General features: G+C 54.5%; 54 protein-coding genes, 2 tRNA genes and 1 pseudogene (1 of these 57 cut by a window edge). 7 read left to right on the top strand and 50 right to left on the bottom strand.

All coding sequences use genetic code 11. From position 1 onward, the window contains the following. The 4 genes and pseudogenes from JJL52_RS12780 to JJL52_RS12765 all read right to left on the bottom strand — a co-directional run. Positions 1–603: pseudogene (locus tag JJL52_RS12780) on the bottom strand (hypothetical protein); the annotation flags it as partial. Positions 604–826: 223 nt separating this feature from the next. Next, the gene (locus JJL52_RS12775) at positions 827–4,468 is read right to left on the bottom strand and encodes a hydantoinase B/oxoprolinase family protein (RefSeq protein WP_202052840.1); all 3,642 of its coding nucleotides are present in this window, start codon (positions 4,466–4,468) and stop codon (positions 827–829) included. Between the two features lie 6 nt (positions 4,469–4,474). Continuing rightward, the gene (locus tag JJL52_RS12770) at positions 4,475–4,675 is read right to left on the bottom strand and encodes a hypothetical protein (RefSeq protein ID WP_202052838.1); all 201 of its coding nucleotides are present in this window, start codon (positions 4,673–4,675) and stop codon (positions 4,475–4,477) included. Then, a complete protein-coding gene (locus JJL52_RS12765; protein WP_202052837.1) occupies positions 4,672–4,881 on the bottom strand; it encodes a hypothetical protein in 210 nt (69 codons plus the stop codon). The genes JJL52_RS12770 and JJL52_RS12765 overlap by 4 nt, the downstream gene beginning before the upstream one ends. A 268-nt stretch (positions 4,882–5,149) precedes the next feature. Here JJL52_RS12765 and JJL52_RS12760 point away from each other — a divergent pair, with 268 nt between their 5' ends. From JJL52_RS12760 to JJL52_RS12745, 4 genes are all read left to right on the top strand, one after another. Beyond that, positions 5,150–6,163: a hydrolase gene (locus JJL52_RS12760; RefSeq protein ID WP_202052835.1), complete on the top strand. Its 1,014-nt coding sequence runs from the start codon at positions 5,150–5,152 to the stop codon at positions 6,161–6,163. Between the two features lie 54 nt (positions 6,164–6,217). Then, a tRNA-Thr gene (locus JJL52_RS12755) sits at positions 6,218–6,293 on the top strand. A 197-nt stretch (positions 6,294–6,490) separates the two neighbouring features. Continuing rightward, on the top strand, positions 6,491–6,925 hold the full coding sequence (locus JJL52_RS12750; RefSeq protein ID WP_202052833.1) for a hypothetical protein: 435 nt from the start codon (positions 6,491–6,493) through the stop codon (positions 6,923–6,925). A 50-nt stretch (positions 6,926–6,975) separates the two neighbouring features. After that, complete coding sequence (locus tag JJL52_RS12745) at positions 6,976–7,377, top strand: hypothetical protein (RefSeq protein WP_202052831.1); 402 nt, start codon at positions 6,976–6,978, stop codon at positions 7,375–7,377. Positions 7,378–7,438: 61 nt separating this feature from the next. On the opposite strand, the gene JJL52_RS12740 is transcribed toward JJL52_RS12745, so the two are convergent. From JJL52_RS12740 to JJL52_RS12635, 22 genes are all read right to left on the bottom strand, one after another. Beyond that, the gene (locus tag JJL52_RS12740) at positions 7,439–7,921 is read right to left on the bottom strand and encodes a hypothetical protein (RefSeq protein WP_202052829.1); all 483 of its coding nucleotides are present in this window, start codon (positions 7,919–7,921) and stop codon (positions 7,439–7,441) included. A 314-nt stretch (positions 7,922–8,235) separates the two neighbouring features. Beyond that, positions 8,236–8,439, bottom strand: a complete 204-nt coding sequence (locus JJL52_RS12735) for a hypothetical protein (protein ID WP_202052827.1) — start codon at positions 8,437–8,439, stop codon at positions 8,236–8,238. Further along, on the bottom strand, positions 8,436–8,837 hold the full coding sequence (locus JJL52_RS12730) for a DUF5681 domain-containing protein (RefSeq protein ID WP_202052825.1): 402 nt from the start codon (positions 8,835–8,837) through the stop codon (positions 8,436–8,438). The genes JJL52_RS12735 and JJL52_RS12730 overlap by 4 nt, the downstream gene beginning before the upstream one ends. A gap of 56 nt (positions 8,838–8,893) precedes the next feature. Then, a complete protein-coding gene (locus JJL52_RS12725) occupies positions 8,894–9,052 on the bottom strand; it encodes a hypothetical protein (protein WP_202052823.1) in 159 nt (52 codons plus the stop codon). After that, on the bottom strand, positions 9,042–9,542 hold the full coding sequence (locus JJL52_RS12720) for a hypothetical protein (protein WP_202052886.1): 501 nt from the start codon (positions 9,540–9,542) through the stop codon (positions 9,042–9,044). The genes JJL52_RS12725 and JJL52_RS12720 overlap by 11 nt, the downstream gene beginning before the upstream one ends. Then, the gene (locus JJL52_RS12715; RefSeq protein ID WP_202052822.1) at positions 9,539–11,104 is read right to left on the bottom strand and encodes a YfjI family protein; all 1,566 of its coding nucleotides are present in this window, start codon (positions 11,102–11,104) and stop codon (positions 9,539–9,541) included. The genes JJL52_RS12720 and JJL52_RS12715 overlap by 4 nt, the downstream gene beginning before the upstream one ends. Further along, positions 11,101–11,517: a CHC2 zinc finger domain-containing protein gene (locus tag JJL52_RS12710; protein ID WP_202052820.1), complete on the bottom strand. Its 417-nt coding sequence runs from the start codon at positions 11,515–11,517 to the stop codon at positions 11,101–11,103. The genes JJL52_RS12715 and JJL52_RS12710 overlap by 4 nt, the downstream gene beginning before the upstream one ends. Positions 11,518–11,631: 114 nt before the next feature. After that, a complete protein-coding gene (locus JJL52_RS12705) occupies positions 11,632–11,841 on the bottom strand; it encodes a helix-turn-helix domain-containing protein (RefSeq protein WP_202052818.1) in 210 nt (69 codons plus the stop codon). Positions 11,842–11,932: 91 nt separating this feature from the next. After that, entirely contained in the window at positions 11,933–12,547 is a 615-nt protein-coding gene (locus tag JJL52_RS12700) for a hypothetical protein (RefSeq protein WP_202052816.1), read from the bottom strand. Between the two features lie 100 nt (positions 12,548–12,647). After that, complete coding sequence (locus JJL52_RS12695) at positions 12,648–13,010, bottom strand: type II toxin-antitoxin system VapC family toxin (protein ID WP_202052814.1); 363 nt, start codon at positions 13,008–13,010, stop codon at positions 12,648–12,650. Beyond that, positions 12,997–13,239, bottom strand: a complete 243-nt coding sequence (locus JJL52_RS12690) for a hypothetical protein (protein ID WP_202052813.1) — start codon at positions 13,237–13,239, stop codon at positions 12,997–12,999. The genes JJL52_RS12695 and JJL52_RS12690 overlap by 14 nt, the downstream gene beginning before the upstream one ends. Next, positions 13,236–14,450, bottom strand: a complete 1,215-nt coding sequence (locus JJL52_RS12685; protein WP_202052811.1) for a tyrosine-type recombinase/integrase — start codon at positions 14,448–14,450, stop codon at positions 13,236–13,238. The genes JJL52_RS12690 and JJL52_RS12685 overlap by 4 nt, the downstream gene beginning before the upstream one ends. Before the next feature lie 287 nt (positions 14,451–14,737). Further along, a complete protein-coding gene (locus JJL52_RS12680; protein WP_236994234.1) occupies positions 14,738–17,704 on the bottom strand; it encodes a bifunctional diguanylate cyclase/phosphodiesterase in 2,967 nt (988 codons plus the stop codon). 71 nt (positions 17,705–17,775) lie between these two features. Continuing rightward, positions 17,776–18,822 (bottom strand): GGDEF domain-containing protein, encoded by a 1,047-nt coding sequence (locus tag JJL52_RS12675; protein WP_202052809.1) that lies wholly within the window; start codon positions 18,820–18,822, stop codon positions 17,776–17,778. 152 nt (positions 18,823–18,974) lie between these two features. Then, positions 18,975–19,211: a hypothetical protein gene (locus JJL52_RS12670; protein WP_202052805.1), complete on the bottom strand. Its 237-nt coding sequence runs from the start codon at positions 19,209–19,211 to the stop codon at positions 18,975–18,977. Positions 19,212–19,280: 69 nt separating this feature from the next. Then, positions 19,281–19,487: a type II toxin-antitoxin system HicB family antitoxin gene (locus JJL52_RS12665; RefSeq protein WP_202052804.1), complete on the bottom strand. Its 207-nt coding sequence runs from the start codon at positions 19,485–19,487 to the stop codon at positions 19,281–19,283. Between the two features lie 878 nt (positions 19,488–20,365). After that, complete coding sequence (locus JJL52_RS12660; protein WP_202052803.1) at positions 20,366–21,019, bottom strand: response regulator; 654 nt, start codon at positions 21,017–21,019, stop codon at positions 20,366–20,368. Continuing rightward, positions 21,012–23,633: a PAS domain-containing protein gene (locus tag JJL52_RS12655; protein ID WP_202052802.1), complete on the bottom strand. Its 2,622-nt coding sequence runs from the start codon at positions 23,631–23,633 to the stop codon at positions 21,012–21,014. The genes JJL52_RS12660 and JJL52_RS12655 overlap by 8 nt, the downstream gene beginning before the upstream one ends. Before the next feature lie 863 nt (positions 23,634–24,496). Continuing rightward, positions 24,497–24,586, bottom strand: a tRNA-Ser gene (locus JJL52_RS12650). 136 nt (positions 24,587–24,722) lie between these two features. After that, positions 24,723–25,451: a ferritin-like domain-containing protein gene (locus JJL52_RS12645; protein ID WP_202052800.1), complete on the bottom strand. Its 729-nt coding sequence runs from the start codon at positions 25,449–25,451 to the stop codon at positions 24,723–24,725. A gap of 10 nt (positions 25,452–25,461) precedes the next feature. Beyond that, positions 25,462–26,652, bottom strand: coding sequence for a hypothetical protein (locus JJL52_RS12640; protein ID WP_202052799.1), 1,191 nt, complete (start codon positions 26,650–26,652; stop codon positions 25,462–25,464). 519 nt (positions 26,653–27,171) lie between these two features. Beyond that, positions 27,172–29,067: a thiamine pyrophosphate-binding protein gene (locus tag JJL52_RS12635; protein WP_202052797.1), complete on the bottom strand. Its 1,896-nt coding sequence runs from the start codon at positions 29,065–29,067 to the stop codon at positions 27,172–27,174. 280 nt (positions 29,068–29,347) lie between these two features. Between JJL52_RS12635 and JJL52_RS12630 the strand changes: the two genes are divergently transcribed. Next, positions 29,348–31,519: an AMP-binding protein gene (locus JJL52_RS12630; protein ID WP_202052796.1), complete on the top strand. Its 2,172-nt coding sequence runs from the start codon at positions 29,348–29,350 to the stop codon at positions 31,517–31,519. A gap of 162 nt (positions 31,520–31,681) precedes the next feature. Then, positions 31,682–32,875, top strand: a complete 1,194-nt coding sequence (gene lplT, locus JJL52_RS12625) for a lysophospholipid transporter LplT (protein WP_202052794.1) — start codon at positions 31,682–31,684, stop codon at positions 32,873–32,875. On the opposite strand, the gene JJL52_RS12620 is transcribed toward lplT, so the two are convergent. Further along, complete coding sequence (locus JJL52_RS12620) at positions 32,844–34,184, bottom strand: MFS transporter (RefSeq protein WP_202052793.1); 1,341 nt, start codon at positions 34,182–34,184, stop codon at positions 32,844–32,846. The genes lplT and JJL52_RS12620 overlap by 32 nt on opposite strands. Positions 34,185–34,672: 488 nt before the next feature. Here JJL52_RS12620 and JJL52_RS12615 point away from each other — a divergent pair, with 488 nt between their 5' ends. Further along, on the top strand, positions 34,673–34,921 hold the full coding sequence (locus JJL52_RS12615; protein ID WP_202052792.1) for a ComEA family DNA-binding protein: 249 nt from the start codon (positions 34,673–34,675) through the stop codon (positions 34,919–34,921). A 175-nt stretch (positions 34,922–35,096) separates the two neighbouring features. On the opposite strand, the gene galU is transcribed toward JJL52_RS12615, so the two are convergent. The 23 genes from galU to JJL52_RS12500 all read right to left on the bottom strand — a co-directional run. Then, positions 35,097–35,981 (bottom strand): UTP--glucose-1-phosphate uridylyltransferase GalU, encoded by an 885-nt coding sequence (gene galU, locus JJL52_RS12610; RefSeq protein WP_202052790.1) that lies wholly within the window; start codon positions 35,979–35,981, stop codon positions 35,097–35,099. Between the two features lie 45 nt (positions 35,982–36,026). Next, positions 36,027–37,427, bottom strand: coding sequence for a mannose-1-phosphate guanylyltransferase/mannose-6-phosphate isomerase (locus tag JJL52_RS12605; RefSeq protein ID WP_202052789.1), 1,401 nt, complete (start codon positions 37,425–37,427; stop codon positions 36,027–36,029). A gap of 116 nt (positions 37,428–37,543) precedes the next feature. Beyond that, positions 37,544–38,836 (bottom strand): adenylosuccinate synthase, encoded by a 1,293-nt coding sequence (locus tag JJL52_RS12600; RefSeq protein WP_202052788.1) that lies wholly within the window; start codon positions 38,834–38,836, stop codon positions 37,544–37,546. A 10-nt stretch (positions 38,837–38,846) separates the two neighbouring features. Next, positions 38,847–40,037, bottom strand: coding sequence for an ATP phosphoribosyltransferase regulatory subunit (locus tag JJL52_RS12595; RefSeq protein ID WP_202052786.1), 1,191 nt, complete (start codon positions 40,035–40,037; stop codon positions 38,847–38,849). An 89-nt stretch (positions 40,038–40,126) separates the two neighbouring features. Next, entirely contained in the window at positions 40,127–40,987 is an 861-nt protein-coding gene (hflC, locus tag JJL52_RS12590; protein ID WP_202052785.1) for a protease modulator HflC, read from the bottom strand. Further along, entirely contained in the window at positions 40,984–42,195 is a 1,212-nt protein-coding gene (gene hflK, locus JJL52_RS12585) for an FtsH protease activity modulator HflK (RefSeq protein WP_202052784.1), read from the bottom strand. The genes hflC and hflK overlap by 4 nt, the downstream gene beginning before the upstream one ends. Before the next feature lie 226 nt (positions 42,196–42,421). Then, positions 42,422–43,690 carry a ribosome rescue GTPase HflX gene (gene hflX, locus JJL52_RS12580; RefSeq protein WP_202052782.1) on the bottom strand — a complete coding sequence of 423 codons (1,269 nt, stop codon included), beginning with the start codon at positions 43,688–43,690 and terminating at the stop codon, positions 42,422–42,424. Positions 43,691–43,807: 117 nt separating this feature from the next. Then, complete coding sequence (gene hfq, locus JJL52_RS12575) at positions 43,808–44,047, bottom strand: RNA chaperone Hfq (protein WP_202052776.1); 240 nt, start codon at positions 44,045–44,047, stop codon at positions 43,808–43,810. Between the two features lie 250 nt (positions 44,048–44,297). After that, on the bottom strand, positions 44,298–45,071 hold the full coding sequence (locus JJL52_RS12570; protein WP_202052774.1) for an alpha/beta fold hydrolase: 774 nt from the start codon (positions 45,069–45,071) through the stop codon (positions 44,298–44,300). Positions 45,072–45,519: 448 nt separating this feature from the next. Beyond that, positions 45,520–45,882 (bottom strand): roadblock/LC7 domain-containing protein, encoded by a 363-nt coding sequence (locus JJL52_RS12565; protein WP_202052772.1) that lies wholly within the window; start codon positions 45,880–45,882, stop codon positions 45,520–45,522. A gap of 37 nt (positions 45,883–45,919) precedes the next feature. Continuing rightward, positions 45,920–46,564 carry a hypothetical protein gene (locus JJL52_RS12560; RefSeq protein WP_202052770.1) on the bottom strand — a complete coding sequence of 215 codons (645 nt, stop codon included), beginning with the start codon at positions 46,562–46,564 and terminating at the stop codon, positions 45,920–45,922. A gap of 1 nt (position 46,565) precedes the next feature. After that, positions 46,566–47,102, bottom strand: coding sequence for a GTP-binding protein (locus JJL52_RS12555; protein WP_202052768.1), 537 nt, complete (start codon positions 47,100–47,102; stop codon positions 46,566–46,568). A gap of 31 nt (positions 47,103–47,133) precedes the next feature. Further along, positions 47,134–48,315: a hypothetical protein gene (locus JJL52_RS12550; protein ID WP_202052767.1), complete on the bottom strand. Its 1,182-nt coding sequence runs from the start codon at positions 48,313–48,315 to the stop codon at positions 47,134–47,136. A gap of 3 nt (positions 48,316–48,318) precedes the next feature. Then, positions 48,319–48,876: a type IV pilus assembly protein FimV gene (locus tag JJL52_RS12545; RefSeq protein ID WP_202052765.1), complete on the bottom strand. Its 558-nt coding sequence runs from the start codon at positions 48,874–48,876 to the stop codon at positions 48,319–48,321. Positions 48,877–49,268: 392 nt separating this feature from the next. After that, positions 49,269–50,120, bottom strand: coding sequence for a 23S rRNA (adenine(2030)-N(6))-methyltransferase RlmJ (locus JJL52_RS12540; protein WP_202052763.1), 852 nt, complete (start codon positions 50,118–50,120; stop codon positions 49,269–49,271). Between the two features lie 4 nt (positions 50,121–50,124). Beyond that, entirely contained in the window at positions 50,125–50,919 is a 795-nt protein-coding gene (locus JJL52_RS12535) for an RMD1 family protein (protein ID WP_202052762.1), read from the bottom strand. A 101-nt stretch (positions 50,920–51,020) separates the two neighbouring features. Next, positions 51,021–51,437, bottom strand: a complete 417-nt coding sequence (locus tag JJL52_RS12530) for a hypothetical protein (RefSeq protein WP_202052761.1) — start codon at positions 51,435–51,437, stop codon at positions 51,021–51,023. Between the two features lie 251 nt (positions 51,438–51,688). Beyond that, positions 51,689–51,970 carry a DUF6916 family protein gene (locus JJL52_RS12525; protein WP_202052760.1) on the bottom strand — a complete coding sequence of 94 codons (282 nt, stop codon included), beginning with the start codon at positions 51,968–51,970 and terminating at the stop codon, positions 51,689–51,691. 173 nt (positions 51,971–52,143) lie between these two features. Continuing rightward, positions 52,144–52,614: a GNAT family N-acetyltransferase gene (locus JJL52_RS12520; protein WP_202052759.1), complete on the bottom strand. Its 471-nt coding sequence runs from the start codon at positions 52,612–52,614 to the stop codon at positions 52,144–52,146. Between the two features lie 9 nt (positions 52,615–52,623). After that, positions 52,624–53,052 (bottom strand): DUF6916 family protein, encoded by a 429-nt coding sequence (locus JJL52_RS12515; RefSeq protein WP_202052758.1) that lies wholly within the window; start codon positions 53,050–53,052, stop codon positions 52,624–52,626. A gap of 335 nt (positions 53,053–53,387) precedes the next feature. Beyond that, a complete protein-coding gene (locus JJL52_RS12510) occupies positions 53,388–53,909 on the bottom strand; it encodes a phage tail protein (protein WP_202052757.1) in 522 nt (173 codons plus the stop codon). Between the two features lie 9 nt (positions 53,910–53,918). Then, positions 53,919–54,422 (bottom strand): phage tail protein, encoded by a 504-nt coding sequence (locus JJL52_RS12505; protein WP_202052756.1) that lies wholly within the window; start codon positions 54,420–54,422, stop codon positions 53,919–53,921. A 9-nt stretch (positions 54,423–54,431) separates the two neighbouring features. Next, positions 54,432–54,602 carry the final stretch of a phage tail protein gene (locus JJL52_RS12500; RefSeq protein WP_202052755.1) on the bottom strand. The gene runs 330 nt beyond the window's last position, so 171 of the gene's 501 nt are visible here — the last part of the coding sequence; its start codon lies off the right edge, out of view — the gene reads right to left on this strand; its stop codon occupies positions 54,432–54,434.

The raw sequence follows: 54,602 nt of genomic DNA, 5'->3' as shown, positions 1-54,602 counted from the left end.
TGCCTCGGGCTCGGCTGCCGCTTCCGCCGGCTTGGCGGCCGCTTCCTGGCTGGCCAGATAGCGCGCTACCCGCGACATGGGCGCGGCCGGTTCCTGCGCCACCGGAGCCGGCGCTGCCGGAGCGGCCACCGCTTCGGCAACGGCCGCCTTCGCCGCAGCCGCCTGGCTGGCCAAGTATTTCGCCACCCGCGACATGGGCGCCGCCTCTTGAACCGGAGCCACAGGCTCAGCGGCTTTTGCCTCGGGCTCGGCTGCCGCTTCCGCCGGCTTGGCGGCCGCTTCCTGGCTGGCCAGATAGCGCGCTACCCGCGACATGGGCGCGGCCGGTTCCTGCGCCACCGGAGCGGCGGCCGTTTCCGCTTCGGCAGCGGACGGAGCCTCGGCCGGTTTGGCGACAGCGGCTTGTCGAGCGAGATATTTTTCCACGCCGGTCAGCGCCGCCGCAGCTTGCGCCGCCTGCTCTTGTTTGGCCAGATATCTTGCTACGCCGGTTAATCCAGTATTCACTTCCATTTCTTCCTTTATATAAATGTCATTGCCTATCGGCCCGGTCAGTTTACTTGTCGCAAAATCAAGAAACTGTTCTAGTAAATTTTTTGCCATGTTTAAGGTTACCTTTCTTTTATTTTAATAATTAAAGAGCAAATCAGTGTAATCATATGCTAAACCTATTCACGGGTAAAGCTTGCCTTGCGCGGTCGGGGGATTCGTTCGGCAATCCTAAGTCCCAGGGTTCTGGGATTGAAGCCGAACAGCCATTTTCATATGACTCAAGCCGATTCTTCGATACACTCTTCCCTTTTCCACTCCACCGCCCAGCCCTTCGCTAACCGCATCCACCTCCGCCCGGGGTTTCGATTTGAAACTGATCTCCCGATGCCATTTCGATTTGGGCGCAGCCCGGAACGACTTCAATCGTCCCCTCGCGGCGGATCACGCGATTGACGCCGGGCATTCCGGCCTTACCGCCGTCGAGGCCGAAAGGCGCCGCCCTTCGGCGGCCGGATAGAATCCCTGCGGTCATCGGCTCCAGGAACCGGATCCGGCGCACCGCGCCGTCCCCTCCCCGCCAACGTCCCTCGCCGCCACTGTGTTCGCGAATCGAAAACTCATTCAGTAGCACAGGGAAACGCCATTCCAGCACTTCCTGATCGGTGATGCGCGAGTTGGTCATGTGGGTGTGCACCGCCGAACAACCGTCGAAGCCCCGGCCCGCACCGGCGCCCCCGCAGATCGTTTCGTAATACTGGTAGCGGCCGTTGCCGAACGTGAAATTGTTCATCGTACCCTGCGACGCGGCCAAAACGCCTAATGCGCCGTACAGCGTATCAACGATCATCTGCGAGGTTTCGACATTCCCTGCGACCACCGCAGCCGGATAACTCGGATTCAATAGCGACCCTTCCGGTATCATGATGTCGAGCGGCTTCAGGCAGCCTGCATTCAACGGGATATCGTCCTGCACCAGGGTCCTGAACACGTACAGGACGGCCGCCTTGCACACCGCCGCCGGCGCATTGAAATTGCTCGCGAGTTGTTCGGAAGTGCCGGAAAAATCGATTCGCGCCCGGCGCTGCTCGCGATCGATGCTGATTTCTACTCGGATCTTCGCGCCGTCGTCCATGACCTGTTCGAACGAGCCGCCGGGCAGCTTTTCCAGCACTGCGCGCACACAAGCTTCGGCATTGTCCTGCACATAGCGCATATAGGCCTGCACGACCGGCAGCGAATAATGTTCGACCATCTGCAGCAGTTCGTGCGCCCCTTTTTCGTTCGCCGCAATCTGCGCCTGCAGGTCGGCAAGATTCTGTTCCGGATTGCGCGCCGGATAGGTGCCGGAACTCAGCCAAGCACGCAGCTCGGCTTCCCGGAAACGGCCTTGCTCGACGATTTTGAACCCTTCGCTGCAGACGCCTTCCTCCTCGATGAGGCGACTGTGCGCGGGCATCGATCCCGGTGAGATACCGCCGATGTCGGCATGATGTCCGCGCGAGGCGGTGAAGAACAGCAATTCTTCACCGCCCGGCGCAAACACCGGCGTCACCACGGTAATGTCCGGCAGATGAGTTCCGCCCGCGTACGGTGAGTTGAGCAAATACACATCGCCGGGCTTCCAGTCGTCCCGATGCCGCCGAAGCAACGCCTGCACGCTTTCGCCCATCGAGCCCAGATGCACCGGAATGTGCGGCGCGTTTGCAATCAACCGCCCCTCCGCGTCGAACAGCGCACAGGAAAAATCCAGGCGCTCTTTGATGTTGACCGAATGCGCGGTGTTTTGCAGCACGAATCCCATCTGTTCGGCGATCGACATGAACAGTTTGTTAAAGATTTCAAGCAGCACCGGATCGGCGCGGGTACCTGTCGCATAAGCTCGCGTGATCGGCTGCACGCGGCTCAACAGAAGATTGCCGTCTTGGCGCAATTCGCCTCGCCAACCGGGCTCGATCACGATCGTCGAGGTCGGCTCGACGATGATCGCAGGGCCGTCGATAGATTCGGAAATCCGCAGACTATCTCTGTGAAAAACCGGCGTCCGATGCCATTGGCCGTGGCTGAACATCGAGGTAAATGACTCGGGAAGGCCACTGCCTCCGGCCTGAACGGCATCGGCGCCGAGCACATATGCCTCGCTGCCGATACACTCCACCAGCGCAGTCTCGACCAGCAAGGGGCGGTCTTCATAGCAAAACCCGAAACGTTGGCGGTATTTCCGTTTGAAATCCTCAAGCATCACCGCCTTATCGGCAACATCGACCGGAAGACTCGTATCGGTGCCCTGGAAGCGCAACAGCAGACGCCGTACGGTTCGCACCTGCAAATCACCCACGCCCTGCGCGTTCAGCGCCTGTCTGCCCTGTTCTTCAAGCCCCTGCAGCCGGGCATGCAAAATAGCCTCTGAAACCTCATCCCAGGGCAATTCCAGCGCCTGCTCCTTCAGTACTCGGAAATCGGCCAGCCCCATCCCGTAAGCCGACAACACCCCGGCCAGAGGATGCAGCAGCACGGTCTGCATGCCGAGACGATCAGCAATCTTGCAGGCATGCTGTCCGCCCGCCGCGCCGTAGCAGCACAGGGTGTATTCGGCGACATTGTAGCCTCTCTGCACCGAGATTTTTTTGATGGCCGCCGCCATATTTTCGACCGCGATGTCCACAAAGCCTTCGGCAACCTGCTCGAGGCTGCTCGCATCGCCGGTTTGTGCATTGGTACGTTCGGTCAAGCCGCCGAACAGTTCCCGGACCCTTTCGGCATCCGGCGGCAAATCGCCGTTCGGGCCGAAAACACTCGGAAACAGCGGCAGCTTGCCGAGCAGCAGATTCGCATCGGTCACGGTCAACGGCCCGCCGCGCCGGTAACAGGCTGGGCCGGGGTTCGCGCCCGCCGACTCCGGGCCGACGCGGTACCGTATCCCGTCAAAGTGCAGAATCGAGCCGCCGCCCGCCGCGACCGTATGGATCGCCATCATCGGCGCGCGCATCCGGATTCCGGCCACCTCGGTTTCGAAACTGCGCTCCAGTTCGCCCGCATAATGCGCGACATCGGTCGAGGTGCCGCCCATGTCGAAGGCGATGATTTTGCCGAAGCCCGCCCGTTCGGCTACCGCTGCTGCTCCAACGATGCCGCCGGCCGGTCCTGAAAGAATACAATCCTTGCCTTGAAACGCATGCGCCTTGGTTAGCCCGCCGTTCGACTGCATGAACATCAGGCGCGGCTGACCTCCCTTCTCCGCTGTCGATTTGCCGACTTGGAGCCCTTCCCTTCCTGGATAACTCTTCGGATTACTCAAATCTTCGGCGACCTGGGACACATAATGTTTGAGCAATGGCGATAAATACGCATCGACTACCGTCGTATCGCCCCGGCTGACGATCTTCATCAGCGGACTGCCTTCGTGCGAAACCGACACCTGCGTAAAGCCGATTTGGCGGGCAATCCCAGCCAATAGCCGTTCGTGTTCGGGGTAGCGCCAAGCGTGCATCAGCACGATTGCCAGCACCCGGTAACCCTGATCGTACAAGGCCTGCAACTGCCGCCCCGTTTGTTCGGCATCCAGCGCCTTAAGTACTTCGCCGTGCGCGGTCACCCGCGCATCGATCTCGACCGCCGTCTCGTACAATTGCTCGGGAAGGCAGATGTTCAGCGCAAAAATGTCCGGCCTGTTCTGATAGCCGATCCTCAGACAATCCTTCAAGCCGCGCGTGATCGCCAAAGCGACCCTCGCACCTTTGCGTTCGAGCAAGGCATTGGTGCCGACCGTGGTGCCCATTTTGACGCAGTCGACGAACTCCGCCAACGGTTCCCCGGCAGGCAACCGCAAGATCTCCCGGATACCCTGCAACGCCGCATCCCGGTAACGTTCGGGATTTTCCGACAGCAGTTTGCGAGTCACGATATGCCCTTCCGGGCTCAAGGCCACCAGGTCGGTAAACGTGCCGCCCCGATCTATCCAGAATTGCCAGCGTCTCATCCCGTATTACAAGTCCTGTTTGACATCTTCTCTTAAAGCCGGCCAGCGCATGAAAGCGAAGACCCAAATCATTACGATATTGACGACCGGAAGCAGCAGCATCAAGGTCCACCAACCGTCGAAACCGGCTTTCCGGATGATCCGGAAACCCAGCCAAAGACAAAATCCGACATAGATCGGCAACAGAATATAAAATAGCAAGGTCATAATTTACGCTCCAGCTCGCTGCGGCGATTGGGCCACGGCAAAAGCGCCAACTGGAGAAAAACCAGCAGCATGCCGAAAACCGGCAAAAACACCAACGCGGCCCAAGCGGGATGAAAACCGGCCTTGCGATAGATCAGGCAAACCGGCAGGAACAGAAAGAGTCCCAGAATGAAAACCTGGAAAATATTGGGTATATTCATCATCATATATCGCCTCCTTATCGATTTAAGAGCATGTTGTCGGCAGAGTTTATCCTCAATGCAAAGGCCGTGCGACAATTTTGCAAAGAAACGAAACGGCAACCGCCAGGCCAAGCCGATAGAATACGAAAATTCACGGCAGGTTTGGAAAGAGGTCTAGGGAATTAGCTTAAGCGGGCTTGGCGCAGAAGAATGTGTGAAGGCCTACTGTTCAAATCCCCCGGTTTCCGCATCGGCCTGTCTAACTACCTCATCAGCTTCATAAGTCCCTCGAATGATCATTCACAGTTCCTTCAAACCGGCCTGGTGGCTGAAAAATGCCCATCTGCAAACGATCTTCCCGGCTTATTTCCGGACGACTAAACCGCCCCGCGCGTTGCGCCGGGAACGCTTAACCACGCCGGATAACGATTTTCTCGATATCGATCACTGCGGCGAAACCGGGCAACCGATCGTGATCCTGCTGCACGGTCTAACCGGCAGCTCGGAGTCCGGCTACATCAAGGGCTTGCAGCACACCCTGGCGAAAATGGGCCTGCGCACCGTCGCGCTGAATTTCCGCGGCTGCAGCGGCGAATCGAACCGCCTGGCGCGCTGCTACCATTCCGGCGAAACCGAAGACATCCATTTCCTTTACCGGACCCTGCGCGAGCGCGAACCGGAAACTCCGATGGCCGCGATCGGGTTTTCGCTGGGGGGGAACGTGCTGCTGAAATGGCTCGGCGAACAGAGCGACCGTCTCAGCCTGTTCGCTGCGATTGCGGTTTCGGTGCCGCTGGTGCTGAGCGTCTGCGCGAGTAAACTCGACCGGGGATTTTCGAAAATTTACCGTGGAAATCTGCTAAGCGAGCTCAAGCAGTACGTCCGCTTGAAACTGCAGCATCTGGAAACGCTCGGGATCGAGGCGGAAGCCGAAAAAATCAGACAGCTCGGCAACCTCGCCGAAATCGACTCGTTCTGGCAATACGACGATATCGTCGTCGCAAGGCTGCACGGCTACCGCGACGTACACGACTACTACCAGCGGTCCAGTTCCCGTCAGTTTCTCAAGTCGATCGCGGTGCCGACTTTAGTCATCCAAGCCGCCGACGATCCCTTCATGACTCTCGAAGTGCTGCCCGAAGCACATGAGCTGTCGCCCAGCGTCCATCTGGAAATCGCCCAAAACGGCGGCCATGTCGGCTTCGTTACCGGCGCCTACCCTTTCCGGCCACGCTACTGGCTGGAACAAAGGATCCCGGAGTTTTTAGCGCTGCATCTCGATAAAAATCTTGCAGAAAGGGCTTAAAATAAAGCACCATCTATGGTTTAATATGCAGCTCTTCAAAAGCCCCTTCACCAAGCCGATGTAGCTCAGTCGGTAGAGCAACTGATTCGTAATCAGTAGGTCGCGGGTTCGAATCCCGCCATTGGCTCCATAAAATCAATAAGTTATACAATAACCCTAACCCTTATTGATATTTGGGGTTACGCCGGGGTTACACTCCAGATTTAGCAAAGCCTTTTGACTGATCCAGATTCAACCGCCGCCGCTCCCGATCCGCCAGGGTGATTTTATCGCTATCCTCATCCTATGCTAAACTCGCCGCTTTCAAATCAACGAAGGACGGGCGTTATGAAAAAGTTACTGGCTGTGCTGATATTTGCGATTGCGGGGAATGCGTATGCTACTGGCGAAACCTTTGCGCTTACGATTATCTCGGGCACAGAGTATTGCCCAGGGCTTCGTCCGCTCAAGCTAAACCGCTCGAACAGCAGAAAGTTTTTCATTCGCTTTGATACCGAATCATCTGCGTCAGTTTTCTTTGATGCTGTAAAAGCAACGCCCGATTTTGTGGCCGATTTGAAGGTATCATTTATCGGTTTGAACCAATTGTCTTTTGATGCTTTTTTTTATGCCGACAACAACAATCATGCTGAAATGATCGGCACTATAAATCTCGATAAGTATGGGTACGCAAAAACTCTGGCCGGGACTTATTTGAGCGCTGGCCTTGGCAATAATCAGTGTTATGACGTGGGCAAAATGATCGGTAAACGGATCAGTTAAGGTATAAAAAAACTGGGGTTGCCCTGACTTCCCTAAAAAGGCAGGTTACAATGCATAAGATAATTTTTCTTTCAGTGATTCTCTCATTATTGGTTGGCTGCAGCACAATAATAACCGTTCCTGTTGATGCCACTCCGTTATCAGACGACGAGTCGACTTTAGTTATCTATCACGAACAGGGGATTAATGACGAATTTAAGGTCTATGTCGACAACCAATTACAAGGCACAGTCACATCCGAAAAACCGCTTAAGATAAAAGTAAATCCAGGCAAGCATCAATTGTATGCGGATGCAGGACTTATTAGACAAATCTCAAACTTCACTTTTGAAAAAGGGGAAGTCTACTTTTTGAAAGTTTGGGTAGACTTTGGAGATAGGTTCGTTGGATCAACCGAAATTGAGCCGTCAAGCAAAATTGAAAAATACGTAGTGAGAAGTTTTAAGCAGTAGCCCTTCTATCATTGATACAAAAAAGCCCGGACTTGCCGGGCTTCGTTGGTGTAGCGCTTGGTCAATCTTTCGGCTTCGCCCTTGCCTTACCCACGACTTCGGCATAGGAGGCGTTGACCCGATCCACGTCTGCAAACACGTCCATACGCTGAGCTTGAGCATAGATCAGGCGCTCCAAGTGCGAAAAGAATCCTACCCAGTAGCCCTTCGCATCCGAGTTGTCCTTGAAGTCGATGTCTTCAATGATGTAGCCCAGGACGTTCGAGCCGACCAGGCACGGGTTATCTTTCATGTATTGGGCGAAGTGTGCGGCGTATTCCCGGCCAATTTCGCACGCCAGGCCGTAGTCATCTATCGGCGTAACGCACCAATTGCTGGCGTTCTTGGCGCCGCGTTTGGGTCGATAGACAAATGGCAGTTCGGAAAGAGATAAGGGTTTGACTTCGGGCTTATAGTCCCGTCTGGCGGGAGCCTTAACATGAACGGGATCGTAGGCTTGCGTCGTGTCGAAACGATGCGGGAAAGGATTGGTTGGGGTGGTCATTGGGATGGCTCCTTGTTGATAGCTGAGAAGACCGCCGCCTGTGAGATTGGGCGGTGGACTGATACAGGATCTCACTACCGCTCAACAAGGAAACGGCCCGCCCGAAGGCGGCCTGTACCAACCCACCATCATGCAAACGATACAGGTATCCCGTACCGTAAAACCGATAGGCAAAAAAATAGCGCATCAGATGCGCCGGCATCTTGTTGATTAAAGCGGGGTGAGATTCCCGGCGGCCAACAGGGACCGCCAGGAAAGAATAGCTCTGCTTGAGCTTGTGTGTCAATAAAATTTGGCAGGCTTGACGTTACATATCACATCGACCCAAGCGCCGCCGTCGGTGGGTCCATGATCTCGCGAACGACCAATAGGTCAGGCAGTGGCTTCCCCGGATTTTCCGCCAGCCATCGCGCTGCCGCTTGGCCGGCTTCGTGGGCTTCGACGATCACGCGGCCGGCGGTCGGCAATCTCGTGTGCTGCAGCTGCTCCAGTTTTTCTAGTCTTGTTTTGATGCTCATTTCTTTTGCTCCAGGGCTTCCACCCGTTTGATTAATTGGTCGATCTCAATGATTTTCGACTGCGCCGCCAGCGCGGTAATGAGCTGGCTGCCAATATCCGGTGGAATCTGCCCAGACAGCGCCGCTGTAACGACCGCTGCGCCTTGTTCCGACAATCCCGCCCCATCCGGCACCGATAGCGCGATTTGCGCGGCGACCGGCTTCAAGGGCGGTGTGATCCGGTCGAGCAGCATCGTGCAGGCTTGCATGTCCCCAGCAATGGCCGCCTCGATTACGGCCTGCAGAATCTCATCCTTACGCTTTTCGATGGCCTTGCGAATCTGTGCGCCAGGGGTTTTTCCGGCTGGTCTTCCTGCTGGATTGCCAGAAATGCCAGATTTGAATCGGGGTGATGGCATGGTGTTTTACTCCTCCTTTTTCAGCATTCGATGCTGCTAATTAAACACTGTTCATTTTACCGGCTGTGCTGGGGCTTTTTGAATCCCGGACGCTTGAACGGTGGTATCCGTTGCCGTCTATCGATCTCTTTCTTGATCCGGCCGGCGGCGGTGATGTAATTGCCCCACATTGCCCAAAGCTCTTCTTCATGTTTTTTCTCAAGATCATTCGTCATTGGAATAGCCCTCGTTTTCGACTGGCTCGATGGCGGCTGCGTCGTAGTATTGGATGCGGATTTCGTGCAGGGTCATCCTTGGTATCTGGCATGAATAGAACTGTGTGCCGTCCTGCCGGGTTATCAGCCATTTGAAGTAATGACCGGTGGCGTTGTGGGCGGCTTCGCTCACCATGCGGCCTTTTGGCAGTTTTGGCGGCTCCGTGGGTGCCGGATAGCCCATGAAATCCTCGCAACGTCTTGGAATGTCATCGACCGGCCGGAACCGTTGGCGGATGCAGCAGCTGTTCCGAAGATTCATACACTCCCGGCAATGTTGCCGGTCGTCGATCGCTGGCACGGTATCGGTGCTTGAAGACATTGTGTTTTCGGAAAAATGAGCTATTTGGCTACTGCCAAAACTGTCATAAGGGGCTTTTGGCAGTTTTGACAGTGCCTTAGTTGCTTGTTTTTCTGAATTTTGGTCTTTCAATCGGTCAAGGTAGCTCATACGGCAAGCCCTCTTGGATTGGCGGCGTAGACCGTCGCGGTGCGTCCTCCGGTTTCTTTCCGGGTTTCGCTGATCCAGTCCAACTCAACCAACAGCCGCAAGGCGTCCGCCACTTGTTCCCGATCCGATAGCATCGCCCAGCCCGGCCGCCATACGTCGCGGCTTGAAAAAGACTTAGCCAGATCGCCCTTACGTAAGCGCTGAATGATCGCCTTCGCTGCCGATATTTCTGGAGTCGTCACGCTGGCATAGGCCCGTAGCGCGTGCGTTTCCAGATATTCCGCCCATGCTAGGGCTTGCAGCGTCGCCCGTTCTGAAACCGGCCCGGTGCCGCCATCGGCAAGATGCAGGATCAACGCCAGGCCCGGAACCAGCTTGCGGTATTTGGCAAGGTGGGATTCCATCGCTGGGTGAAGATCGCCGCCGCGTAACTTGGCCTCAAGATCGGTGCGCCATTCCAAGAACAGGCCGTGTCCGTCTTCATCGAAGCGCAAGTAAGGTAGGCCGTCCGGTTCGCCGTTGTAATCGGTATCCTGCGCCGCGCCGATGGTCATCGGCTCGAAACGGTCCAGCCGTTCAAATACGCGGAAGGCTTCGTTTTTGGCGGTGCTGTCCGGCCAGCGGTCAACATTTTTCCAGTCGCTGCCGTTGTCCGGCCAAACCAACAAGCCGAAGCGCTGAATCAAGCCATCGTCGCCCGATCCTCCGCGCACTGCCTGCCGGATGTAATCGGCAATCCGCCCCGGCTGCGTCGATCCCAGTAGCGACAAACAGACGGCGGGAATATGCAGGTTGAAGCCGCGCGTAATCCGGTCGAACGTATAGGCGCTATCGCCATTCCAGCCGGTCAGGTAAAAGCCGCGTGCCTCGGCGTTGTCTTCCCGATCCAGAGATTTGAGCAGCGAAACCAATTCATCACGGTAGACCAGCAAGCCGTTAGGGTTCTGCCGGTGCAGCTCGCCCAGCGCCGCCGCCGTCGTATCGTTGGCGATATAGCGCCGCAAGGCCGGTAAATCGGGTTCTTCTACGTGCAGCGTGCACAACAATTCCATTTCGGTAGCGCCGCCTTTTGCCAGTTTCTTTTTTACGTCGGCCGCCGCGCTTTCCTGCTGCAACTTGAACAATGTCGCCCGCGCCTTGTAATCGGCCATTTCCGCTTCATGCGCCTTGGTTGCTTCAGCAGCCAAACGCTTGAGCGGGGAAAGTGCCGCTTCCATTGCCGGGCTTTTCAACACGCCAGGCCGCCCAACTACAAGGCCCCATTGGTTCGGCGTAACCGTCCAATCGGTTTGGGTTTGCGGCCGGATCCCCAGCTTGCGCCCAATGACCGAACCCAAGGCCGTCACGACAGCTACGCCCACGTAATCGGGTGCGCACTGTACCCGCTCGCAAATATCTTGAACCCAAGGCTGTAGCGTGCCCGGCAACAGGGCGAAATCGAAAGTGGCAACCGGCGGCAAGCCTTCCGGCAAGGGTTGCGGCGCCTGCCATTTGTCGCCCTTTTCGCTCTTCGCTTGGGTTTGGTCGAAGTATTGTTCAATGCCAGAAACATATTCCGTCATAGCCGAATCCCCATCAACAGCGCCGCATCGCGCAAACGCTCATGCGCCAGCGCCACGCGGTCGGCGTCTGCCGCGGTCAACGGGTGACCGGTCGATACCTGAGCCGCCGCAAGTGTCACGATCCCGGCCTCACGCGCCAAGCATTTGAGTACATCATAAGCGTTGAACGCTGCCGATCTCTGGCCTTTGTGATAACTCGGATTCTCGGGATAAAGGTCTGCAAACGTCAGGCCCACGGCGGCTAGAACATCGGCAGGTGGGCACCCTGCAAAACAGTGAAAAATAACGCAGCCTTCTTTCTCGGCCACGGTCAGGGATGGCGATTTATCAGGGTGTGCTGGGCATTTCGCGGTATATCTACCATGGCCCATATTTTTGACTCCATCGAGTCGGGTAATCAGTTTTTCAATCATGGCAAAATTCCTGTTTGCCGGTGCATCCGTCATCAAAAACCGTTATAATTTCAATGCGTTGAATTTGCGGTTTTGATCAGGAACCCCGGCCTATGGTTATAGGCTCGGGGTTTTTTATTGCGTGTCGGAATCCGCGCCAACAGTGCGCGACTCCAGGAAGGCATCAAGATCGGCTTGGCGATATTTCACCAGTCGCCCGACTTTCACATAGGGCAAAGGGTATCGCTTAGTGCAGCGCCAGACTTCTAGCGTTCCGACAGAAACGCCCAAATAATCAGCCGCTTGCTTAGGTGGGAAAAGTGTTGATTGTGCTGGTTGCGTCATCGTTAAAACCTGCTTGGTTTAGTTAAACAATGGCGCTACTCTAGCGGTCAAGTTTTCCCATAAAAACGAAAACCTGACCTTTGCTTAATTATCAGGATCGGCGCAGTTTGGGGATGTTGTTGAATATCGTTTTCTTCCTGCTCATAACCAATTGTCTTTGCATTCTGGACAGGTTCAAGTCTTCACAAACCGCCTCCAATGCTTGTTCATCGGTCGACCGATTTCCTTGGGTTTCAAGCTCTGCTTTCTTTCGCAGGACAAGCCGCGCGTATTTCACGGACTGTAAATTCTCGCTTTTCGGCCGGCCGCGTTTGGGTTTTATTGAATAAGCAGAGGCCCCGTTTATTAATGGGGCATCAGAAAAGAGTGCGGTAAGCAGCCCCCCGCGTTGATGGGATATTGTCCTAGCGGTTAATATGTCAATCATCTCATCCTTGGGTGACTCGTACTTTTTCTTCTTCCTGCGACTGGCCTTCCGTTCTTTTATGGTAAGTGCAATTCGCGCAACGTCTCGTTCTCTTTTCAACTCAGCAATAAATTGCTGGCCTTTTTCTTCAAGATAACGCGCATAAGCTCGCCATTCTTCAATGCTCCAATTCTCTTGTTCATTAAAATTTATACCTCTGACGTATTCTGGAGCCAGGGTTATCAATAAGCCAGGTCTAGGCGGCCACATTGGTTCATGGCTGGGTTCGCCAAATAGCATTAGCAACACTCCATCAAAGTGCAATCATCACGCAGGGATTAACCGGAAAGCGGGTGATGAATCCGCCTTGTCAGCCCGTCGGCCTATCCGGTCAAAAGGGTTAAACCGCCTTGGCCGCCAGTTCCTTGTCCAGCGTCAGCAATGCCAGGCTATGCGCTTTAGCGGTCGCGGCAATGATTGCGTCGGGCAGCTTTAAGCGGTGTTGTCGCCGGATTTGAATCGTCAAATCCTCGATCATTGGCGTCAGGCTTAAATGCGTCATTCGCTCCAGCAGGTTATGAATAGCGCGTTCTTCCTCTAATGTGATTCCAGGGAATCCAAGCAACTCCATGCGCGTTATGGCGCTGTAGGCGCATTCAGGCAATGTGATTGCCTTGGTCGCGCATAGCTGCAGAATAGCGGCGTCCTTCCGGTACATTCCCAGAATGACATTGGTGTCGAACAGATACTTAATCCCACTCATCCCGCATCGCCTTTTGAATGTCCACTGGATCGCCTTGGAAGGATGGCAAATCGGGAAGGGTCTTGATAAATTCCGTCAAAAATTCATCCTTGGGTTGTGCCGCGTTTCGCATGGCGGTTGCATGTTCTTCCAGGGCCTTCTTGACCAACTGCACCGCCCCGATATGCTCCTGTTTGGCCAGTTGCGCCAAGAGTATGGCAGTTTCGTCGTCTAACTCTAAAGTCATCATGCTTGTTTCCTCTTGTTAATGGGAATGATCTCGCCCGATGCTTTCAAGCCGCCGGCCGCCAGCATGGCGCCGGTGGCCCGCTCGACCGATTCCCGAACCGGATCAAGGTCCAGCCGGGCATAAATGGCCGTGGTCGATGGCGACTTGTGGTTAAGGCTCTTGCCGACAATCGCCAGGGATGCGCCGGTCTTGGCCTGCCAGCTCCCCAGCGTGCGGCGTAGGTCGTGAATCCGTAGGTTATCAAGCCCGGCCCGATCCAGAACTCTAGCCCATGCCTTTTTGGGTTCAACGATGTGGCCGGTCGCGCCGGCGCCGGGAAAAACCCATACCGCATGACAGCCTTGCCGATTACGCAGGATTTCGACAGCTTCCGGGGACAGGGTAACAGTCTGAGGTTCGCCGTTTTTGGTGGTCGGGATGCGCCACTCGGCCCGCTCCAGATTGATCTGGCTCCACGCCATTTCCAGAACATTCGACCGCCGTGCTCCGGTCAGCAGCGCAATCAGAAAATAATCGCGAAAAGTGTCGTTCGGTTCTTCGGCCAGCGCCTTGAAAAACGCGGGCAACTCGTCCGATTGCAGAAAGCGATCGCGCTTGGTTTCGGGAAACTTCTTGATCCCCTGCGCCGGATTCGCGCCTTTGAACAATTTGCGCTCGGCGGCATAGCCGAACAGGCTCGACGCCATCGCAATGACTCGGTTCGCCGTGGTCGGATGCTCCTTGCCGATATCGGCGTGTAATTTGCTGAAGTCGGTGTCCTTGAACTGCGACAGTTTGCGCTTACCCCATTTCTCCAGATACAGAGCGAAGTCGTATCGGTAACTGCGCTTGGTTACCTCGGACAGGAACGCGCCGCGCTTATTACGTCGGTGTTTCAGAAATTCGTCGAACAGCTCTTGCAGGGTGGTTTCGGTCTTTAAGGCTCTGGCGTCGGTGTTGGGGTTGATGCCTTGTACCAACAGTCCGTTCAGCCTGACCGACTCATTTCTGGCCTGCTCAGGAGTCATGTCGGGGTATCGCCCCAGGGTTACACGCTCGGGACTGCCATTCTTTACTCGCCGGAAAAGCGAAAAGGTCTTTACCCCGTTACTGGTAACGCGCAACTGTAGGCCGCTGGTTTTCAGGTCGTGGTAGGTGTCGCGCTTGCCTGCGTCGGGTAATGGCAAGGCATCGAGAACCGCCTTGGTGAAATTGATTTTCTTCTCTGCCATATCGCCGCCTTCTGGGGTTACAAAATGATGCCGGGGTTACGCCGGGGTTACACAATAGAGCAAATTTGAGTAAATTTCGTGTAACCCCGTTAAGGCTATGATAGGCTGAACGTATTGGTTTGTAAAGCTTCGTTAAGGTTAAGCAATCAGTAGAAAATAGCGGACTTTAGAATTCGTAATCAGTAGGTCGCGGGTTCGAATCCCGCCATTGGCTCCATAAAATCAATAAAATACTCTAGAAAAGGGTGATGGATCGCTGCCGTCTAGCCTCAAACTATCTTTTGTGACTAACCCGATATTATCTGCTTTAACCCAGCTAACCCAGCCTCGAATTGTGTAATCGGCAGGGGCTGGCCGAACAGATACCCTTGAAAATGAGAGCAACCGCTCCTTAACAAAAAGTCTCGTTGCTCTTCCGTTTCGACCCCTTCGGCAATCACGCTGAGTTTCAGGCTTGAGGCCATCGCGATGATGGTGCGCACAATCGCCTGGTCATCGTTATTCGTGGCGATATCCCGGACAAAGGACTGGTCGATCTTCAGTTGATTCAGCGGCAATTGTTTCAAGTATTGCAACGAGGAATAGCCCGTGCCAAAGTCATCTAAAGAAAAATGTATGCCCATTTTTCCTAATGCCGTCATCGTGGCGACGGTCTCTTCGATATTTTTTATGAGGAGACTTTCAGTGAGCTCTAGCTTGAGCAGCCTGGGATTGATCGCATGTTTCCGGATCGCTGACCGGACTTCCTCCACAAAATCCGCTTGAAAAAATTGCCTGGCACTCACATTGATCGACAATTCCAATCCGCGGGTCAGCGGGGAATTCTGCCATAACTGAAGCTGGGCACATGCCATCTCGATGACCCACCGCCCGATCGGCAAAATCAACCCCGTCTCTTCCGCTAGAGGAATGAATTCAGCCGGCGATATCATGCCCCGTTCGAGATGATGCCATCGAAGCAGGGCTTCGGCCCCTACTACCTGTCCCTCATTATCAACCTGAAGCTGATAATGCAGTTGGAATTGCCGATAATCCAACGCCTTACGGAGATCATCTTCGAGTGAAAACCGAGCATTTATAGCGTCTTGCATTCGGGGATTAAAAAAGCGCAAGGCATTTCGTCCTGACGTTTTCGCTTGATACATCGCAATGTCGGCCTGTTTCAGCAACTCGTCAACGTCCCGGTCATGCTGCCCATTAAAGAGCGTGACGCCGATACTGGATGTACAAATATAGGCATGTAAGCCCAACTGGAACGGCTTATTCAGGGAAGCCTGAATCTTATGGCCGATTATTTCCGCCTGTTTCGCTGCTTCAAAGGGGGTCTCACTGAGATTCTGAATCATGACGACGAACTCATCGCCTCCTAGCCGAGCGACGGTATCGCCTTCACGGACACAAGCCATTAACCGTTCGGCGACCTGCTGCAATAACAAGTCGCCCATCGCATGTCCCAAAGAATCGTTGAGGTTTTTAAAATGATCCAGATCAATAAATAGCAGCGCCCCTTTTCGGCCGTGACGATGACTTATCGCTAACGCGGTCTTTAACTGGTTTTGCAACAGTCGTCGGTTGGGCAGACGCGTGAGAGGGTCGTAGAAAGCCAATCGCTCGATTTCTTCGGCCGCCGCTTTGTGCAGGGTAATATCCAGATGCGTGCAGACAAAATGGGTCACGCGGCCGTTCGGATCTTTCACCGCGGTAATCGTCAGATAATCGGGATACACTTCGCCATTTTTACGGCGATTCCAGACTTCGCCTTTCCACATGCCCATCCTATGGATGGTTTTCCTCATGGAAGTATAAAAATCGAGGCCATGGCGGTTAGAACGGAGGAAACGCGGATGCCTGCCGAGCACTTCTTTAGCCGAGTAACCGGTCATTTCCGTAAAGGCTTTATTGACTTTCAGGATCTTGTGGAAAGCATCCGTCACCACCATCCCCTCCTGGGATTCGAACACGGTAGCCGCAATGCGCAGCTGATATTCGGCCTGTTTTTGTTCGGTGACGTCCTGCACCGTGCCCTGAGAATATAATGGCTTTCCGCTCGCATCATAATCAGTTCGGCAACGCTCGCATACCCACTTGATGCGGCCATCGCGCATGAGCAGGCGGTGAGTGATTTCATAAGGCGTGCGCTGGGCGAGCGATTCGTTATACGCCCGATAGACTGCCTCACGGTCGTCAGGATGAACCGCATTCAAAAACGCTTCATAGTTCGCTGAAAATTGCCTCGGGTCAATCTCGAACAAGCGAAAAACCTCATCGCTCCAGCTTAGTTCGTTGGTCACCAGATCCAGCCGCCAGCTGCCGATATTGGCGATCTGCTGGGCATCCTTCAAGCATTCCGTGCTGAGACGCAGTTCCTTTTCGATCTTGAGCCTTTCGGCCTGCAATGCCGTAATCAGCAACCCGGTCAAGACTGTGGTTGCCATATAGGCCCACAGCAGAAATAAACTGATGCGCATATCGGACAAGATAAAGCCGCCTTGACCCATGGCGGTACCCCAAGCGGCAAACAGGGAAAACCCCAAGCCGGCCAAGGCCGCCCCCGTATTACCGAAACGCAGCCCAGACCACGTCAGCAGAGGCAGGGTCAGAAACGCCAACGGTAAAGACTGTCCGTTATTCCCGTAATCGTGAACCAGGGCGAACCAGGCAATCGTCGTGGCCAGCAACATCCAACAGAGTAATTCGACGCGGGCACGACTCAAATGGCGCAGGTTGTCCCGGGTCAGCGTCAGCAAAAACGGCGCGGCCAGCAAAACGCCAACGGTGTCGCCCAGCCACCACGAGAGTATTGCAAAACTCACGCCGTCAATCGCAACCAATTCGTTTAGATAAAGACTCGTCACGCCGCCGAATGCGGGAAGGCTCATCCCTATGGCGGCCGCTATGACAAGCAAAGCCACGTCTTTTCGGCGATCGAAGGTCGAATGAAAGCCAAACCGTTTAAGCAAATCCGCCGCCACCAGCGGGCCGGCGGTGTTGCCGACCGCAATGGCGGCCGCCAACAGCCAGGTGGAACCAATGCATAAATTGACCCCCAAGGCGCCAAGATAAATGGCGGGCCACAGGGATCGTCCCCAGCGTACTAAGGCAGCCACCGCAATCCCAGTAGGCAGCCAAACGAGCGTAATATGGGTACCAAGGAAGGGCAGTTTTAGCCCTCCCCAACCGGCAACAAAGTAACTTGCCATCAGGAAAAACGGCCGACTGATTTCCGGATACAGGCTTAAGCGTTTCAAGGCCATCGGCCGACTCTCCCACCTGTAGGAGCATGTCTTTGCGCATCCCTCTGCATCTGTATATAAGCCCTGTCCAGTTAAGGTGCCTCTTGCGCCACAATCCTATTGCGGCCGGCCGCCTTGGCGCGGTACAGGGCCGCATCGGCCCGGTCGATCAGGCTTTCGGGCGTATCGCCGGGCTGCCGGACGGCAATGCCCGAGGACACCGTGACCTTGCCCAAGGCATCGAGACTGCCGTTATGCTTCAAGCGGCTCGTCTCCATCACGCTGCGGATCTGCTCGGCGATGGTCAGCGCTTCGGCCAGTGGCGTTTCCGGCATGATGATGGCCAACTCCTCGCCTCCGTAACGGGCGACACGGTGATGCCCGGCCGCATATTTTTGCAGCAAGGAAGAGAAAAAACGCAGCACCTTGTCGCCGACCAAATGGCCGTGGGTATCGTTGATCCGTTTGAAATGATCCAGGTCCAGCAATACCAGGCACCCCGGTTGAACAGCGGGCTTCGTGACGAAGGTTTTTAAGGCCTGGTCGAAGGCCCGCCGATTCAACAGCCCGGTCAGGGCATCGATTTTAGCAATCTCCCGTACCTGCGCCAGCTCGTTGCGCAGCTGCGCCATTTCCTGATGGGTCTGATCGAGCCGGGTCTTCAGCGCCTGGCTGGTTTGGGCCAGCTGTTTGGTTTCCTGGATGATTTCGGACAAAATGGTTTGCAGCCCCACTTGCTGCGCGGCAGCCGCCAGGGTTTGGGACTGCTCGGCCAAGTGATCGCCGGTCACCGCCGCCTGTTCGCTGGTCAGGCTGACGGCCTGGGCGGCTTGATTGACGAGCCGTTGCAGTTGCCCATTGATCTTTTCGAACGAGTCCACCGAGGCATGGCAAATGTACGTCTTATACAGCCTGAGGCTGGTATCGGCATCAAAAGGGGTTTTAGAACGGACCAGCGCATCGAGCTCCAGCCGCAACGGCACATTGCGCCCGGCCACATACTCATACCAGATCGCATAATTGATCGGATCCGGCGGGACGCTGTGCTTGACCATCAACGGCACGCATTGGCGCAGGTATTCCTTGTGTTGTTCCAGCGGGGCATCGTAGGACGGTAAAAAAGATATGTTATTTGTCATAGTTAAAGGCAAATTTGGCAAGAATTAAATCTCGGACCGCGGTTGAACGGGCCGGATTAAATTTAATTTTTTACTTAAAACGATCCCCTAATAAAAGGACTAGCCATGAAGCTTGGGTCATGCCGGACTATTCTTCCGCGCTAACGGCAAAATCATCTCCTTACACTGTCGGGTTTTACCCTTGCCTTATCAATCGTATAGCTCAGGTCGCTGGCGTGGTCGCCATGCAGGAGCATCAGGAAAATCTTGCACATCTTCGAGCTCTGGGCTTGCATGACGGTGTAGTTAAACTGGCAGCCCATGCTGATATCGAAGACGAAGCTCTCGCCGCAGCCGAACTCGACGAACAGGCTGCTTGCGTCGGTCGCCTCGCTGGACAGGTTATCCACAAATAACTTTCTCAAAGGGATCCTGGATGGGAAGACGATATCAGCGCCCCGAGAGGCAAGCCCTGAGGCTTAATCCTCCTCGAGAATCTCGATGTATTCGGCTTTGCAATAGCGTGGAGGCATCGCAGCTCCTTTGGCTTTCTGCGCTCTCAGGTACTTTCTCAACTCTTTTGTCAGCGCTTCTTTGGCTTCCTTCTCGTTCAAACAGGTCACGGTACAGGCAGGGATATCCGGGCTATATGCGGTAATCCCTTTGAAGCTGGCTTCTAAAATCACGATATACTGCATATTCAATACTTTACAAAAAACAATTTTGCCGGAAAAACAAAAAGCCTGACTCTCTCGCTGGCCGTAGCGGCAGCCATACTCGTGAAGCCGACTTTCCTACATTCTGAATCCGCGACTTTCAGCTCCTGCCTTGGATAGGCATAGAGAGTCATGTGGTCAACACGTTTATTAAATTGCATTATTGCCCCCCCTTTTACTGACCTTTTGCTTTTCTTTTAATTTATGGCTCCCAAAAAGTGTCGCACAGCCGGTTACACCGTCGTATAAGAAAGGTCTGATTTTTAGGTAGGAATAATCCTATGCCTAGACTTTCGATTCACCGAGTGTCGTTGATTTTTTTGAACCCTTCGAAATCGAAGGACAGTAGAGCGTGCCGCCGGTAGCTGCGTGCGACAGCCGCAAACATGCGTACCAACTCTTTATGACAGAACGGACCGTCACCGGCCTCGATCTCAACGGGGATTGATCGTTCGTCCTCGGCCGTCAGACCGATCGAGGTAGACCGCCTTTCACGAAACGGAAAAGGAGACGCTACGGGAAACGGACTGGCTCACTGTCAGCACGATCCGCTCTGCCGCCCGCGGGGGCGCCAGATTCGATCGAAGGCGGGGATTTCAATGAATTGCCCCAGTGCTTGCTGTTGACAAACAGAACACCCATCTGCATGGCATCGAGCATGGTCAGGAGGGCCAGATTTTCTTGATCGGCGTCGGTCGAACGAGCGCGCTGCGCCGGCCGTCGTCCTTTTTTCGGCACGGACCAGGCACGCAAGTATCGGAAGGGCCTGATTTTTTGGGGGGGGAATAATCCTTTGCTTCTATGCTGGAATCATCGTGCTGCCGATCAATTCGCAAGCCCGGCTCGGCTCAGCAATCCTCGTCCGCGCATGCGCTTGCGAGCCGGTGCCGGATGGCGTAACGAATTAATTCCGCGGTATTGCTCATGTCCATCTTCTCTAGGATATGGATCTTATGTGTGCTGACGGTCTTGATGCTTAAACAGAGTGTCGCGGCGATCAGGGAAATGCCCTTGCCGGAAACCAACAGTTCAAAGATCTGGTATTCGCGATCGGAGAGTCGTTCGTGCGGCAGACCTTCATGAGCCGCGAGTACCTGCTCGGCCAGCTTTTCCGCAACGTTCGGGGGGACATAGCGCCCGCCCTGAGCGACCTTGCGGATCGCGGCGACCAATTCGGCTGGGGGACTGTCTTTAGTCAGATAGCCCGAGGCGCCGATTTTGAGTGTCCGCACGGCATATTGGCTCGCCTGATTCATGCTGAACACGAGGATCGGGAGCCTAGGCCGCTCGGTCTTGACCTGTTTGATGAGCTCGAGTCCGTTGCGCCCCGGCATGGCCATGTCCAACAGCACGATGTCCCATTCGGTCTGCCTGATCTGCTCCAGGACCTCGTGGCCGTTCTCCGCTTCGCCAGCCACTTGCAAATCCGGATGATCGGCGAAAATTCGCTTGAGGCCCTGCCGTACCACGGCGTGATCATCGGCTATCAAAATCTTAATCATGGATGGGGTCCTCTTCGGCGCGGTTGGCTTTTTCTGATAAGGGCAAGGCAATTTCGACCCGGGTGCCGGCCTCGGCATTACGGATGACGGCGAGCGTGCCGCCGAACAGCGACACCCGCTCACGCATGCCCCGAAGCCCGAACGACTGCAACTTCTGTTGCGCCTGATCGCTGATCCCCTTGCCGTTATCCTCGATCGTGAGCGCCAGGGAATGATCGTGCGCCTTGAAGCTGAGTCGCGCCTGCGTTGCGCCGGCGTGGCGCCAGATGTTGGTGAGCGCTTCCTGGGCGATTCGAAAGACTGCTGTGGCATGTCTGTCGTCGATGTCCATGTCGTCTTCCTCAATCTCAGCGTAGCAGGAAATACCCGAACGCTGTACAAAATCTTCGACCAGCCATTCGAGTGCCGCGCTCAATCCCAAGTCGTCGAGTATGGCCGGGCGCAAATCGGATATTATCCTTCGCACCGATTGAACGGTAGCGTTGAGGAGTTTTTCCATATCGTGGAGCTTGACTGACAGTGACGCGGGTGACTCCTGCTCAATCCGCCCGGCAAGCCCGACGAGATCCATCCTGAGCGCCAGCAAATGCTGACCCAAATCATCGTGCAACTCCCGCGCGAAGTGCTTGCGCTCGGCTTCTTCGGCGTCCTGCAACGCACCCGCCAGTTCGCGCAGGCGCTGGTTGGCTTCTTGCAGTGCAAGCTCCGCCCGTTTTCTGTCGGTAATGTCCTGCATGGCGCCAATCATGCGGACAGGCTTGCCCTGATTGTCGCGGATCACGAATCTCCGGTCAAGCACATTGGCATAGTCGCCGTCTCTGCGTTGGAAGCGGTATTCGCCTTCCCAGTGATCGCGCGCCGGGTCCTCAAGCACGGCATGGAAATCCGCTGTGATTCGGAGGCGATCATCGGAGTGTACTCGATCAAGCCACCAGGAGGCCGTCTGTGGCATGTCGATGGCATCGCGCCAGCCGAAGACTTCGGCACTGGCTTCACTCCAGCGTTGAGAGTCGTACACGATGTCCCAGTCCCAAATGACATCGCGGGTAGCATTCCAGGCCAGCCGAAATCGCTCCTCGCTTTCGCATAGCGCCTCTTCGGCATGTTTGCGCGCGTCGATATCGGTATTGCTGCCGAACCATTTGATAATGCGGCCAGCCTCATCCCGCAGAGGAATTGCCAGGGTTTTGAACCAGCGGTAAACGCCGTCGTGCCGGCGAATCCGGAATTCGACAGCGAAACTGTCGCCCCGGCGGGACGCCAACTGCCACAGTTCGAGAGTTCGGGGGCGGTCATCGGGATGAAGCTGCTCCAGCCAGGCGTAGCCCAATTGAGCAGATTCGGGAAGGCCCGTATAAGCCACCCATTGGGGGCTAAGGTAGTCGCAAGGTCCTTCCGGCGTGCAGGTCCATACCAGCTGCGGAAGCGATTCCACGACCTGCCGAAACCGCCGCTCGCTATCTCGCAAGGCATCTTCGTTTTCACGCAGCGCTGTCTCGGCGGCCTTGTGTTCGGTGATATCGATGCACATGCCGGCCACGCGCAACGGCTTACCGGCAGCATCCATGAAAGCCTGAAACCGCCCGGCAAGCCAGTGCACGCTGGAGTCGGGCCAGACAACCCGCCATTTGTGTTCGACTGATGCGCCGGTTGCCAGCGTTTCCTCGGTCTTGGCTAATATGCTGTCGAGGTCGCAGGGGTGGACCAATTGCTTCCAAGTTGGATACGTCCGGCTGAATTCACCGGGCGCCAGACCATGCATCGCTTCCAACTCCGGCGTCCAGACGCTCACATCGGTCTGGGGATTCCAGTCAAATGCGCCGATCCTCGCCGCCTCCAGCATCAATCGCAACCGCTTTTCGCTCTCGCGCAGCGCCTGCTCGCTCCGCTTGATCTCGGTAATGTCTTCGGCAAAGATCAAAATACCGCCTATTTTGTCTGTCGCTGTGTGCCACGGACGCACTTCCCATCTGACCCACTGCTCCCTACCGTCAAGGAGTTGGTAAAAGTCTTCCTCGGCTCGAATGACCTCGCCCTTTAGGGCACGTCGATGCACCTCCTTCCAGCGCTCGGGAATGTTGTAATTGACTTCGTAATGTGAGCGGCCGATCGGACTACGGGTCTGGTCTAGGCAATAGTAAGAGCGCCAGCGGCCACTGGTGGCGAGATAAAACATGTTAGTATCGAACATGGCTATCGCCGCCGGCGCATGTTCAATGAATAAACGCAGCAGCTCGTTGGCTTCGCGGCCAGCCGCCAGTGCTTCGGCGACCTGCCGCTTCGCTTTGTGATTGCGCTCATGAAGCAGACTGAAGAGGATACCCATGGTCATGAACACCTCCATAGTAAGGCCCATGGAGAGCTTTTCCAACGCGAAGGAAAACGACGGGATAATAAAGTAGTGCCCTACGAGCAACGCGGAAATGATAGTAGCCGCCAATCCGCCTATGAGCCCACCAATCCAGGAACTCAGAAATACCGCAGGATAGAACAGAAACCAGACGTAAGGTTGAATGACGGGCCAAAATACCCATTGCAGCACAAACGCCAATAGCGGGATCAATATGGCTAGGAAAAGACGAATGAAATTCGCGGCTCCGGTTTTTTTACCCATTCTTAACGTCCAATCCAGTAGATGTTCTGTTTCATATTAACCTTTTGATAATGTTAAGTTTAAGAAATCTCAGAGCGGTTTACCGAGGGCTGATTGAAATAAGCGGTGAGTATTTCATAAGGGGTGACATTCTTCAAACGCTTATACGGCTTCACGTTGTAGTAGAAGTTAATAAATCGGGTGAGCTCGATATGGCGATGAGCCGTATCCTTTGAAGGTCAGTTGGCTGTATCTCTCTCCATTCAGGTGCGAATGACCCGCTCGGCTTTCCCGTGGGTCTGAGGCCGATTGACGCGGGCAAATTTCTGGCCGATACCGTGTTGCTGGCCGGCTTTGCCAAAGGCAGGGTCGGCTGTGCCCTTGGGCTCCTTGCCATTGTCGGGGACAGGCGTAATCGGCCTGATACGGAAACTGGGCAATCACGTTCTCAGCGAGAAAGCGGGCGGCACCGGCCTGGGTTTATCCGACAGAATCTCGGCATATAGCTCCCTGGAGAGGTCATCGTTGGCGACAAACGGCTATTCGCGTGGATCGTTAACGAAATGTATGCGGAAGCGCGGCTTAAAGCTGAGATCCGTCTGGAGGCACTCGAGGGAAAATTGTAAAGCCATCTCGACAAACCAAAGTTATCGTCGGAAATCGAAATGATCGCGGACTGGTTACTGCTCTGACGACAGCGAATAAACGCTGGGGTGCAGGTGACGGTATCGAGGCGGCGAAATGCCTCAATATCGTTATAAATAGCGCCAAGAGTGACGGTATTGGATGATACAACTTGGGAATGTTTGAAACAATAAAAAACCCGCCAAGCCTTGCAACTTGCGGGTTTTTGGGAATGCTTGGGACTGTCTGAAACAGTCATTTGGCGAAGAGGGAGGGATTTGAACCCTCGTGACTCCGAAGAGTCAACCGGATTTCGAGTCCGGCGCATTCGACCACTCTGCCACCTCTCCTTGCAGTGTGGCCGCCATTATAACACACCCTGAGCACCTCGACAGCAGGGAAAATCGCAGGATTCCTTTTTTACCGCTTCAACGATCCATACGCCGGACGCAATCCGCCTCCCCTAACCCTATACCGAAAGCAAAACTAACCCACAGCCCTCGCTTCGTTACTTAAAGTCAGGCTTTGCAGCCAGTCCTTGATCGTCTGCATATGCCGTTCCTCGAGATCTTTTGCTTCTTCGAACCTGGCGACATACTCGCTGAGGCCCGCCTCGTTCACCAACTCGATCAGCAATTCCCAAGCGGATACATCCGCCAGCTCGGCCATTAATATCGCTCCCACACACTGCGGAATCGTGCTGCGTGGATCGTTCAGTACCTGCATCAAGCCCATGGCGGCTACGCCTGAAGCATCGGCGCAAGGCGTCTGCGCTGTCGGGTCGCCCCCCATCGAAACGATGCAATCCCGCACCAGGGCAAAATGCTCGGCTTCGTTGTCGCGAAATTGTTCGAGGACCGAAACGTCCAGCACGGGCTCGGCCGATTTGCATTTGGTGATCAGCGCATCGTAAAGCCGAACACCGCTGCGCTCGAAGGCCAGGCGTTCTCCCAGCTTGTCGATCAGCACGGACGGGCTGTTTCCCTTGATAGCCTGCACGCCGGTACTGACGGCGCCTTTAAATGTGCTGGGCAGCGGCACGGCCCCCAGCTGCTCCGAGTTTTCGATATAGAGCTTCCGCATGGTAAAAGCGTCCATTGCAGTATCTTCGGCGTGCGGAGGAAATTCTTTGCAACCCTCCAGCATCGACTGGGTCATGGCGGGATTCAGTTGGGTCGGTGTTTTGTTCAATCCGAATTCAGCGGCTTCTTTCATAATGGCCTCCTCAATGTTGAAGTTGACTGACATGCATCGGGGCTCGAAGGCTGTTCAGTTCGCCGCCCGGCTGCCAAATATAATTAAGCGCAACGATTTCCGACGGCACGCCATCGGCATGCAGTCGCTGGCGGTAGACTTTCGAGGCTTCGCTTTCTTCGGACAGATCGACAAAAGCCGTGCCTCTGGCGCGTAGATCGACTTCGTTGCGCAGCACTTCGCGGACATAGTCCCGCTGGCTCGCATACGGGAACGGCTCGGGCAGCGTGGTAGGCACGACGCTTTGCGCGTCGCGGTTCTCGTATTGTTCGAAGAGCTCGCGCACCATGTGAAACTGGCCGAGCTCGTAATCCAGGAAACGCTCCCAGATCGCTTTGACGCGCGCGTTTTTTTCCTGTTGGACGCAGCCGTAGTAGTTGTACACTTCATTGGCTTTATGCAGCATCCACTTTTCAAGCCAGGTTTCTTCGGGATCGATAATGGCCTGGTATTGAGTGACATGCTGCTCTTCGATATGCGCGATTTCGGCATAAAGCTGCCGGGCTATCGGATCACTGAAGAGCGGCCCGATGTTCATGTAGTAATTCCAGGTCTGCTGTTCTCCGGACATGATCGTCAAGGCGTGCATTTTGCTCAACGGCTCGGCTTTTTTGCGGTCGTAAGGTTCCCGCAGATCATCCTCCGGCGCGCGATGCTCGTAAATGGTCGGGCGCCCCGGCAGAACGTCGGTATAACTTTGCAGAATATTGTTCGAATCCTTGCCTTCGAGCCGGTCCAACAAGGCCGAATAACGGTACATGTGATCGAAGTCCTCCAGCAGGCCGAAGCGATAAACCTGGGCCAGGTAAGGATCGGGTTCGTTTTGCGCAACCGCCGCGGTCACTTCGATCGCGACCTGCTCGTAGGCAATCGTGGTTTCCAGCGGGGAATGATCGGCGCCGAGCATCCAGTTGATCGTGGTCGCCTGATGCTGATCGATCCGCCGCAGCTGAGCCAGAGGCAGCTGCAGATCCTTGTTCATTCGGGCACAGGCTCTGGAGAAATGGATCGATTCCAGCTCGATGCCGTTCATCAGGATAATCATCACCCGGGTAAACGCATCGTCGTCCAGCTTGCTGATGGGGGCCTGAACCATTTCCCGCCACGTTAAAAATTGTTTTTCGATCGGGCGCCCCCGATTTTCGTAAATATTCAATGCCATTGCCGACCTCCTGTAGAGATGAATGGGATTTGCCTCGAAAAGCCGGTGATCCGGCCGATGAAGAGAATGCGAAATGATGGAGCATGCAGTCGGGAAGTAACATTGTACGCATCAGGACTTTAAATACATCCCGTGCATTACCCGAAAAGGAAGAAGAGAACAGTTAAGCGGTATCCGCCTTGTTTCCATTGAAAAAACCGGCTATCCGGCACTGTTCCGGAGCTGTATCTCGTACTCGGAATTTCTCCGCAGGAAGCTATCCCTTCTTGCCGGTCCTTCGATCCCGGTTATTTATCTTGATCAATCGACACGGACTGGTTCCGCACGCGTCCAAATCGCATAATTCATCGTAAGTCGATAAACACCCTACATCTGTTCGTTGTTGAACATACCCTGGACTTTTCGACAGCCTCTTCCTTCACCCAATCCTCCCGTACCTTTTCGGACAGCCCACCTTGAAATACCGGGCAAAAAAAAGGGCGCATGCAGCGCCCTTTTTTTGTCTCTTGTCGACGACTTTTACCGCATCGATTTGACTTTCGCCATGATGCCGACCGGATCGAGGCCCTGGTGCGGGAATTGTTCCCACAAGCCGCCGCAGCCTTCTTGGTGCGTGCCGAGGTGCGCGAATTTCGGCGTGAAGCCGCGTTCCAGGAGCCAAGTGCCGTAACGGCTGCCGAGGCCGGTCTTGCGGTTGAACGATTCGACGACCAGCACCAGCGGCGACTTGCCGACCTTGGCCAGCATGTCTTCGTCGATCGCGTTCAGGGTCGGCTTGTTGATCAGGCCGACGTCGATGCCCTCTTCTTTCAGGCGCTCGACCGCATCCAGTGCCCGGTACAGCGCTTCACCGAAAGCGACGATATAACCTTGCGTGCCTTCGCGGATCACTTCGTCCTTGCCGGAGACGAATTTGTAATCGCCGCCGAAACGCTCGTTGCCGTTCTCGTCCAGGATCAAAGGCACTTTCGAACGGGTCGAGAAGATGAAGCGCAATCCCTCATCGTGGAATACGCTTTCGACGCAGGCGCGCATCTGGTTAGGATCGGCCGGAAAATACAAGTTGGTCGGATACGCATCGTCCAGGCCGTTGTCCGCGAACATATTGTTCAGACCGAAATGGCAGGTGTTGTCGGCCATGTCGTCGATGCCGGAATGCGAATAATGGCTCAATACGTTCGAGTGGTTCAGGCGCGCCATCGTGATCTCGGAAATGTTCATTTCGAGGAACGCGCTGAACGTGCCGAAAATGCCCTGCTTGCCCTTTTCCATCCCGAAGCCGGCTGCCGCGGAGAAGTTGCCGCGCTCCATGATGCCGGACGCGATGAAGACTTCCGGGTGCGCATCGTGGATTTTCTTCAGGCCGCAGGAACCTTCGAGGTCGCTGTCGATTACGCGGACTTTGGCGATGCGGTCGGCTTCGCTCATCTTGCCGAGCACCGAAACGCAAGCATCGCCGAACACGTTACGGTTCGCGTCCCACTTGTCGCTGGAACCCTTGAAGGTATAGTTCTGCTTGGCAGGCTGGGCGCTTTTCAGCAATTCGATAGCGTCGGTGTAACCGCGCGCTTCGAGGTATTCGATCGCGTGTTTGACCGAGATCACGTCGTGGCCGTGGTTAGAGCCTTCGATGCCCGGAATGCCCGGGCACATCTTCCGGTGATTGATCACCGCGACCGGGCCGTCGGTATTGATCGCTTGGATGATCCGCTCATACAGCCCGTCGAGGTCTTCACCGTCGCCTTCGAACACGGTCACGCCGTGGCCGCGCAAGGTTTGCGCAGTCGAACAGCCTTTCAGGTAATGCGACGGATGGCCGGCGATCGTCACGTCGTTGTCGTCGATCAGCAATTTGACGTTCAGCCCTTGCGCAACCGCCAGACGCGCCGCTTCGGCATCGTCGCCTTCCTGCTGCGAACCGTCAGAGCCCAGGCAGAAAACCGTCTTGCCGGGATTGGCCATCGCCACGCCGTTCACATACGGCCACATGTGGCCCAGACGGCCGGAACTGAATTTGACGCCGGGAGTAAAGCCCAGCTCAGGGTGGCCCGGCAGATGCGAATGCGCTTCGCGGTACAGCATCAGCTTTTCGGCCGGCATGTCGCCATTCAGCACCGACATCAGGTATTGCGTCGCGACGCGATGGCCGGCTTCATCGAAAAAGATCGGTACGAAGCCGTTCGAACCGCGGAACAGCGCGTCCATGATCATCACTTCGGGAACGGTGTCGTACGGGCCGCCGGTATGGCCGCCGACGCCGCGCGCCGCGCCGGTAGCGGTAAAGAAGACGATTGCGTCGCGGCAGAGTTGAATATTTGCCTTGAGCGCGGCTTTTTGGTCCGGCGACAAGGTCGGGTTGCCGGAAGCCAGCGAGACGCGGCGGTAGGCGCCCAGGTCGATGGGGAATTGTGCCATGGTTGTTTTCTCCAAATTGTTATGTGTTTTAGTTATTGAATCTTTAAGCGCAAATCCTGTGCACTTAGTGTGCCTCGAGCTATTTTAACCTAAAAAAAAATCACGCCGCAGCTTAATTTCGCCCCAAATAGAGACGGTCGATTTGCTTCTCCGAAACGTAGGCCCACCACTTTCAGAAGCGGTATGATGCAATTAATTGAACATTGTTTAATTAAACGCTATAGTATTCTTCACCACGACCATTTCGATAGTTTGATAAGATGAAATAAGGAGGATGGATATGCTGAAACCACTGTTGCGCTTTACGGTAAAACTGATTCTTAAACTGCTGTACCGGGTCGAAATTCACGGCATGGAGAACTATTATGCCGCCGGCAAACGGGTACTGATCGTCGCCAACCATACCTCTTTCCTCGACCCGATGCTGCTCTGGATCTTTTTGCCGGACGACATCACTTTCGCGATCAATACCCATATCTCCGAGCGCTGGTGGCTGAAGCCGTTTCTTGGCTTGTCCAAAGTATTCCGGATGGATCCAACCCATCCGCTGTCGTTAAAAGACCTGACCCACCATTTGCAGCAAGACACCAAGACGGTAATTTTTCCGGAAGGCCGGATTACGGTAACCGGCACATTGATGAAGATCTACGACGGCACCGGGATGGTGGCCGACAAATCGCACGCGGCGGTGCTGCCGGTCCGGATCGAAGGCGCCAAGTATACGCATTTCTCGCGCCTGCAAAACGTCGTGCGACTGCGCTGGTTTCCCAAAATCACGATCAGTATTTTACCGCCGACTCAAATGCGCGCGCCCGAGCATTTGCGGGGCAAGGCCCGACGTCAATACTGCGGTCATATCCTGACGGATATCATGACCGAAATGATGTTTAAAACCAGCCATTATCGGCGCACGATTTTTTCCGCGCTGCTGGAGGCGCGGCGGATTCACGGCGGCAAGTTTGCGATCGCCGACGATTTGGCGCGCAAACCGGTTTCTTACAATACGCTGGTCACCCGTACGATTGCATTCGGAAACATTATCGCCCCGTTCACAAAAGAAAGTGAACATGTCGGGGTGATGCTGCCGAACTCGGTCAATACGCTCTGCGTGGTGCTGGGCCTGCAGCTGCATCAGCGCATTCCCGCGATGCTGAATTTTTCGACCGGTTCGGCGGGCATGGTATCGGCCTGCAACACAGCGCTGGTCAAAACGGTGCTCACCTCGCGCCAATTCATCGAAAAAGCCAAATTGGACGACGAGACGGCGCATCTTGCCGAACATGTCAAATTGGTGTACCTGGAAGACCTGGCAGCCCAAGTGAACCTGGCTGACAAACTGAAAGCCCTGCTGCTCAGTCATACCACCGGCCTCTGGTATAAATCGGACCATATCGATCCCGACCATCCGGCCGTCGTGCTGTTCACATCCGGCTCCGAAGGCACGCCGAAGGGCGTAGTGCTGTCGTATGCTAATATCGTCGGCAACCTGAAACAGCTCGAATCGGTGATCAACTTCAATCCCCAGGACGTGGTGCTGAACTTCCTGCCGATGTTCCATTCGTTCGGTTTCACGGTCGGGACGATGCTGCCGATGCTGAACGGGATGCATGTGTTTTTCTATCCGACCCCGCTGCATTATGCGGTAATTCCGGAGATCGCCTACGAAATCAAGGCGACGGTGATGTTCGGCACGAACACCTTCCTGGCGGCCTACGGCAAGAAGGCCAATCCTTACGATTTTTTCCGGATGCGCTATGTGGTCGCCGGCGCGGAAAAACTGCAGGAAAACACCCGCACGCTCTGGGCCGACAAATTCGGCATCCGGATACTGGAAGGCTACGGCGCCACCGAAACCACGCCGATCGCCTCGGTCAATACCCCGATGAACTACAAGGCCGGCACGGTCGGCCGCTTCATGCCGGACATGAAATACCGGCTCGAACCGATCCCCGGCATTCACGACGGCGGCCAACTGCATGTCGCAGGACCGAACATCATGCAGGGCTATCTGCTCGCGGCGAACCCCGGCAAACTGGTGCCGCCCGAGTCGAAATACGGCAAGGGCTGGTACGATACCGGCGACATCGTCTCGGTCGACGAGGAAGGCTATATCACGATCAAAGGCCGCAGCAAACGCTTTGCGAAAGTCAGCGGCGAAATGGTGTCGCTGACCGCGGTCGAACAGTATGCGATCGAAGCCTGGCCGGAGGGACACCATGCCGCCGTCAGTCTGCCCGACCCGAAAAAAGGCGAACAGGTGATTCTGCTTACCACGCATAAGGGCGCAACGCTGCACGATTTGATCCGGTCGGCGGCCGGCGTCGCCCAGATCAGTCTGCCGAGGAAAGTGCTTGTCGTCGACGTAATACCGGTGCTGGCGACCGGTAAGACCAATTATATCGAGGCAACGGCGCTCGCAGCGAAACGGATCGAGGAAGCCGAGCAGGCCTGATGAATTGGCGCCTTGCAAACTGCCACGCCGTTACGGCAGCGCGGCGGACGCAGCGCCTCTTGGTCACACAGCCTCCGCCTAGGGTGATAAATTCTGCGCGGGAAACGCCCCCGGCAGCGGCCGGACGTCCTTCTCCACCGCTCTTCAACTTGCATTTCCGCCATGAATAAACAAATCTATCCTTTACTGATCGCACAGTTCTTGTCCGCGTTCGCCGATAATGCGATCCTGTTTACCGTGATTGCGCTCGTGATGCACGACGGTCAGGCGGCAAAATGGTACGTTCCGGCGCTGCAGAGCGCCTTTCTGGTCGCATTCGTGCTGCTGGCGCCCTGGGCCGGCGGCTTTGCCGACCATCATGCCAAGTCCCGGGTTCTGATCGCCGCGAACCTGGTCAAAGCCCTGGGCGCAGCACTGCTGTTCATGCATGTCGAGCCGTTGTTGGCTTATTGCATCGTCGGCGCCGGCGCGGCGATTTACGGCCCGGCCAAATATGGAATTCTGCCCGAACTGGCCGGACACCAGTTTCTGGTCAAGGCGAACAGTCTGATCGAAGGCTCGACGATTCTGGCCATCTTGATGGGCATGCAGATCGGCGCGAAGGTGGCCGACCATTCGATCGACATCGCGCTGGCAGGCACAATCGTCTTATTCATCCTCTCGGCGCTGGCGACACTGCTGCTGCCGGCCAAAGGGGCTGCCGCCTCTGCGGGCGGTTCGAAAATGCTCGGATTCGGCCGGCAAATGCGGCAATTTTTCTCGACGCCGCGTTCGCGCTTTTCGATGCTCGGCGCTTCTTTATTCTGGGCGACAGCGGCCACCCTGCGCGTATTGATCGTAGCCTGGGCGCCGGTTGTACTGGCACTCGACAGCGCGACCAAGATTGCGGAACTGACGCTGTTCCTCGCAATCGGGATCATCGCCGGCTCGGCTCTGGTGCCGCGCCTGATTCCGCTCGAACATCTGCGCCGGGCCCGCCTGCCGGCTTATCTGATGGGATTGTTCATCGTCGGCCTCGGTTTCACCGGCAGCCTGTGGCCGGCGCGCGGCGTGCTGTTCTTTATCGGAATGATGGGGGGCATGTTCATCGTACCGGTCAATGCGGCGTTGCAGGAACTTGGGCAATTGAGCATCGGCAGCGGCGCGGCCGTCGCCTTGCAGGGATTTTTTCAGAACCTGACGATGCTGCTTGCGGTCGGCGGCTATACCGTCGCCGCCTCTCGAAATGCCGACCCGGTCCTGACGATGCTGGCGCTCGGCAGCCTGGTATTTATAGCCACCTTCCTGATAGCGTGGCATCTGCCCGATAACCAGATCAATCCGTTTAGGAATCGCCGCAAGATAAAAAATTATTAGCTGCCGCCCTGCCCCGCGCCTCGTCGACTTTGGACAACAGCAGCAGGCCGAACGCGAAAAAGGCCAGCGTCGACAACAGCGACAGACGGTGGTTGCCGCCGCTCCAATAGTTAATCAGGCCATAGCTGAGCGGACCGACGATCACCGACAGGCGGTTGACCAACCCCCACAAGCCCAGAAACTCGCCGGCCCGCTCGGCCGGCGAAAACTTGCTGACCAGCGCGCGGCCGACTGCCTGGCTCGCACCCATCGCGATTCCGATCATATTTCCGACGATCCACATCTGACTCGGTTCTTCTGCGAAATAAGCCGCTAGCAGCGCGGCAATCCAGATCGCCAGCGTAATCACCAGTGTCGGCACCGAACCGATGCGGTCCTGCAAGTGGCCGCAAATCAGCGCACCGACCGCGGCGGTCACATTGATCACCATGATCAGCACGATCAGCGATTGCGTGTCGAATCCCATCACCTGCTGCGCATAGACCGCCGCCAGTACGATCACCGTACTCACACCCGATTGGTAGACGGCCAGCGTGATCAGAAACCGGAGCAAATCCCGGAAGCGGCGGGCTTCCCGAAAGGTATGCCGCAGGCGCCCGAAACTGGCCGCGAGAATGCGCTCTCCCGAAACGTCCGGCAGCGGCCTGGCGCGCTCCCGCAGCCAGATAAAAGTGGGTGCGGCGGTTAACGCAAAGATAACAGCGGTGATCAATAACGTGGCAGGCACCGCCTCGGCTTCGCCCATACCCTGCTGCGTTGCCCAATGAAGATAGCCGAGACAGAGCAGCAAGGTCAAAAGTCCGCCGACATACCCGAGTCCCCAGCCGTAGCCGGACAACCGGCCCATCTGCTCTTCGGGCACCAGCTCCGGCAAGAACGCCGCGATGAGGTTTTCTCCATACGCGAACATAATGACCGACACGGTGACCAGCGCCATACCGAGCTTATAATCGCCGGGACCGACCTCTGCCAAAAGCGCGGTCGAGACGATGCAGCCTATCGAAGACCACAGCAGGAAACGCTTCTTGCAGGCCTTGATATCCGCAATCGCGCCGACCACCGGCGCGCTGAACATCACCACAAAGTTTGCGAAACCGACCGACAGCGACCAGAGCAACGTCGCCAGGCCGGGCGAAAGCCCCCCGACGCCGCCGGCCACCACGCCGACGAAATAGGTATTGAAGAGGGTCGTCTGCACGACCGTCGTATACCCCGAATTGGCAAAATCGTAAAACGCCCAGGCGATCAGTTCCCTACGCTCCGCACGGCCTAGCGTACGATTTTTCTGGTTTCTCGATTGTTCAAGCATGGCCTGATCCTGAAATAAGGTTCTTGATGGGGTTATTATCCGCTTAAAAGCCTCGATTTGAAAAAAGCAAAGCCCCGCCAGCCATTTATGCCTGCTCATGAACGTATGCGCTATGATATGACCAATGGGCCCAACCCGATTTCCCTTATTCTTGGCATGCGCGGAGACGAAGTGATACCTTTCTGTCGCCAAGCCTGAAGCCCAAATCGGAAATATACTTTCATTCCCATTTTCTACGACCGCTTGGTCTGGCCCATGGTTTATATTGACGGCTTTTTACTTCCGTTGGCGAAAATTGCCGGGCAAATCTAAAATACTCCGTTTATTCAGTTAAGGAAATTACAAAAAAACGTGACGAAGCTCTAACTTTCAAAAGCAACTTACTTTAAACATTAGACAGATATCTACACTTTATTCTGAGTGGCTAAGTAGAACGAATTAGAGGCTGTTTAGCCGCTCTCATCTTTCCACTCTTATTGGAGATTGTCATGAAAAAAACACTCGTTCTGATGGCCGCATTTTCTTTCAATGCGATAGCGGCACCCGTAAATATCAACACGGCCGACGCAAAGACCATTTCAGAGTCGTTGACCAATATCGGCCTTAAAAAAGCGGAAGCGATCGTGAAATACCGGACCGAGAAAGGCCCCTTTAAAACGGCCGAAGAGCTAACCAATGTGGCCGGCATCGGCGACAAAACGGTTGAAAAAAACAAAAAGGACATTTTACTGCAATAGCTTAAATTGCAGATAATTAGCTTTCTGCCTCAAACGGCGCCATCCGGCAACTGAACCAGGATGCAGAGCGGCGCCGTTTTTTCCACATGCAATCTTTCATGAAGGAAGCAACAGGACTCCCGGCCGGCCCGGCAGCCCCCACGGACCTTTCAAACGAAAGAACCGCACGCTCGATTTATTGCAAATTTCTTGAAAGATCCTTCAAATATTCCAAAAATCCGTCTTTCAACTCCGGGTGCAATAAACCGTATTCGACCGTCGCAATCAAAAAGCCGAGCTTTGAGCCGCAATCGTAACGCTTGCCTTCGAATTCGTAAGCCAAGACCTGCTCGTCGGCCATCAGGGCCGCGATGCCGTCAGTCAGCTGAATTTCGCCGCCCGCGCCGCGGCCGGTCGTTTCGAGTTTGCGGAAAATCGCCGGCGTCAGGATATAACGGCCGACCACGGCCAGATTGGACGGCGCATCTTCCGGCTTCGGCTTTTCGACGATCAGTTCGATCGGGCTGGACGTACCGGACGCCTCTCCCGTCTTAACGATGCCGTAACTACCGGTTTCTGAAGGATGCACACGCTCGACGCCCAGAATCGAAGTCTGTTTTTGGTTGAACAGCTCGACCATCTGCGCCATGCACCCACGCGTGCCGTCTTCGATCAGATCATCCGGCAGAATCACCGCGAACGGCTCGTCGCCGATCACCGGCTTGGCGCAATGCACCGCATGGCCGAGCCCCAAGGCTTCGGACTGGCGAATGAATACGCAGGATACATGGGGCGGCAGGATGCCGCGCAGGGCTTTCAGGATTTCGGTCTTGTTTCTGGCTTCGAGTTCTTTTTCCAGTTCGTAAGCCTTGTCGAAGTGATCCATGATCGCATTTTTAGTGCGCCCGGTCACGAAAATCATCGTGTCGATACCGGCCGCGATCGCTTCTTCCACGGCATACTGCACAAGCGGCTTGTCCACGACCGGCAGCATTTCTTTCGCGGTCGACTTGGTCGCCGGCAGGAAACGCGTGCCCAGCCCGGCGACCGGAAATACGGCTTTGGTGATTTTTTGATTCATGATATTCCTTATATGTAGAACAAATGGAAAGGGTTATGGCATCGTTCAGGTACGCCCGTACAAATCACCGAAACGCACGATATCGTCCTCGCCGAGATAACTGCCGGATTGCACTTCAATCATTTCGAGCGGGATAACGCCGGGATTATGCAGACTGTGCACAACGCCCAACGGGATATAAACCGATTCGTTCTCGGTCACCAGAATCTGTTCGTCACCTTTCGAAACGAGCGCCGTCCCTTTTACGACCACCCAATGCTCGGCGCGATGATGATGTTTCTGTACGGACAGTTTGGCGCCGGGTTTGACGACAATCCGTTTGGTCTGATGACGCTCGCCTTCGTCGATTGAATAATAATGCCCCCACGGGCGATAAGCCTTACGGTGAATATCGGCCTCCGAGCGCTTGCGGGCCTTCAGCTTGTCGACGACTTGCTTGACTTCCTGCACCCGGTCCTTCGGAGCCACCATCACCGCATCGGCGGTTTCGACGATTACCAAATCGCTGATGCCGATGGCCGCGATCAAACGATGACTCGAATGCAGAAACGAGTTTTTAGCGTCGACGGTCAATACGTCGCCGCTCAGCGCGTTGCCGTTGCCATCCTTGTCAATGACGTCCCAGAGCGCCGACCACGAACCCACATCGTTCCAGCCCGCGTCTAAAGGAATCACCACCGCCTTGTCGGTTTTCTCCATCACCGCATAGTCGATCGAGTCGGCCGGGCATGCCATGAAAAGGGATTTGTCGATACGCACGAAATCCAGATCGGGCTTTGCATCGGCCACGGCGGCTTTGCAGGCCGTCAGCATTTCGGGATTGAATTTTTCCAGTTCCTGTAAAAAAACTCCCGCTTTGAAGGCGAACATCCCGCTGTTCCAGAAATAATCGCCGCTCGCCAGATAGCGCTCGGCGGTTTCGAGATCGGGTTTTTCGACGAAAGCGGCAACGCCATAGGCCGAGCCGGGCTGCGCATCGCCGCGTTTGATATAGCCGTAGCCGGTTTCGGGATGTCCCGGCACGATTCCGAAAGTCACCAGAGCCCCCTGCTCGGCCAACGTACGGGCTTGTTCGACTGCAGTATGGAACGCCGGAATATCGGCGATTACATGATCCGCCGGCAGGACGAGGAGCACATCATCCGCCGACTTTGACGACAAGGCGGCCATCGCCACGGCCGGCGCGGTATTCTTGCCGACCGGCTCCAGAATGATCGCTGCCGGTTTGACTCCGATTTCCCGCAACTGTTCGGCCACCATGAAGCGATGGTCTTCATTACACACCGCGATCGGCGGATCGAGCCGGGATACGCCGTTCAAACGACGGATCGTCTCCTGCAGCATCGTATTTTCGGAAACCAAAGGAAGAAACTGTTTGGGATAATGGCTACGGGACAAAGGCCAAAGCCGAGTACCGGAGCCGCCGGAAAGAATGACTGGAATCATGCGAACCTCCTGTTTTCAAATTATGCACAATATAAAATTAGCAAACCGGAAACCGGACTCTGGCAGTCTTCCTATCGGGGCCATTCCGATTTTGCAAAGGTATGGCCCGTGGACTATCAAGAGAACGGATGTTCCAGAACGATCGTTTCGTCGCGATCGGGGCCGGTCGAAAGAATAGTGACCTTCACGCCGACCAGTTCTTCCAAACGTTTAATATAGGTCTTCGCGTTTTCCGGCAATTTCGCATAGTTGGTCACGCCGGCCGTCGTTTCGGACCAGCCCGGAATTTCCTCGATCACCGCCTCGCACTGCTGGTACTGGTCCGCGCCCAGCGGAGCCGTCTCGGTGACTTTGCCGTTGAGGCGGTAGGCCGTACAAATGCCGACCTTATCCAGCCCGTCGAGCACATCCAGTTTAGTCAGACAGATGCCGCTGATGCTGTTGAGCCGAACAGATTTCCGCATCGCGACCGCATCGAACCAACCGGTGCGCCGCTTGCGGCCGGTGGTGGCGCCGAATTCGCGGCCGACCGTGCCCAAGTGTTCGCCGTAATGGTCATTGAGTTCGGTCGGGAACGGGCCGTTGCCGACCCGGGTCGCATAGGCCTTGGTAATCCCGAGCACATAATCCAGATCGAGAGGACCGACGCCCGAACCGGTCGCAGCTCCCCCGGCGGTCGTGCTGGACGAGGTCACATACGGGAAAGTGCCGTGATCAAGGTCGAGCAACGCGCCCTGTGCGCCTTCGAACAACAGGTTCTTGCCTTGGTCCTGGTAATGGTACAGCACCTCGCTGACGTCGGTCAGCATCGGCTTGATCTGTTCACCGAGCGCCAGTGCCTCATCCAGGGTCTTTTGGAAGTCGACCGTGTCGGCATGATAATAATTGGCCAGCATGAAGTTGTGGTAATCCAGCAATTCCTTCAATTTGTCCGCAAAATCGGCCGGGCTCAACAAGTCGCCGGCACGCAGTCCCCGACGCCCAGCCTTATCTTCGTAAGCGGGACCGATGCCGCGGCCGGTCGTACCGATCGCTTTCGCGCCGCGCGCTTTCTCGCGTGCCTGGTCGATCGCCACATGCACCGGCAGAATCAGGGCACAGGATTCGCTGATCAAGAGGCGGCTACGCACCGGGATGCCGGCTTTTTCAAGCAATTCGATTTCCTCGATCAGCGCATTCAGCGACAGCACCACGCCATTGCCGATCATGCATTGCACATTCTCTCTGAGGATACCCGAGGGAATCAGATGCAGGACGGTCTTTTCCCCCCGGATAACCAGCGTATGCCCCGCATTGTGGCCGCCTTGAAAACGCACCACGGCTTCCGCTTGTTCGGTCAAGAGATCGACCAGCTTGCCTTTACCTTCATCGCCCCATTGTGTGCCGATGACTACGACATTTTTTCCCATTTCTATTCCACTAAGCTAAATTTTTAATGAACCAGTTTTGATTCTCTTGTACAAGAACCGCGGTACAACCCATTGCAGCGCCGTCGCCGGCCTGCCCCGGCAATTGCTGAATTACCGTATTCCCGGCCGCGCGTAAGTCGCGGATTTTTTCCGCCAGCACGGCATCGTCGATGCAGGGCGCAAAGATTTTGTTTTCCGGTTCGCTAGGCCCTTTTACGCTGCTGAGCCCCGCCAGTAACTTCAGATCGGCGCTGAAACCGGTCGCCGGCCGAGCGCGCCCGAATACGCCGCCGATATTGTCGTAACGGCCGCCGCGCGCAATCTCGCGGCCCACAGCAGGCGTAAAGGCAGCAAAAACAACGCCGGTATGGTAATGATAACCGCGCAATTCCGCCAAATCGAAACTGACCGGCAGGGACGGAAACAGCCGGGCAAGCCTTCCGGCAATTGTCTCAAGATCGGCCAAAGCCTGTTTCAAGTCGGCGTCCGCCTGTTCAAATACCTGGCGGGCTTTGCCGATGATCTCCATACCGCCGTTCAATAGCGGCAACGCCAGGAACATCGCTTTCAGATCGCTGTCGAGCGCATAGCTGTCGATCCACTCGGCAAGCTCGGGCCGGGCCTTGCGCTGCAGCACGTCGAACAGTTCGCCTTCCTGCACCGGACTCAAGCCGGCCTGACGGGACAACGAACGGTAAATGCCGACATGCCCCAGGTCGAGATGCACATTCAGAACTCCCATCAACGCGAGCATTTCCAGCATCAGCCGAATCACTTCGACGTCACTGTCGACCCCCGCATGGCCATACAACTCGGCGCCGATCTGCAGCGGACTGCGAGTCTTTTCCAGCGGATCGCCGCGGGTATGCAATACCGTGCCGTAATAACACAATCGGGTCGGCCATTCGTGTTTCAGATGGTGCGCATCGATCCGGGCCACTTGCGGCGTCATGTCGGCTCGGACGCCGAGCATTTCGCCGCTGAGCTGATCGGTCAACTTAAAGGTTTGCAGGTCGAGGTCGTGCCCGGAACCGGTCAATAATGAGTCGAGAAAGTCGATAAACGGCGGGATGACCAGTTCGTAACCCCAACAGGCGAACATGTCGAGCAGTCTGCGTCTCAGGCTTTCCAGATGTTTGGCGTTGGCCGGCAGGATCTCTTCGATCCCGTCCGGCAACAGCCAGGAGTCTTTTTGTTGCATGTATTTTCTAAGTCCACTCAAACAAAACGCCCCGCACGGGCGAGGCGTTCGTCACAATTGTCGGCACTGTAATTCGGGAATCCGATCCGCTATTTCTGCTGCGAAAAATATCGGAAGAAATCGGAATCCGCATCGAGCACCAGCGTCGAAGACTTGTTGAAGGTCTTCTTATACGCATTCAGGCTACGGTAAAAAGTGAAAAACTCGGGATCCGCACCGAACGCTTTCGCATAAATTTCAGCCGATTTAGCATCGCCTTCGCCACGCAACATTTCGGCTTCCTTGAACGCGTTCGCCTTTGTAACCACACTTTGCCGATCCGCATCGGCGCGAATCTTTTCGGCGGCTTCCGAACCTTGCGAGCGGAATTCGCGCGCAATCCTGTCACGTTCGGCTTCCATGCGCCTGAACACCGAGCTGCTGACTTCCGGGGGCAAGTCGATGCGCATCACCTGGATGTCGATAATTTTCAACCCCAGGCCTTTAGCTGCCTGCTTCGAATTGTTGATCAGGATATCCCGGATCGCCTTGCGGTCGGTCGAAACCAACTGGCGGATATCGCGTTTTGCGAACTCGCCGCGGAACGCATCTTTAATGATCGGATCCAGCCGCGAATTGGCCTGAAAGACATTCCCGCCCACCCGTTGATAAAAACTGCTGACGTCGTCCACCCGCCATTTGACGAAAAAATCGACAAAGACGTTTTTCTTTTCCGCAGTCAAAAAACCTTCCGGTTTGGAAACCATGGTCTGAATCCGGCCGTCGAATTTTTTGATGTCGTTGAACGGGTACGGTAACTTGAAATGCAGCCCCGGTTCGAAATCATGCTCGACGATTCTGCCGAACTTGAATTTGATCGCTTTTTCAGTCTCGCCGACCGTGAAAACGAACATGGCACCAATCAGCCACAGCGCGGCGAGACCGATGATGATCTTATTTAAAGTTGTCATTGGCGTCCCCTTGCTTCGCGTCCGCGGAACGAAGGCCGCACCGCGGCCGGCTGTTCTTCCGTTTCGACAGGCGCCGCCTCGGCCTTTGCCGCCGGGGCTACGCTCTGACTCTCGATTTCAGGTAACTTTTGCGCCATTTTATCCAACGGTAAATAAAATATATTGTTGCCGCCTTTCACGTCGACCATGACCACGTTCGCTTCGCCCAACACCGACTCCATCGTGTCGATGTAGAGACGCTTGCGGGTCACGTCCGGCTGTTTCAGATATTCGCCGAGCATTTTCGAAAAACGGTTCGTTTCCCCTTCGGCCTGGGCAATGACCCGGTCCTTGTAGCCTTGCGCTTCCTGCAGCATTCTGGCCGCCGCTCCGCGCGCTTTCGGCACGATGTCGTTGGAGTAAGCCTCCGCTTCGTTGATCAGGCGCTGCTTGTCTTCGCGGGCCTTGATGACGTCCTGGAACGCGGCCTGTACTTGTTCAGGCGCCTGCGCATCCTGCAGGTTCACACTAGTAATTTCGATGCCGGTTTCATAGCGGTCCATCACTTCCTGAATTTCCTTTTTGATCTGCGTAACGATCTCGTTGCGTCCTTCCGTTAATACGAAATCCATGTCCGAACTGCCGATCACGCCGCGTTCGGCGCCTTCGGTGACTTGTTTCAACGTCGTTGCAGGGTCGGCGACATTGAACAGGAATTTTTTCGCGCTGTTCGTCAAATTGCTGACTTTATACTGAACGACCAGACGCACGTCGACATAATTTTCGTCACGGGTCAGCATCAGTGCCTCTTTCGGCTCCGACCGGTCTCCCGCTTCACCGAAGCTTGAAAAACCAACCGCCAAGGTACGGTTCTGCTCGACGTTCACGATATCGACCCGTTCGATGGGCACCGGTAAATGCCAATTCAATCCAGGGCTTGTTTCCCCGACATATTTACCGAAACGCGTGACGACGCCGATATTTCCCGCATCGACCTTGTAAGTACCGCTGGCGATCCATATCGCCGCGATCGCTCCTACCACGATCAAGCCGAGATTCTTTCTCGGACCGCCCGTCGACTCCTGCCCGTCGCCGCCGCCACCGCCGAATAAATTGCTTAATTTGTCCAGGGCCTTGCGTATGGCTTCATCAAGATCGGGCGGTCCTTTTTGGTCGCCCCGACCGCTCCACGGGTCTTTGTTGTCGCCTCCAGGTTCATTCCAGGACATACTTTTGCTCCATAGCAGGATATTTGTTTAAATTAACGATTTATCAATAGCACAGATAAACACCAAAGGTCCCCCCGGGCCGAGCGTTGACCGTTAAAGCGGAACGAGCCGGTTCCTTATGGCTGCTAGTATGGGGGGCATTTTAACGTAAATAGCGAAAAACACGAAAACTTCAGGGGATACAGCGAGCAAAAGCACCCTTCATCCCGTTTTTCGCCATACACGGTCAGGGCAATATAACTTCGCTATGTATTTTTTCCAAAACTCCCGAATGCTTGGGGTCGATTTCAATAATCATCTCGGAATGGCCGTCATCGCCAATCTTCTCGACGAAGACATCCGCATAAGCGTATATTTTTGCACGAATATCGCCTTGTTCCGGCCGCAGATGGCAGCGTATTCGGATTTTGTGTATGGAAAAAATCTCCGCAAGCGCCTGAAACAACAAATCCGCCCCTTCGCCGGTTATCGCGGACAGCCAAACGCGTATCGGCTGGCCCGATTCATCGCGGTCGATCCGGAAACGGCCGTTGTCCAGCAAATCGATTTTGTTGTAAATTTCGAGCTGGCGGATTTTATCGGCGCCGATCTCTTTTAATACCTGATTCACTTCGGCGACCGTTTCATCGCGATCCTCCGCATGCGCATCGATCACATGCAGCAACAGGTCAGCCTCGCTGGCTTCCTGCAAGGTCGATTTGAAAGCCGCGACCAACTCGTGCGGCAGATGGCGAATGAAACCGACCGTATCGGCCAGGACGATTTCCGAATTGTTCGGCAAGCGGCAATTGCGCAGAGTTGGATCGAGCGTCGCAAACAACTGGTCGGCCGCATAAATATTCGCTCCGGTTAGCCGGTTAAACAGGGTCGATTTGCCCGCATTGGTATAGCCGACCAATGACACGGTCGGGATCTCGGCTTTTCTGCGCTTACCACGGCTTTGATGGCGCTGTTTTTCGACTTTTTCGAGGCGAGACTGAATCTGCTTGATCCGGTCGCCGATCAAACGGCGGTCGGTTTCCAATTGGGTTTCGCCGGGACCGCGCAGGCCGATGCCGCCTTTTTGCCGTTCCAGGTGGGTCCAGCCGCGTACCAGACGGGTCGAAAGATGTTTGAGCTGTGCCAGTTCGACTTGCAATTTGCCTTCGAAAGTCTGGGCGCGCTGCGCGAAAATATCGAGAATCAGGCCGTTTCTGTCGACGACGCGCACGCCGAGGGCGGATTCGAGATTCCGCTCCTGGCTGGGCGTTAGGGGATGATTGAACAAGACGATATCGGCCGCATGATCGGCAATAGCCTGCTTGATTTCATCGACTTTTCCGCTGCCGACGAAATATTTCGGATCGGGATTTTTACGGCTGCCGGTCACCGTATGCACCGGTTCGGCGCCGGCCGACTTGGCCAATTCCTTTAATTCCAGAAGATCTTCCTGCCCGGAATGCAGGATCAGATGAACGAGGACAGCCCGTTCACCCGAGTCGGGGCGATCAAACAATCAATAACTCCAGTACTGGAAAGACCAATAGATAACAAACACCGGTACGCAACGTACTAACGGGTTACATTGGTACATTACCGGAATGTGACGATACTCTATAAAGCAAGCCGGTAATTATTCTTCTTCGCTTTCGGCTTCAGGAACCATCTTGACGGCTTTCCCGGGCACGATCGTCGAAATGGCGTGCTTGTAAACCATTTGGCTGACTGTGTTTTTCAGCATGATCACGTATTGATCGAACGAGTCGACTTTGCCTTGCAGTTTAATGCCGTTGACGAGAAAAATAGAAACAGGAGTATGCTCCTTTCTCAAGGTATTCAAAAAATTATCCTGCAAATTTTGGCCTTTTGACATCCGATTTCTCCTTATTATGTTTATTCGGGTGATATCTAAGATAACGGTAAATACGAATCTGCACAATGGCTAATTTAAGAACGGTTTCGGCTCCAAATTATTTTCCTAGACATTGCGCTTGTGATGGCGTCTGATTGCTAATAGCTTATCATTTATCGTCAGGCTTTCCTATTGTCTGGGCATATTTTGGCATTTTTCTGCGCTGTAGCGGAGTGAGGGTGAGCAACGCCTAGACGCCGCCAAACCACCTTTATGCGTGCAAGAAGTCCAGCGTCTCAGCCAGAAAACTTTCAGGCTGCTGGACATGCAGCCAATGCCCGGCACCGGCGAGCGTTTTCATTCGGGCCTTCGGAAACAGCGGAAACACAGTCTCGGCTTTAACGAAATCCGACTCGGCACCAGAGATGAACAAGGCATCTTCCGGATAAGGCGCCCGGCTTGCGGCATCAGGGAAAGTCACGATTTGCGGCGCGGAACGGCTGAAGATATCCAGATCGACGCGCCACCGGTAATGGCCGTCACGCAATACCAGGTTTTGCAGTAAAAATTGCCGATAACCGAGCTCAGGAATGGCGGAAGCAAGGTACTCCTCCGCCTGTTTCCGATTACCGATCGCCGCCAACGGCAACATTTTTAACGCCGAAATGGTAGAATCGAAACTGTGCGAATAGCGCGTCGGCGCAATGTCGGCAATGATCAATTTATCGACAGCACCGGGATCGTTCAACGCCAACCACATCGCCACCTTGCCGCCCATACTGTGCCCGAGCAGGCTGGCTTTCGCCAGACCGCGTCGAGCTATAAACGATCGAACATCTTCCATCATCGCCGGATAATCCATAACCGGATGATGGGGCGAAGCGCCGTGGTTACGTAGATCCACCACAAAGACATGATGCGAAGCCGCCAGCCTCTCCGCGATAAACCGCCAGTTGCGCGAGGAAGCGAAAAATCCGTGTAAAACAATCAGCGGCGCGCAATCCGACCGACCAAACTCGCTATAGGCTAATTCGACAACAGCCATCCGCTCCCTACAATGATGGACTCAATCACTGCCCCGTACAGATCATAGGGGCAAGCTCAAAAAATTAAGTAGGACCGCCCATTCGGTCTTGTTCCGGCAAACATGGAATCTCGGCAGCGCGCCGGGACACGCCGATACCCTCATTGATTGTTAATGAAGACGTAGCGGAAATTTTAAAATGGCTTAGTAAACCAAAGAACTTTCCAGACTGCAAGCAAATCTTGCCGCCGCGCGTTGAATTGCGGAAGATAGCCGCTGAAAACGAGATTGAGGTCCGCGGCTTGGGAGGTGAAAGAAATGCTTGCGCCACATCCTTATGACCGCAAGAATATTCAGACAGCGAGGGAGGAAGATCGATAAGTCGGAGATGTTTTCCGCAACGGAAGCCTTCTGCCGATGCACGGCTCCGATCGATTTTTAAGGCTGCAGCCGCTAACGGCAACCGGGACTACAACAAGCCGATAATGCTTTCCGCCGCGCGTTTCACATCCAAAAAGATCAGACCCAATTTCGCATTCGGCTTGGCTAACACGGTTAATACGGCATCCTCGCCCGCATAGCTCATCAACACATAGCCCTTCTCGCCTTTGATCAGCACCTGTTCGAGCGTGCCTCTGGATAACTCATGCGCAGTCCTGTCACCGAGGGACAGCATTGCGGCGCTCATCGCCCCTACTCTATCTTCGTCCATTCCGGCCGGCAGCACTGACGCCATCATCAGCCCGTCCGTCGAGATAATTCCCGATGCCTCAATATCTGCTGAAGTTCCATTCAAATCTGTCAATACAGATGTAAGCATGTCTGCCCGCATATCGCTTCCTCTTTAATGAAAAATTATTATTAAAATTTTAAGAGGCTTTAGCCGCGTAACGAATCGCCAAAGCCCAAATCAAACTCACAAATTCCGGCTGATTAAAATGGGGAATCCCGGAAATGATCAATACAAAACGATTTTTTCCAATGAACAGCGGCCAGAATCCCATTTGGCTATTTCCGAACACATCAACAATAGCCCAGGCCTGGCTTGTCTGCCCTAAATTATTCATCAACACTCCGGAACGGCGCGCGTGAACGTTTGCAATCTCAGCACTCAATGCCGATAACTCTTCAGCCACTTCATGAGGAAATCCATGGCTTGCCAGATAAAACCCTTCCATATCCGCCAGCAGCACCTTACCGTTCTCGGTAATAGCGCTCAACATATCCGGTAAAATTTTGTCGAGTTGCTCCGACGGATAACTCAATTCTTGTTTCAATCCCTGTACCCAGCCCAGCTTTTGACAGTGATGCAGCATTTCCATGCATTTTTCCGGGTCTTCCAAGCCTGTCAATTCCTGCAGATTTTCGATGGTTAAAGCCTTGGTCGCAGGCTGTAACAGCATCTGCCGGATAAACTGGCGCGGCTTGTCAATCTCGTTCGAAGACACCGCATAGTAGGCTCCCGACGGCGTCGGATACAGAAAAAGCTCCTCTGTCAAATGATAGGCGCTCATATTATTCGGACAACCCCGGATCCAGAGAATAGAGAAGGGATTGCACCAACAGCGACACATCGCTTCTAACCCGGGCGTCCACAGCGAAAACCGGGGGTCTCAAACCCGAAGCCTGCAATTGCGTATGATAATCGGCAATCGTCGGTTTACTGCTCAGGTCCATCTGCGTAACTCCGATCGCGACACTGGTTTTCGAAATGAAATCGCCGAAAGCTTCCAGGAAAAACTTCATATCCTTGAACGGGTCGGCGCGGGTATTATCCAGCAACAGCACCAATCCGATGCCTCCATTGATCAGGATATCCCACATGAAATCGAAACGCTCCTGCCCCGGCGTTCCGTATAAATGAATTTTCTCTCCATCGGAGAGGTTCATGATGCCGTAATCCATTGCAACAGTCGTGGCCGCCTTTCTGGATTTGGTCATATCGCTCGCGGACGCATCGGTTTTTACCGGCGGCACATCGCTGATTGAATGGATTGCCGTGGTTTTTCCGGCTCCAACCGGCCCTGTAAAAATAATTTTGTACTGACTCATAGTGATGATCGTGTCGTTCCGCTGTGCTGAGTTAACCGCGCAATTTATTCATGATACGGCTCAATAAGCCCTGCCCCTTAGTCGCTTTTACCTCCGGCGGCTGAATCAGATTATCGGCTTCCCGCTTCGCCTGCCTCATCAGACCCAATGCGCAGGCAGCGCTGGCGAATACAAACACATATTGCGGCTTGATATCGAGCACCTGCGCAACGTTCGGCAATGTCCGGGGGCCCTGCATCAACAACGCTGCAATTCTGAGTGCGTGCGGCGTAATCAACAGACGCGTAAAATTGGGCCAGCATTTGAGATAGACCGGCTGAGTATAATCAATCAGGCGGGGGTAACGGCCTTTTGACGTCCAACAGGCCAGTTTCCATAAAAAGGCATCCATGCTCTGAAACTTGTCCAACGATCCGCCCAATCCCATGGTTTGTGCATTCACCGGACTGATCGACATTTTGGAAGTCGAGTTCTGATTTAACTTGATACCGGCAAATGCCCGCAATTGCGGATCATCGGCGTCGAGCCACACTTCATGCGTATGTGGAAAAATCATGATCGGTTTCCATCCCGACTGCAGTTGCATGATCTGGCCTTTGGCATGGCACACCATAAATGCGGACTGGATATATCCTTGAAAGTAATCCTTCGGATCATACGATGCGTTTGCAAATTGCGCCGGATCATTGACGTCGATGTCGGACAGCGAGCCGATATACCCCTGAAAGCCTTTTTCATCGAAGCGCATCGCCGTCCGGTGCTTCGAGGTTTTTTTGCGCTCATCCCGGTCCAGCACATAGGTCTTGAAAGGCTGCGGCTCAGACTCATCATCTTCTTCCGCCTCAGACGTCGCGAGAACCGCCTGTTTCTCGGCCTTTTTCCTGGCAAAGTCGGCCAACTGAACTTTTGCTTCATTCAACACCGCTAGCATGTCATCGGTTTTTACCGGTTTCCTGACCTGGAGCACGCCCTCATGATTGAAATCCTGCAAAGACAGTACGATCGTCGGCTTTTCCCTCGCCGCTCTCAAATGTTCAGATAATAATTTTTTTGAAGCGGGCATGTCCCCGTCGAAAATATCGACATCAGGGTCGTCATCATCAATTACAATCACCGTCCCCCTGCATGGGCCCTGCAAAAACATCATCATGATTTTACGGCTGCGTTCATCCATTCCATGGAGCGCAACTGTTAATGGTTTTTTATCCGACATTGATCAGACCTTTAAAAAATCGCCCAATTGCCCCCATTCAGGCGGCAGATTGGCCCCGAGACGGACAAGCGCTTGATGAGTCCGCTTAAAACCTGCTCGATCTCGGGTCGAGCGGTAGAGCGTCAAGAGCTCATTGTGTAATTCAAAGCGGTCCGGGTGATCCAGAATGGCTTGTTCAAGCACCCGGACCGCTTCGTCCAACTGGCTGAACTCGACATAATCTCTTGCCAATTGCAAAGGATCATGCATCGTTTCGCGCGGCTCTTCGACCATCTGCACCAGCATGACGCTCGACTGCAATCCCTTGCTGAACAGTGAAAAACGGGCATGCGGTAACGATTCGAGCGCATTCTCTTCCTTTTTCAAGAAATCTCTCAGCATCTGAAACTGACCGGCGGTCAGCCGCGATCTAGATCCGAATATCATGCGCAGACTCAGCCTGCGTCCCGACTGGTTGAGAACAATCAGCAAATCGATCAGCGCCGCATACAATTGTTCATTCAAATGATGACCGAAACAGTAATGAATACGCTCCACATGCGCCCGTAAAGACCTGGGCATTCGTGAAACCCGAAAAGCCAGGCGTTCGAGCCGCTTTTCTACCGACAAAGCAGGCCATTCGCAGAATCCGGCAGTGGATTCATCATAAACAAATTTTAGCGCCGGAGATTCGTCAAAATCGCCATTGTTAGCAGTAATCAAGACAGACCTCATCACATGGACAACTTAGTTACCACAAGAATAGTCACTTATTACTGATTTACAAATGGGCTATCGGCAAAACAGATAAGCGATATCAATGTTGTGACGAGCAGCGCAGAAATTAAACTCCGTTTTGCCATGTCGCGGTTTTGCTTACAAAGCCAAAGCCGACAGCCCTCCGGACGAACTTTCGTATCACTCTTCCCGTACCGGAGCGGGTTCGAAACGGAAAGTGAGTTCGATATACCGATTTAGCCGGCGCTTTCGTGCACCAGATTCACGATCCGGTAGTTGCCCTGTTTTTCGGCCCCCAGCGCGTCGGCTAACCACGGCAGTTCCCGCTGCATTTCGGCTACCAATGTCCAGGGGGGATTGATCACGACCATGCCGCTGGCGGTCATTCCGCGCCCCTTGCTGTCGGGAGCGATGCCCAGCTCAAACAGCGCGACATTTCCGATACCGCTGTCTTGCAGTTGCCGTTCCAGGCGACGGATCCGCTGGCGTTCGACAACCGGATACCACAGCGCATAAATCCCGGTTGCAAACCGCTTGTGCATTTTTTTCAGGCTTTCGATCACTAAACGGTAATCGTCGGAGAGCTCATAGGAAGGATCGATCAAAACCAGACCGCGACGCTCCTTCGGCGGCAACAACCCGAGGGAATCGACCAGGCCGTCTGCATGAAAGGTCTTGATGCGCCGGTCTTTCTCAAAGAGCCTATGCAGAAACTTGAATTCGGTAGAATGCAAATCGTAGAGACACAGCCTGTCGTCCTTACGCATCAGCGTGGCGGCAATACAGGGAGAGCCTGGGTAATGCGCCAGCTCCGTCCCCTGATTGCACTGCCTGACCAGTTCGAGATAACGCTGGATGCCTGGCAGCGTATCGTCTCGTTGCCACACCCTGGCGATGCCGGATTCGAACTCGCGGTTTTTTAATGCAAATTCGCTGTTCAACGCATACATCCCCGCGCCCGCGTGCGTATCGATGTAACAGAAAGGTTTATCTTTCTTTTTCAGATGCTCAAGGATATGCACCAGCACCAAGTGTTTCAGCACATCGGCAAAATTGCCGGCATGGAAGGCATGACGATAACTCAGCACGAGTTTATAGCACCTTGTCGTAGATCGTCATCCCGATTTCGAATGCGATCAGCCAGATGATGATCCACTCCAACCGTGAAGAATGACGATGGTTTTGTTCATCGGCCAACATCTCGAACAATTCGTGGATCGTTTCGAGTTTTTTCGACAGCACGTCGGTGCGAGGCGCGATTTCGAGATATTTAGCCGCGATTGCGTAATAGTCTTCGTATTCCGGATACTCCCAGAAAAACTCCGGAATATCGAGGAGATCGTAGTTGACGATGATGTCGCTTTTGGTCAGAAACAACTGGCCGCGGATTTTGGCAATCTCGCGACGGCTGATGTTGATCCTGCCTTTGTCGGCCAGGGACTTCGGAATATAACTGGTATTTTCGATGGTCCTAAGCGCTTGGGTTTCGAAGGATGCCAACTTGATCGACTGCGCCATCCCCTGTGACAACGCAAACATCAGGATCGGATCGGAGGACTCGAGCTCGATATGATCCTCGATAATTCGCGTGACTGAGCAGTCATAGGTAAACGTGAAGTGATCCTCCTCAATTGACGCCAAAGGCTGCTCGGCATTGGCCAACAGCACGCGATGGATCACCGCCTGGCGCTCCGGGCTGACGTTCCAGTGCACCGCCGCGCCGTAACCCAGAATAACCGAATAAGTATCGTTTTCCTCGACCAGCAGCGCGCCTTTGATCAACCGGATAAGACTTGATTCCGAGAGCGCTCTCGCCAAGGCGTCGACATTGAAACGGTGCGCCAGGCAATAAGCGACGCACCGCTTGACAGGGGGATTAGCTGACATCGAAGAAGCTTTTCATTGGTAAACGGAAGCTGGGAACATGGGCCAAAAACCGGAAAATCACCGAAGCGTGCGCGAAACGGCACTCCAGACGCACGACACTATCATTCGATGATCAGCAGCCAGCCCTTTTCTTCTTCGCAATGGGGCGACTTGGCGGAAGCCTTAATATCGATCCGGGCGGCGGTCTTAGTCAAATGAGCCGGCAACTTGCCCTTGACAAGAAAATAGGGCTCCTTATATTCCGCAGTCAGCTCCACCGGCTCTTTTTTGACGGTAGCGGATAACTGGCTGGGGTTATCTATATTAAAGGCATAAAAAGAAAAAGCAGCGCCCGGCGCCACTTTCGCCAGATGCGGCGGATTAAAACGTTCCAACCTGGCTTTCTGGCATTGACTCGCACTGCCCCCACCTCCGCCGGACATCCCGGCGCCGTGCCCGCTATGGTGTTCAGCGGCTTGAATCGCCGGAATATAACAAAACGAAACTGCAATTAATCCTAATAAATTAAATGATTTCATAAGGTTTCTCTTTATTGTAGTTATAATGCTGAAGGTCCACCGAAATCGCCCTTCACCCGAACCCGGAAACTCCCTCCGGTAGTTCTACCGTAACGGATATCTCTCCGCAATCATTATAATCACAATCCGCCTTTCGGCTGCTACAACTTATTAAAACACTAGGAAATACGCTCCATTTACGTCATTCAGTCTTCATCACTTGTATCATCGCCATAGAATGCCCGGCGCAGACCGATAAAGCGGCATCATTCTCAGGTAAATACGGCTTCATACTGAATACCGCCCGCCTCTTTGCCGACCGGCACCAGAAAGATGTCCATGCTTCCCAGTTGCGACTGCTGAATCCGATAAATGCGCTGCACCAGCACCGGCTGGCCGGGCCCTTGAAACAATAAGGAATAAGCCTCGCGGCCACCGTTCAAACGCCGCCCGAATCCGGACACCGAAACCAGATTCATATCGACGGCATTCCGATGGTCGACTTGAACCTGAAAATCTTTATTCAGATAGGCTTCCCAGTTTTCTTTTGTCAAAGTTTCAAGCACAGCGGATCATACCCTTTTGTTAACGTTAATTATAGTTGAACCGGCAATGGGTTTTCCGAATTGCCGGCCAGAGCCGACAAGTTTTTGGCCATGAAAATAAAATGAACCGAATTGCCGGCTCAATATAACCAACTTCATGCCCACAAGTTATTTTCCCTTTATTAGCCGCAACCGCACTCCATCAAAAAATACACACCATGCTCGCCGATTTCTACAAAGCCCAAACGCCGATATAAGGAGATGGCCGGATTGAAGCGCTCGACATGAATCCGGACCGGCTTTCGAACTGCAGCGGCCTCACTTAACACGCTTTTTAAAATGGCCGTACCGATGCCCGCATTTCTAAATTCCGGTAAAAGCGCAAGATCGACAATGCGAATTTCCTCCGGCCAGCGAGCAATGTAGAGGCGGCCGGCCATCCGGTTATCGAACAGGATGACGGAAAAATCGGTATTGGCGTAGTTTTCATGGTAATAGCGGTGCTGGGCAGAAAACTGCATCTCCAGGAACTGGGCTTTCCGGCTTTCGTCCCAATCCACGAGAGCCAGTTCCTCCGTACGCGTCGAAGCATAAACGGCATAAAGAAAGTCGTGATCGGACGCGCCGCATGGTCGTAAACTGAAGCTTGTCATGCGTTTAACTTAAAGCAGCAGGTTAAATTCAGCCCGGCAATAATTGCCCGGAAAGTCCGTTCCCATCGACTGCAGGAAAAGCGAAGCCTTTCCGGCAGTGGTATGGTGAATCCGGCAGATCCCGTTAGGCGGGACTTGACCTTCATCCACCCGGAACACCAGATAAAACTGGTCGTTTTCAGAAGACAGAAAAATAATCTTGGCCTCTACTAATTGCGCACGCGCGCGGTATTCAGTTTGTAATTCCGGGTGGGTAATCGTAAAGTTTTCCCCGACCAGAGCAGCGAAAACTCCATAGCTCAACTTGCCATTCAAGCTTCTGCGAGGCATTGTCGGTTTCCGAAGCCGAATGGCGCCAATACCGCCGGAGGCATATCCTGCAACGATTCCGCCAAGAATCATACGCAAAAAAGACCTTCTACGGATATCCTTTTTCAACGTAAAACATCCCTTACTTCAATAGATTAAAAATCACCCGATAATAGCGGCCTTTGGCGTCTTCCCCGACGGGCTCCAGAAGAGAGAAAATCGATCGGACGGCGCCTGCTCGAAAGTATAGACAGACTTATCCAGAGGGGTATCGGCAGGCCCTTGAAAACGTACCGAAGCTCCTAAGACTACCTTCTATAGTATACAGGGATTTATGATTCCAAATTGGAGTGATTCTTAAAAGCGGGCAAAACAATAAATTTCCGATCGTCGGCCCGGCATAGCCCAGATCCGGCTTCAAATCGCCCACCTTCTACCGGAAAATTATTTTTTGCCTAAAATCCTTAAGTACGCGGCGGAAATACGCCCTGCAGGGCAATACAGAAGTTCAAGGTCAGATACGGCATCATGTTATTGTGGGGCTGATCGCCTCCCACCGGGGGAAGCGCTTCCGCAGCTGCGTTTGCGTTCGGCGTGGCCTGGTACAGGGTTCCTCCGCTCGAGAGGGCAAAGCTGGCAGTCGAGCTGGCCACATTAGTATCCGCCAAATCGAGCGTGTTGGCTCGAAGCTGATGCGAATGCGCCGGAATTTCCGACTCGAGAAGTGAAACCGTCTCCGAGCCGCCTGTTTCACCGAGGTCATGCAATGACAAGCCCGGTCCTTGTCCTGGATGCATAGGGGCGCGGCCCTGTAGATCCGGTAAGGCGAAATTGGATTTGCCGTTACCGCCGTAGGTTGTACCCAACAAAGAAAACAGCGCCGTATTCTGGGATAGGGGCATCAATTGTCCATCGCAAAAAGCCCAGCCGGTAGGCGCAAAGTTGAACGGAAAAATTCTGATTTCAGCAACAAATGGATCGGCCATTTTCGGCTCCTAAGTCTGCGACGGGAAAATCCCGAATAAAGAAATGATAAAATCGACACACAAATAAGGTTGAAAATTGGTGTGCGGCTGGCTTCCTCCGACAGTTGTAATCGCGTTCGCGCTCATATTTCCGTTCGGTGCGTCATTGATATACGGCGTAACATTGAAGGAATTGGCAGGCAGAGCCCCTGAAGGGCTGATCTGGTCCCCGGCTACGCCCGCCGCCAAAAGCGGATGGGTATGTGCCGGAATCTGCTGTACTGTCAGGGTGATTTCCTCCGCTCCGCCTGTCTCCGCCAGAATAAAGCCATTTCCCTGATGCAGAGGAAGCCGGCCGCGCAGATCCGGCAACGCGAACGTAGATTCGCCGTCGCCGCCGTAAGTCGTCCCGATCAGAGTGAAAAGCGTTTCGTTCTCCGAAATAGGCAGCAACTGCCCTTCGCAGAACATCCAGCCGGCCGGGGCGAAATTGCCCGCAAATATGCGGATTTCACCGACATAAGGTTGTGCCATAGATCTCTCCTAGGTTTGGGAAGGGAAAATACCCTGAAGCGCGATGGAAAAATTGAGCGTCAAGAACGGCTGCATGTTCAAATGCGCCTGACTGCCACCCGTATTCGTTACCGAACCCGGCTCCAAGGCCGTCAGATTGCCGGCTGCGTGATAGGCATTGTTGGCGCCGCCGAGCACCCT

The sequence above is a fragment of the Candidatus Methylomicrobium oryzae genome, assembly GCF_016745425.1.
GTDB lineage: Bacteria > Pseudomonadota > Gammaproteobacteria > Methylococcales > Methylomonadaceae > Methylomicrobium > Methylomicrobium oryzae.
This window is presented reverse-complemented; position numbering and strand designations above follow the sequence as displayed.

Coding starts and splice junctions, on each gene's coding strand:
- JJL52_RS12725 (WP_202052823.1), bottom strand. CDS start 9,052: ATGACGAATGATCTTGAGAAAAAACATGAAGAAGAGCTTTGGGCAATG.
- hflK (WP_202052784.1), bottom strand. CDS start 42,195: ATGTCCTGGAATGAACCTGGAGGCGACAACAAAGACCCGTGGAGCGGT.
- JJL52_RS12775 (WP_202052840.1), bottom strand. CDS start 4,468: ATGAGACGCTGGCAATTCTGGATAGATCGGGGCGGCACGTTTACCGAC.
- JJL52_RS12570 (WP_202052774.1), bottom strand. CDS start 45,071: ATGGCTGTTGTCGAATTAGCCTATAGCGAGTTTGGTCGGTCGGATTGC.
- JJL52_RS12750 (WP_202052833.1), top strand. CDS start 6,491: ATGAAAAAGTTACTGGCTGTGCTGATATTTGCGATTGCGGGGAATGCG.
- JJL52_RS12545 (WP_202052765.1), bottom strand. CDS start 48,876: ATGCCCAGGTCTTTACGGGCGCATGTGGAGCGTATTCATTACTGTTTC.
- JJL52_RS12745 (WP_202052831.1), top strand. CDS start 6,976: ATGCATAAGATAATTTTTCTTTCAGTGATTCTCTCATTATTGGTTGGC.
- lplT (WP_202052794.1), top strand. CDS start 31,682: ATGAATAAACAAATCTATCCTTTACTGATCGCACAGTTCTTGTCCGCG.
- JJL52_RS12605 (WP_202052789.1), bottom strand. CDS start 37,427: ATGATTCCAGTCATTCTTTCCGGCGGCTCCGGTACTCGGCTTTGGCCT.
- JJL52_RS12635 (WP_202052797.1), bottom strand. CDS start 29,067: ATGGCACAATTCCCCATCGACCTGGGCGCCTACCGCCGCGTCTCGCTG.
- JJL52_RS12660 (WP_202052803.1), bottom strand. CDS start 21,019: ATGATTAAGATTTTGATAGCCGATGATCACGCCGTGGTACGGCAGGGC.
- JJL52_RS12735 (WP_202052827.1), bottom strand. CDS start 8,439: ATGAGCATCAAAACAAGACTAGAAAAACTGGAGCAGCTGCAGCACACG.
- JJL52_RS12520 (WP_202052759.1), bottom strand. CDS start 52,614: ATGACAAGCTTCAGTTTACGACCATGCGGCGCGTCCGATCACGACTTT.
- JJL52_RS12615 (WP_202052792.1), top strand. CDS start 34,673: ATGAAAAAAACACTCGTTCTGATGGCCGCATTTTCTTTCAATGCGATA.
- JJL52_RS12560 (WP_202052770.1), bottom strand. CDS start 46,564: ATGAGCGCCTATCATTTGACAGAGGAGCTTTTTCTGTATCCGACGCCG.
- JJL52_RS12535 (WP_202052762.1), bottom strand. CDS start 50,919: ATGTCAGCTAATCCCCCTGTCAAGCGGTGCGTCGCTTATTGCCTGGCG.
- JJL52_RS12505 (WP_202052756.1), bottom strand. CDS start 54,422: ATGGCACAACCTTATGTCGGTGAAATCCGCATATTTGCGGGCAATTTC.
- JJL52_RS12770 (WP_202052838.1), bottom strand. CDS start 4,675: ATGACCTTGCTATTTTATATTCTGTTGCCGATCTATGTCGGATTTTGT.
- JJL52_RS12695 (WP_202052814.1), bottom strand. CDS start 13,010: ATGAGTGGGATTAAGTATCTGTTCGACACCAATGTCATTCTGGGAATG.
- JJL52_RS12645 (WP_202052800.1), bottom strand. CDS start 25,451: ATGAAAGAAGCCGCTGAATTCGGATTGAACAAAACACCGACCCAACTG.
- hflC (WP_202052785.1), bottom strand. CDS start 40,987: ATGACAACTTTAAATAAGATCATCATCGGTCTCGCCGCGCTGTGGCTG.
- JJL52_RS12555 (WP_202052768.1), bottom strand. CDS start 47,102: ATGAGTCAGTACAAAATTATTTTTACAGGGCCGGTTGGAGCCGGAAAA.
- JJL52_RS12700 (WP_202052816.1), bottom strand. CDS start 12,547: ATGCTATTTGGCGAACCCAGCCATGAACCAATGTGGCCGCCTAGACCT.
- JJL52_RS12630 (WP_202052796.1), top strand. CDS start 29,348: ATGCTGAAACCACTGTTGCGCTTTACGGTAAAACTGATTCTTAAACTG.
- JJL52_RS12720 (WP_202052886.1), bottom strand. CDS start 9,542: ATGAGCTACCTTGACCGATTGAAAGACCAAAATTCAGAAAAACAAGCA.
- JJL52_RS12710 (WP_202052820.1), bottom strand. CDS start 11,517: ATGATTGAAAAACTGATTACCCGACTCGATGGAGTCAAAAATATGGGC.
- JJL52_RS12565 (WP_202052772.1), bottom strand. CDS start 45,882: ATGCGGGCAGACATGCTTACATCTGTATTGACAGATTTGAATGGAACT.
- JJL52_RS12675 (WP_202052809.1), bottom strand. CDS start 18,822: ATGACAAATAACATATCTTTTTTACCGTCCTACGATGCCCCGCTGGAA.
- JJL52_RS12715 (WP_202052822.1), bottom strand. CDS start 11,104: ATGACGGAATATGTTTCTGGCATTGAACAATACTTCGACCAAACCCAA.
- JJL52_RS12680 (WP_236994234.1), bottom strand. CDS start 17,704: ATGGCCTTGAAACGCTTAAGCCTGTATCCGGAAATCAGTCGGCCGTTT.
- JJL52_RS12655 (WP_202052802.1), bottom strand. CDS start 23,633: ATGGGTAAAAAAACCGGAGCCGCGAATTTCATTCGTCTTTTCCTAGCC.
- JJL52_RS12530 (WP_202052761.1), bottom strand. CDS start 51,437: ATGAAATCATTTAATTTATTAGGATTAATTGCAGTTTCGTTTTGTTAT.
- JJL52_RS12765 (WP_202052837.1), bottom strand. CDS start 4,881: ATGATGATGAATATACCCAATATTTTCCAGGTTTTCATTCTGGGACTC.
- JJL52_RS12640 (WP_202052799.1), bottom strand. CDS start 26,652: ATGGCATTGAATATTTACGAAAATCGGGGGCGCCCGATCGAAAAACAA.
- hfq (WP_202052776.1), bottom strand. CDS start 44,047: ATGTCAAAAGGCCAAAATTTGCAGGATAATTTTTTGAATACCTTGAGA.
- JJL52_RS12760 (WP_202052835.1), top strand. CDS start 5,150: ATGATCATTCACAGTTCCTTCAAACCGGCCTGGTGGCTGAAAAATGCC.
- JJL52_RS12690 (WP_202052813.1), bottom strand. CDS start 13,239: ATGATGACTTTAGAGTTAGACGACGAAACTGCCATACTCTTGGCGCAA.
- JJL52_RS12730 (WP_202052825.1), bottom strand. CDS start 8,837: ATGCCATCACCCCGATTCAAATCTGGCATTTCTGGCAATCCAGCAGGA.
- JJL52_RS12510 (WP_202052757.1), bottom strand. CDS start 53,909: ATGGCCGATCCATTTGTTGCTGAAATCAGAATTTTTCCGTTCAACTTT.
- galU (WP_202052790.1), bottom strand. CDS start 35,981: ATGAATCAAAAAATCACCAAAGCCGTATTTCCGGTCGCCGGGCTGGGC.
- JJL52_RS12620 (WP_202052793.1), bottom strand. CDS start 34,184: ATGCTTGAACAATCGAGAAACCAGAAAAATCGTACGCTAGGCCGTGCG.
- JJL52_RS12600 (WP_202052788.1), bottom strand. CDS start 38,836: ATGGGAAAAAATGTCGTAGTCATCGGCACACAATGGGGCGATGAAGGT.
- JJL52_RS12685 (WP_202052811.1), bottom strand. CDS start 14,450: ATGGCAGAGAAGAAAATCAATTTCACCAAGGCGGTTCTCGATGCCTTG.
- JJL52_RS12550 (WP_202052767.1), bottom strand. CDS start 48,315: ATGTCGGATAAAAAACCATTAACAGTTGCGCTCCATGGAATGGATGAA.
- JJL52_RS12705 (WP_202052818.1), bottom strand. CDS start 11,841: ATGACGCAACCAGCACAATCAACACTTTTCCCACCTAAGCAAGCGGCT.
- JJL52_RS12740 (WP_202052829.1), bottom strand. CDS start 7,921: ATGACCACCCCAACCAATCCTTTCCCGCATCGTTTCGACACGACGCAA.
- JJL52_RS12595 (WP_202052786.1), bottom strand. CDS start 40,037: ATGCAACAAAAAGACTCCTGGCTGTTGCCGGACGGGATCGAAGAGATC.